The following is a 56,169-nucleotide window of genomic DNA, read 5'->3' as shown; positions in this document are numbered from 1 at the left end:
AAGAGCCATTATCGACGCCTTCATTTCGGCTTAGATCGTAATCCCTTATCAGGTCGTTGCCGTCCCCCCCGATCAAAGTATCAATGCCGCCATTGCCATATATTGAATCGTTGCCCGCGCCGCCGTCCAAAAAGTCATCGCCATCGGTGTCGCTAGAAGTGCCTACCTGCCTTGCATCGCCGAACAGCTGATCGTTCCCAACACCACCGTAAAGCGAATCTGCACCATTCCCCCCTGATGCCACATCATTTCCTAAGCCGCCGCGTGCCAGATCATCCCCTTCACCGCCACCTAAAGTGTCTTTGCCAGCCCCGCCCGACAGGGTGTCATCGCCTGCGTCACCGAGTATTAGATCAGACCCGTTGTCCCCATTGACCTGGTCGTCACCATCACGACCACGCAGTTGGTCCGATCCATCATCACCACTAATGATGTCATCTCCTTCATCACCCACCAGGGTATCTGCACCCTCAGTCCCCAAAAGGGTCAGTGGCGCGACAGTGACATCTTCAATTGGCTCTATAGGATCATCGGTTTCAGGATCATCTTCGCTATTGGATGATGCATCATCGTTTGGAACTATCACGGAAAGACCCGTTATTGCTGCAAGCAGTAGTAAAACTTCCATATGTAAATCTCGCTAAGAAAAGTTTTGTCATTTAGACGGTTTCTCGCCAGCAGCAATTGGAAGATAAATTCGTTTATCTTACAAGCCTGTTGACGCGGAGAAATCTGGAGAAAAAGTCTTCTTTAGGCCCCTTCGCTGCCAATTGTGCGCAGCGCGGCATCTGTCAGAAAGGGCTCAAAGCGACCATTTAAGCCCTTTTGACCGCCTCAATGGTCGAAACGTCCCGGTACAAAACCATGTCTATGTTTTCTGCTGAGGGGCCCCCTTCCTATCACTCCGTCGCGTGCTGTTTGAGGATGCGCAGGGGGACGATGTCTAGGGTGCGTTGGTGGGTGGCGGCGAGGTGGACCTTGGGGGCGCAGCCTTCGTCGTGGGCTTGCAGGAAGCGGGCGGCGCAGAGGCACCATTGGTCGCCGGGGTTCAGGCCGGCAAAGCCATAGTCGGGGCGCGGGGTGGAGAGATCGTTGCCGACGTATTTCGAGAAGGCGAGGAATTCGGCGGTCATGATGGCGCATACAGTGTGGGTGCCCTGATCCTCGTAGCAGGTGTTGCAGTGGCCATCGCGGAAGAACCCGGTTAGGGGATCGCGCGAGCAGGGCTCGAGCGGATCGCCGAGTACGTTGATCGAAGGCTCCATCTGCATCGGTTTGCTCCTGTCGGCAATGGCTGCCAACAGGTTATTGCAAAACGCTTTCAGGTCAACTTATTGCAGGCTGTCCGCGATCTCGCGGAACTGGGCGATGTTGCGGGTGGTCACGCCGCCGGACTTGAACTGGCGATCGGCCGAGTTCACCGCGATCACGATGCCTGCGGGGCGGTTGATATAGATGTACTGGCCGTAGACGCCGATGCCGAAGAATTCACCGTCGCGGGCGTCTTTGGGCATCCACCACTGGTAGCCGTATTGCAGTTCGCCGGGTTGCGTTCTGGCGCTTGGCACGGTGCTTTCCGCGACCCACTCGGCGGGGACGACCTGTTGGCCGTTGTAGGCTCCGTTTTGCAGGAACATCTGGCCAAAGCGGGCATAGTCGCGGGTGCGGATGTTGAGACCGCCCAGAACAAAGGCCACGTCAACGCCGTCGGTGATGTAGTAGGGCGAGACCTCGTAGCCGAGGGGCTGGATGATCTTTTCCGACAGCAGGCTGGCGACGTCGCGACCGGTTGCGCCGCGGATCACCATGCCGATGACATGGGTGTCGATCGAGACATACTGCCATTGGCTGCCGGGGGCGGTGAAGGTTTCGCTCAGGCCTTCGGCAAAGCCGTCCATCGTGCCACCAAGGGCGATCACGCGGCCCATGCGGTTGATGTCGGAATGGAAGTCGAGATAGTCCTCGTTGAAGGTGACTCCAGAGGACATTTGCAGCACGTCGCGGATGCTGGCGCCGTCATAGGCGCCGCCCTTGAGGGAGGGGGCATATTTGGTGACCGGATCGTCGAGGCTGTCGAAGTGGCCCTCGGCCATGATCACGCCGAAGAGGGCCGAGAGATAGGATTTGGCAACCGACCACGAGATGCGGCGATCTTCCGGCGTGGTGCCCTTGTAGTAGCTTTCGTGGACCAATTGGCCATCCTTCAGGACGACAAGCGCGGTGACAGAGCGGTCTTCGACCCAGTCAGCGGTGGAGGCCGGCAGGGGTGCGGTCTCGCCTTGGGGCAGGTCGGACACGGGGCCATCGCCACGGGGCACGTCACGGGTCAGGAAGGCCGCATTCATGTTCGAGAAATTGGTGACGATCTTGTCTTCCGAGAACAGGGTGTTCACCGCCATCAGGCGGGTGATTTCCTCGCGTTTCCAGACGTAGAGCGCTGCCGCGGTGATGATCAGGACCAGCAGGATGCGGCCCAGCCATTTGCCAAATGTACGCATGTTTGTCTCCCTTTCGGACATACGACAGGGGGGCGGGGGGCTTTGGCAAGTCTGACGTTAGGGCAGGCGGGGCGGGGCCTGCCAATCGACCCAGCGGCCGTGGAAGTCGATGCGGCCAAGGGCGATGGTATGATCGCCGGGCCAGAGGCGCAGGGAAAGTCCGGCACCGGGCGTGTCGCCGTCCGCCTCCATGCGTAGCCAAGCAAGTGGGGTGGTTTCAGTGGCCTTGGCACCGGCGGCTTCGATCAGCTGTGTGCCGCGCGCCTGTGCCTCGGGCGGGAAGTATTGCCATGCGATGGTGTGATAGATCAGGTGCATCTGGCCGGATTGGTGGGGCAGGCGGGTTTCGAGCCAGTCGATGGCGTCGGACTGGTCAACAGGCGCGTCCTGAAGGGCAATGGCGGCGCGGGTGCGGGCCATGCGTGCGGCCTGATCCGGCCAGAGGTAGGCCATGAGGCGCAGGGCGTCGCCGCTATCGTGTGCATCAAGCGGGTTCAGATCCACGCCACGCCGTTCGGCGATGGGGAGTGGGGTATCGGGTGGCGTCTGGCCTGTCCAGTCGGGGGCGAGCGTCACCCTGGCGCCCGCGGGGCCAAGGCGGGTGTCGTTGATGTCGAGGGCGAAGTGATCGAACATCAGGTTCAATCCGCCACTTGCGCCAAGCTCGGAGAGGCGGATTGGTAGGGCATAGCGATCTGTCAGAAGGGCCGTGCCTGCGATCAGGGCGGCAGCGCGGCGCACTTCGTTGGTTTGCGGGGCGTGATCCACCCAAGCGCACATGAAGGTGTCATGGCGATGCAGGGCCGCATCGACGGCGGACCAGAGCGTTTCGTCATCGGGGGTATGTGGCGGGTAGGTGGCGTCGAGGCCGTCATCCTGACCGGAGAGGCGCAGGGCATGCAGGCCGCCACAGACACGCAGGGGCAGAGATGCGGCCATGGGGCCGATGTCGCCCTGCCAGTCTGCGAGTTTGCGCGACAGGGCAGTGTCTTCCGGCCAGTGCTCGGCCAGCAGGCGCAGGAGGCGGCCCATGAAGGGGCTGTCGAGGCTTTCGCAATGGCCCGCCTGTTCGCGAAAGGCCTGGCGCAAGGCGTCGGTCATTTGAACTTGTCCATCAGCTTTTCCAGCGGGCTGCGTTTGTCCTCGGGTTCGGGGGCAGGGGCGGGTTTGGCAGAGGTGTTGGCCTTTGGCTTGCTGGTCGAGGACCGTGGCGGGTTCACCCGCAGGGCCACGGCGTTCATGAACTTGCCGCTGTCACCGGCGGCGAGGGATGGGGCCCCGTCAGACATGCCGCGCAGCAGATCATCCAGCCACTCCTGATCGGCCTTGGCAAAGTCGCGCAGCACGTAGCCGGCGACGGCATCCTTGTGGCCGGGGTGACCGATGCCGATGCGGATGCGGTCATAGTGCGGGCCGATGTGTTGGTGGATCGAGCGCAGGCCGTTGTGACCGGCGTGGCCGCCCCCTGCCTTGGCGCGGCATTTGCCTGGGGCCAGGTCGAGTTCGTCGTGGAAGACGGTAATGTCGGTGCTGTCGAGCTTGTAAAAGCGCATGGCCTCGCCCACGGACTGGCCGGAGAGGTTCATGAAGGTTTCCGGCTTGAGCAGCACGACCTTTTGCGAGCCGAACTTGCCTTCGGAGACCTGGCCCTGGAATTTCTTGCGCCAGGGGGCAAAGCCGTGGTCTTCGGCAATGCGATCCAGCGCCATGAAGCCGATGTTGTGGCGGTTGCCTGCGTATTTGGGGCCGGGGTTGCCCAATCCGACGAAGAGTTTCATGCCGCGTGTCCTGTCTCGTAATGCCCTGATCTATAGGCGGCGACATGCGCGGAATCAATCATTGCCCCTGAAACGAAAAACGCGGCCCCGAGGGAGCCGCGTTTCAATTTCCGAGAGGGAGAGAAGATTACTCTTCTGCTGCTGCCTCTTCGCCTTCTTCGCCTTCAGCTTCGTCTTCTGCCGAACGCAGACCCGACGGGGCCGAGATGTTGGCGATGACGAAGTCGCGGTCGATGGTCGGCTTGGCGCCCGACGGCAGGGTTACGTCCGAGATGTGGACGATGTCGCCGATGTTCAGGCCGGTCAGGTCGACAGTGATGCTTTCCGGGATTTCGCCGGCGGTCACGTTCAGTTCGACTTCGGGGCGAACGATGGTCAGAACGCCACCTTTCTTGATGCCCGGTGCCGCCTCTTCGTTGACGAAGTCAACGTGGATGAAGAGGTTGATTTTCGAGGTGCGGCGCAGGCGCAGCAGGTCGATGTGGGTCGGCAGGTCTTTGACGGTGTCACGCTGCACGTTACGGCAGATGACGCGCACATCTTCCTGGCCTTCGATCTTCAGGTTGAAGAGAGTCGACAGGAAGCGACCTTCTTTCAGCTTCTTGAGAAGCGCGTTGAAGGGCAGTTGAATTGCTTGCGGTTCTGCGTCGCCACCGTAGACAACACCAGGAACCATACCGTCACGACGTGCTGCGCGAGCGGCGCCCTTGCCTGTCCCCGCGCGGACCTCGGCGTGAAGATCAGGGATCTGTCCAGCCATGATATTTCTCCATATGATTAGGGCGGGGTTCCTCCAAGGCTGTAACCCCGCGTGAAGCCGCGTCCTTAGCGCAGTCCCGGGAATTTGAAAAGAGGATTCGCAGGTTTTTTCGGGCAGCTGGAGAAATTCCTTGTTTTGCTGGCCGAAAACGCAAAATCGGGCGTGAAAATCACGCCCGATTGATCGTTGCGGTTATAACCGGCTTTTAGCTCTGCCAGTTGCCTTCGAAGCCTTCCGGGATCATCAGGATATCGCGGTCGACGGTGTTGATGTCGGTCTTGCCGCAAAGGGCCATCGAGACGTCGAGTTCGTTGTGGATGAGTTCGAGGGCCTTGGTCACGCCGGCTTCGCCCATTGCGCCGAGGCCATAGGTGAAGGCGCGGCCGATGTAGGTGCCTTTGGCGCCCATGGCGACGGCCTTGAGGACGTCCTGACCGGAACGGATGCCGCTGTCGAGGTGGACTTCGATCTTGTCGCCCACGGCATCCATGATCGCGGGCAGGGCGCGGATCGAGGAGAGAGCACCGTCAAGCTGGCGGCCGCCGTGGTTGGAGACGATGATGGCGTCGGCACCGACGTTCAGCGCCTCGAGCGCATCGCGCGGATCAATGATGCCCTTGATGATGAGCGGGCCGTCCCACATCTTGCGGAACTGGCGGATGCGATCCCAGTCAAGCGCCTGATCGAAGGCCTTGGAAGTCCAGGTCGAGAGGCTGCCCGGGTCTTTGACGTCCTTGGCGTGGCCGACGATGTTGCCGAAGAAGCGGCGCTTGGTGCCGAGCATTTCGAGGCCCCAGCTCCACTTGGTGGCGAGGTTGGCCATGGATTTGACGGTCAGCTTGGGCGGGGCAGAGAGGCCGTTTTTCAGATCCTTGTGGCGCTGGCCAAGGAGTTGCAGGTCGACGGTGATGACGGCGGCGGAGCATTTGGCATCCTTGGCGCGGTCGAACAGGCGCTGCATGAAGTCGTCGTCATTCAGCGTGTAGACCTGCATCCAGAAGGGCTGGGTGGTGTTTTCGGCCACGTCCTCGATCGAACAGATGGACATGGTCGAGAGGGTAAAGGGGACGCCGAATTTTTCGGCGGCGCGGGCGGCCTTGATCTCGCCATCGGCGTTCTGCATGCCAGTGAGGCCAACCGGGGCGAGGGCAACCGGCATCGAGACGTCCTGACCGATCATCTGGGTCTTGGTGCTGCGGCCGGTCATGTCGATGGCAACGCGCTGGCGCAGGTAGAGCTGTTCGAAGTCCGAGGTGTTCTCGCGGAAGGTTTGTTCGGTCCAGCTGCCGCTCTCGGCATAGTCAAAGAACATGCGCGGCACACGACGCTCATAGATGCGCTTCAGGTCGTCAATGCAGGTTATAACGGGCATTTTGGCTCACTTTCCCTCGTATTGGTAAAACTTCTTTACCAATGCGAGGTGTTTTGCGCAAGTGCGGCATGCGGTTGCACGTCAAGAACGGTGGAAACCGTTTGAAGCAAAACAGAAGTTTCGGGGGTGTTCAGCGCGATTCAGCGTCGAGGTAGGCGATGCTGAGCGCGGTTGCGACAAGCATGGCGGGCAGGATCGTGAGAATCGTTGCGGCTGTGCGGTAGGCCAGTTTGGGCAGAAAGCCGCTTTCCGCGCTGATGCCGGAGGCGAAGGCCATTTGAAGCACGAAACCGAGCGCGGCAATGGCGATTGGTCCGATCAGAAGGTTGATTGCTGTCTTGCCAAGTGTGGCGCGGCCCCGTTTGAGGGCGGCCAGAAGCGAGGTGTTGGCACGTTCCGCGCTTGCGGGGAGGACGGTGCCGATCAGGGACAAGAGACCGACGAAGAGCGGGATGCCAAAGAGCGGGGCCAGAAGATTGGAGGCACCGCCGGTTTCGGAGCTATCCGCGGAGATGATGCCCAGTTGCCCCAAGAGCACGAAGCAGAGGGAGAGCACCAGTGTCAGGATCACGAACAGGGCCAGAAAGCGCAGGCAATAGCCGAAGATCGGGACCTTGTCACCGTTCTTGCCTGTTGTGCTGAGCGGATCGGCCCAGCCGTAGTGTTCCTGAAGCTGGATCATGCGGTGGGTGTAGAGCATCGTCAGGCCAGCAAAGACCAGGGTGACGATACCGACGGCCTGCATCATGGATTCCAGCATGACCACCACCACCGTCACCACAACATAGAACGCGATGTTGTGCTTGAGGGTGGTGAGGGCGCGTGCGTACATCCGGATCAGGCGCGGTGTGCGCCGTCTGCCAGCGATTTCACGAAGGACAGAACCTCGGCAACCGGTTTGCCCGCGCCGATCTGGCTGACAATGGCGGAGCCGACAACGGCACCATCGGCCACCGAGGCGATGGCTTCGGATTTCTCGGGCGTGTTGATGCCAAAGCCGACGATGACGGGCAGGTCGGTCGATGCCTTGATGCGGGCGACTTCGGGGCCAACGTTGGTGGCTTCGGCCTCGGCGGCACCGGTGATGCCGGTGATCGAGACGTAATAGACAAAGCCGGAGGTGTTCTGAAGCACCTTGGGCAGGCGTTTGTCATCCGTGGTGGGCGTGGCGAGGCGAATGAAGTTCATGCCAGCGGCCTGTGCCGGAATGCAGAGTTCCTCGTCTTCTTCGGGCGGCAGATCGACGACAATAAGGCCGTCAATGCCTGCGGCCTTGGCGTCTTCGAGGAACTTGTCCACGCCGCGGCTGTAGATCGGGTTGTAGTAGCCCATCAGCACGATCGGGGTGGTGTCATCCTCTTTGCGGAACTCGGCCGCAAGATCGAGCGTGCGCTGGAGGGTCATGCCGCCGTCAAGCGCGCGTTGACCCGCGAGTTGGATTGTCGGGCCATCGGCCATCGGATCGGTGAAGGGCAGGCCCAGTTCGATGACGTCAACACCTGCGTCGGGCAGGCCTTTGACGATCTCCAGAGAGGTGTCGTAGTCCGGATCGCCCGCCATGACATAGGCGACAAAGGCCTTTTTTCCGGCTGCGTTGAGTTCAGCGAATTTGGCGTCAATGCGAGTCATCGGGGCGTCCTTGTACTATCCGTGCACCGATGTGCCGCAAAAGCAGTGGGGAAATCAATGCCCGAGCAGAGGAAACCTTTGAGAAGGTGTCTGATCGGGCAGGGATAAGGGCCTTAGAACTGTTTATGCCAGCGCAGTGTCCAGGTGTTCATGCCCGGGTTCGTGTTGCCCAAACTGGCGTTTGATGTGTGCGCGAAAGCCAGCGACAGCTTGGTTCCGTTGTCAAAACGGTAGCCTACGCCAACCTGGGTGCGGAACTCGAGGGTCTGGCCGAGGTCGTTTGCCGGGGAGTCTTCGAAATAGGCGCCGGGCATGAAACTTGCCTGGGCGAACCAATTGTTCTGGAAGTTGTACTCGGCAAAGGCACCGCCACCTACAAAGACGTCGCCGGCCTGATGGACGGAAAGCACCGCACCAAGGCCCATATCCAGGTCGCCCCGGGTCCACATGGGCGCGGTATGGTATTCGACCTCAAACACGGCTCCACTCTCAGCGCCCGCTGCGGAGAAGTCGGAGACACCTGCTCCGATAATGAGTTCCTGTGCCGAAACGGTGCTTGCGGCAGAAATCGTGAGGGCTGCTAGCCAGGGTGCCTTCATGGGACGACTCCGTTGAAAAAACATCCGAAGAGGATAGTGGGTGGCCCCGGGAATTTAAACAGTTGGGTACACGTATGGGTTTCACCTTTGCTTGATCGTCGGAAAAAGTGTCCTGCCGGCAACATTATGGTTTCAAGCGTGTTCTTGCGCAGTTGGCATTTGTTGCCTAGAAGCGGCAACCGAATGGCATCAGGAGGCCGCTATGGGCTTTAAAATGGGTATTGTGGGTCTTCCGAATGTCGGCAAGTCCACCTTGTTCAACGCATTGACGAAAACCGCTGCGGCGCAGGCGGCTAACTTTCCGTTCTGTACCATCGAGCCGAACGTGGGCGACGTGGGGGTTCCCGACGCGCGTCTGGATACGCTGGCCGAGATTGCACAATCCAAGCAGATCATTCCGACGCGCATGACGTTTGTCGATATTGCGGGTCTGGTGAAGGGCGCGTCCAAGGGTGAAGGTCTGGGCAACCAGTTTCTTGCCAACATTCGCGAAACCGACGCCATTGCGCACGTGCTGCGCTGTTTCGAAGACGGCGACGTGACCCACGTTGATGGCCGTGTCGATCCGGTGGCCGATGCCGAGACCATCGAAACCGAGCTGATGCTGGCCGATCTGGAAAGCATCGAAAAGCGCCGCGCCAACCTGGTGCGCAAGCTCAAGGGCAACGACAAGGAAGCGCAACAGCAGGATCGTCTGCTGGCGGCGGCACAGGCGATGCTGGAAGACGGCAAGCCCGCGCGTCTTGTCGAGGTTGATGCGGAAGATGCGAAGGCCTGGAAGATGCTGCAGCTTCTGAGCACCAAGCCGGTGCTCTACGTTTGCAACGTCGGCGAATCCGAGGCGGCGGAAGGCAACGACCATTCCGCGAAAGTTGCCGAAATGGCGGCCGCGCAGGGCAACAGCCACGTGATCATCTCGGCGCAGATCGAGGAAGAGATCAGCCAGCTGGACGACGAAGAAGCCGAAATGTTCCTCTCGGAGATGGGGCTGGAAGAGGCCGGTCTGGATCGTCTGATCAAGGCAGGTTACGAGTTGCTGCACCTTGAAACCTATTTCACCGTCGGCCCGAAAGAAGCCCGCGCCTGGACCATCAAGCAGGGCACGCTTGCCCCGCAGGCGGCAGGTGTCATTCACGGTGACTTCGAGAAAGGCTTTATCCGGGCCGAGACCATCGCCTATGACGACTACGTTGCCTGCAATGGTGAACAGGGCGCCAAGGAAGCCGGGAAAATGCGCGCGGAAGGCAAGTCGTATCTCGTGAAAGACGGCGACGTCATGCACTTCCTGTTCAACACCTAAGTCGACTTGCGCTGTTCGAGATAAGCTTCGACAGCGAACTCGCATTTTTTGTAGAACGTGTAGACCTGCCCCGCCATCGTGCGGGGCAAAACGATTTCGTGGATCGGTAAACGGTCTGCGCCGAAACTGTCCTTGTAGGGTTCGTCCCCGACCGTGAAATCATAGACCGGCAGACCGCGGTCACGGGTCCAGCGCATCATGTCGAGCATCAACAAACGTGCAGGCGCATTGACCTTGTGGGGGCCGTCCTCGAAAGCGGTGACGATCTGGCAGTAGCGGTCGTGATCGAGAAGCCCGAATTGCAGGGCAATCGGTGCGCCATCAAGGGACAGGCCCGAGACAACCGCCGTGTCGGGGTGCCGTGTCGCGAGATCCAGGTAGAGATCGCGGTGCGCCGGTTGCAGAAGCGGGTCATCCTTGCCCATCGCCGTGAAGCGGGCGATGCGCCAGTCGACTAGCTGCTGATAGAAGGCGGGCACGTCCGGAGGTGTGGCAACAAAGAAGGCGAGATCACCCTGCGCTTCGAGCTTGCGGCGACGGCGGCGCAGGTCGCTGCGCAGTTTCGAGGTTGGCAGGAGATCAATGGGATCGGCGGTTGTGAGCCGGACCGGATGCGCGTGGGTGTGCGCCCGTTGCAGCGCGCCAAGATCCGTGGGGGGCACCGGCCCCTGAGGCATCTGGCGCATATGAAGCACGTCATGGCGGGGCAGCGCGGCGCGCAGGGCCGGCCAGTGTTCGACAAAGCGCCGGGCGTCAGATGGCGCGCGCAGGAGCGGCCCGGCATAGTCGCATTCCCCGATGCCAGGATGGCGCAGAACCCGAAGGCCATTTTCGCGCGTGGACAGCACGTGAAACCCCGCGAAGTCCTGACCGTCTGAAGACATGAAGGCAAACAGCATGTTCTGCCTGTCGGTGCCGTGTTTGCGGGCCTGCTCAAGCACCGTTTCGACAAACACGGGCGACTGGAACACCTTTGCCGTTCCCGCCGACCAGAGGGCGCGCCAGCGGGCTGCGGCTTCGTCCCCTGACGGGAGCACGGAAATGGTGGTGGCGGATGCCATGATGCGGTGCCCCTGTCCGGGTTGACTGTGGGTCGATAATGGTTGGAAATGACGGCGATGACCAGACGGCAATCCTGCCGCTGGAGCACGCGGGGAACGCCATGTCGGTCAGCATGAATTCGGTAAACCTCAGGGCGTTTGACAGCGTCGAGAACGGACGTGCCAACCGGGCGAAAGCAGGCCTTTTTCCGGCCGAGGAGGCGGCCTTGCAGGCGGTGCCGGAAGCCGTGAGGCGGGGGCGGGTTCTTGAGCTTGGCGTGGGGACGGGGCGGCTTGTGCCCACGCTGGCAGACCAGGCGGCGACGTATCTTGGCGTGGACTATGCCGCGCAGGCCATTCAGGAAGCGCAGCGCGCCTTTCCCGATGTCACCTTCCGTAGGATGGATGCACGAGACATGCCTGACTTGGCAGTGGATGCCTTTGATTTCGCGGTGTTTTCCTACAACGGTCTGGACTATGTTGATCACGAGGGGCGGTGCCGCGCACTAACGGAAATCGCCCGCGTGCTGCGCCCCGGAGGGTATTTCCTGTTCAGCTTCCACAATCGGGATTTTCGCGATCTGGATCGCACGTTGGAGCCGCGGCAGATACCGCTATGGGAACGCGTGTTATTCTTCTGGCTGGCCGGGGCGCGGCGACGTCGGGATGCCCTGCGTGACGAGTTGGCCAAGGGCTGTCGGGCCACCAGCGACTACGCGATCCTGAACGACAGCGGCATGAACTATGCGCTTTTGACCTACTACTCCGACCTTGCCGCCCAGACCGCCCTTTTGGCCCGCACCGGATTTGAGGTGGAGGCGGCCTATGCCATTGACGGGTGCAGGATCGATCCAGGAGAGGTTTTCGAGGACGACTACATGGTGCATGTCCTGTGTCGAAAATCATGAGATGTCAGTGTGATCCACGCTTCTTGCAGAATTCGGCGAATTTCCTCTTGTCACCGATTGGCCCTCAAGATAGACGGGTCGACGGAGACGTGGCCGAGTGGTCGAAGGCGCTCCCCTGCTAAGGGAGTATACCGGAAACGGTATCGAGGGTTCGAATCCCTTCGTCTCCGCCATCATTCATTTCTGGAAATTTAATGGCCACCTCTGGCCGCCTGCCTCATTGTTTGGTTCCTGCGTGAACGCGCTGCGTTTTGGGTGAAGGGCGGAATTGGGATTCACGCTTTAGATTTGGGCGCTTCCGCTCTCACAATCTCCGCAGTTTCGACGCGCCGAGTTATGTCTTTGTTGCCAGTACAAATTTCGGTCTTGAACGTTTCCAAAGACCGGAGCCTTGGTGCTGCGACTTGTACCATGCTTCCGGTGCCCATGCCCTAGTTGGAACATGTTGCGGTCTTGTCGATCTCCAAGAGCTTTTGGCGCGCTTGTGTCACACGACTGTATGTTGAAACATATCGTGGAAAGCATTTCTCAAGGAATTCGACCAAGCCTCGGACAAGGCCAGATAATTGGGGTCATGGTCCTCGATCCTGCGCACTTGAGAAAACCGAAGTGTGTCGCGTTCAACCACCGACAAATCGAGCGGCATTCCAACGGACAGGTTGGAACGCAAGGTTGAATCCATGGACAGAAGAGCGGCGGTTACGCAAACATTGACCGGGGTGTCGACATTGATGACCCGATCAAGAATCGGCTTGCCGTACTTGTGTTCTCCGATCTGGAAATAGGGGGTATCCTCGCCCGCTTCGATAAAGTTTCCGGCGGAATATATGTGGAACAGGCGCATACCACCGCCGGCACGCTGCCCGCCAACAATGATCGACGAGATGGTGCTTTCTCCCATTTGCGAGATATTTGACCCATAGCGGTTCTGGATCACGCGCATGGCGTCACCGACGATTTCAGCAACCCGGAACATCGAATCCGCGCTCAAGATTGTATCGATCCCATCCTGCGGGTTGTCGATATTCTCTTGCAGCAGGCTGATGACGGCCTGCGTGATGGAGAGGTTGCCAGAGGTCATCATGGTGATGACACGGTCACCTGGGACTTCCCAAGTGAACATCTTGCGGTACTTCGAAACATTGTCCACGCCTGCATTAGTGCGCGTATCGGACAGAAAAACCATTCCGGCATTGGTTTTGAGAGCAACGCAATAGGTCATCAGGATCGAGTATCTCCAGAAGGATTCGGCTTGGATGCGGGGCTTCTAACACCCCGTTACCAAAGTTCCGAGACGCTATTGTGTGGTTTCACCCGCATTTTGCGCCAAGTCCACGCCGAAGCCGAACGCTGATGAGGCCGCCTGAGCCATCTTGTTGGTGTCGACAATAAAGTTTGTTAGCCAGTCGTGCAGACCGGTTTCGAATATGTCATCGACCTTTGTGGCGCGCAGCTTTTCAGTTGTGTTCATTGCGGACTGGGCCAACTGCTGTTGGACCGGCAGATCAGAAGCCAGCTTGCTCAGGATTGTCGATATTTCCGACATGGCAGTCGTGAGAGAACGCGGGCTTGCTTCGTTCAGAATGAGCAGGTCGACGACCCCTTGGGCATCAACAATACGACTGTAGAGGTGGCGGAAGGCCACGGCGGAATTGGCAGCGCGCAAAACCTGAACCCATTGAAGATAATCAAGACCGCCCCCTACATCGGTCGCGTTCGGTAGGAGCACGTGGTATTTTACGTCAAGCAGACGGGCAGTGGCGTCAGCGCGTTCGAACCATTTGCCCAACTCGATGAACAAAAGGCTATCGTCACGCAACATGGAGTTTCCAATCTTGCCAAACGCCAGACCCCCGCGCGCGCGAACCCAATCGAGGAAATCTGAAAGGTTTTCCTGATCGGTTTCTTTTTTCAGGTGGATGTGCAGTTCCGCCCGTGTGTCATTCACCGCCTCCCAGACTTCGGCCGAGATAGCATTGCGAACAGCCTTGGCGTTCATGCGCGCGGCTTCGATGCAAGAAATGATCGAGGACGGATTGTTGGCATCTCGGATGAGGTGATCCGAGACGCTTTCGACATCAGCGTCTTCGAGAGCAGCAGGAAAGGTGTTGGTTGCACCAGACGCAATGATAATGGAGGTCCATTCGCTGTGTCGCGAACTCTCCTCACGTGGCAGGCTGTCAAGGCGGCGCCCTGCGTCGAGTAGGCGCGCGGCGGTTTCCATGCGTTCGATATAGCGACCCAACCAGAACAGGCCTTCTGCGGTACGGCTCAACATCAGACTGCTCCCTCGCTCAGAACCCAGGTATCCTTGACGCCTCCGCCTTGACTTGAATTCACCACAAGTGATCCTTCACGAAGGGCCACGCGGCTCAGTCCGCTGGGCACCATTCGGGTGGTTTCGCCAGAAACCACGAAGGGGCGAAGGTCTACATGTCGCGGAGCAAGGCCCGCGTCGGTGAGAACAGGAGCTGCCGAGAGTGACAGGGTTGGTTGCGCGATATAGTTTTCGGGGTTCGCTTTGAGTTTGTTTGCGAACTCTTCGATCTCGGCTTTGGTCGAGGTCGGCCCGATCAACATGCCATAGCCGCCCGATCCCTGAACTTCTTTGACGACAAGCTCGGCCAGGTTTTCCAGAACATAGGCAAGATCATCGGGCTGATCACAGCGGAAGGTTTGCACATTGGGAATGATCGGCTCTTCTCCAAGATAGAAACGGATCATTTCAGGTACGTGGATATAAGTGGCCTTGTCGTCCGCGATACCCGTACCCGGCATATTGATTACCGTCACGTTGCCGGCACTCATCGCGTCCATCAGTCCGCGTACGCCGATCATGCTGTCTTCGCGGAACATGGCTGGATCGAGGAAGGAATCGTCAATGCGGCGATAGATGACGTGGACCTGCTCGAAGCCATGGGTTGTGCGCATATAGACCTTTTGATTGTCGACAATCAGGTCCGGACCCTCGACCAGTTCGATCCCCATCATGTCGGCAAGGAAAGAGTGCTCGAAATAGGCCGAGTTAAACTGCCCCGGAGTTAATAGCGCCATCGTGGGCGCGCCTTCGCAGTTTGGTGGTGCAACGGACTTCATGGCCTCCGCAAGAATATCGGTGTAGCCGTCCACAGGTCGGATTTTTCCGTCACAGAATAGCTCGGGGAACATACGCGACATCACTTCTCGGTTCTGCAGCACATAGGACACCCCCGATGGGGTGCGGCAGTTGTCTTCGAGAACAAAAAACTGGTCGGTTCCGGTTCGAACCAAATCCACTCCGACGATATGCGCCCAGACATCCCGCGGCGGACGATAGCCGTTCATCTGCTCCAGGTAGGCAGGGTTCTTGGTTATCATGGCTTCCGGGATGATCCCGGCCTTAACGATCTCCCGAGCTCCGAAGGCATCTGCGATAAAGGCATTCAATGCGCGCGCGCGTTGGATCGAGCCGCTCTCGATGAGATTCCATTCTTTGGCATTGAAGATGCGTGGAACCATGTCGAAGGGTATGAGCCGATCCGGGTCTCCGCCTTCACCGTAGACGGCAAAGGTGATGCCGATCCGTCTAAAAAGGGCTTCGGCTTCGGCGCGACGTGATTGTAATGCCTCTACGCCGTTGCGTTCGATCCAATCTACCACCGCGCGGTATTCGGGACGGTCAATTGCCCCATTTTTCATCTCATTAAAGATGTTGGCCTGCATAGGCACCCCCAAAATTCGCATTTGGGTTGACCGTATTCGCAATGCCTCTGCACACAAGGAATGACCGCCAATTAGGCAAAACTGAAAAGAATGGCCTGACCTTTTTCCGGGCTGTGCAAAAAAAAGTGGCAAACTGTTATGTCAATAAGCGTCGCGCTGAGCCATCGCACCACCTATGAATACGATCGTCCGGTTAACCTCGCCCCGCATGTGGTGCGGCTGCGGCCAGCACCGCACAGCAGGACACCAATCAAGAGTTATTCGTTAAGGATTGAACCGGAGGAGCATTTTCTCAACTGGCAGCAAGATGCCTATGCCAACTGGCATGCGCGGTTGGTTTTTCCCAAGCCAGCCACGAAATTTTCGGTCACGGTCGATCTTGTGGCCGACATGGTGGCTATCAACCCGTTTGATTTCTTCCTCGAAGAAAGCTGTGAAAGCGTGCCCTTCGACTATGCCCCGGATCAGAAGAAGGACTTGCGCCCCTACTTGAAAAAGGTCTCGCGGGGAAAAGCCTTCAAGAATTTCGTAGACGAAGCCCCGAAGCAGGACGGGCGGACTATTGACTGGCTTGTGGCGGTCAACGCCTTCCTGGCCGAGAAGATCGAATACACAATCCGCATGGAACCGGGGGTGCAAAGCCCTTCGACAACCATCCGCAAGGCGCTCGGTTCTTGCCGTGACAGCGCGTGGCTCATGGTTGCCCTCCTGCGCGAGTTTGGCTATGCGGCACGCTTCGTGTCGGGTTACCTGATCCAGCTGACCGCTGATCAGAAACCGATCGAAGGCCCTGCGGGTCCTGAAGATGATTTCACCGATCTGCACGCATGGTGCGAAGTTTACCTGCCCGGTGCGGGATGGGTCGGAATAGACCCGACATCAGGCCTCTTTGCGGGTGAGGGCCACATTCCACTGGCCGCCACGCCTGAACCGGTGTCTGCTGCTGCCATCACCGGCGCTCATGACTTTGCCGAAGTCAGTTTCAGTTTTGACATGGACGTTAAGCGCGTGGACGAGCCGCCCCGTGTCACCCGCCCACTTTCGCCGGAACAGTGGGCCGAAATTGACCGCGCTGGCGAAGCGGTGGAGGCAAAAATTCAGGCGCAGGATATGCGTCTCACAATGGGTGGCGAGCCAACCTTTGTGTCCGCGATTGACCGCGATGGTGAAGAATGGACAACCGAGGCGGTTGGCCCGACGAAACAGACTTATGCAGACAATCTGGTGCGCCGCCTGCGCGACCGGTTTGCACCCCATGGGGTCCTGCATCATGGTCAAGGCAAATGGTATCCCGGTGAACCCCTGCCGCGCTGGGCCTATTCCCTGATCTGGCGAGGGGATGGGCTGCCGCTCTGGTCGGATGCCGATCTCTTGGCCAAGGAAAACACTGGTCATGCAACCCATGAGACTGCCGAGGAATTCTCCGAGCGGCTGGTCGAGGCGCTGGAGCTTGGTGATGGCGCTTTCGCCCATCCGCTGTATGAAGACCCTCTGCATTTCGTTGGCAAGGAAGCGATGCTTCCCGACAACGTCACGATCGAGGACAACCAACTGGAAGACCCTCAGGAACGTGCGCGCCTAGTTCGGATGATGAACAACGGGCTAACCAATCCCGTCAGTTATGTGATCCCGATCCAGCTTGCCCAGGCCAAGGCCAGCGCGCGGCGGCGGTTCAGATGGGCCAGCGACATCTGGGGCACGCGGCGCGACAAGCTCTTCCTGCTGCCGGGAGACAGCCCAGCTGGCTATCGTCTTCCGCTTAATTCGTTGTCGAAATCGGAAGAGTTCAAACAGTATTTCCGCGACACCATGCTGCGCCGCAAACGCGGGCTCCCACCTCGACGGGTGGTGAAACGCGGCCTGGAACCCGGCAGCGAATACGAGACTGAAGAGTTTTGGGCGACACCGTTCTATGGTCCGGGCTATGGCCCCGGAGGGATGGTTGGATATGGCCAGCCCGTCATGCCAAAGCCGCAACCCGTCAAGCAAGTTCGCCAGAAGCGAAAGAACGCGGCTCCCGGTCCCGCTCAGGAACATGGCGAAGACGTCTGGTTGCGGGATGTCGAAACATCGGATGACTGGCTGATGGGGGAATACAGCTTCTGGGTTGAAGGTATGCCGATCCGGACCGCGCTGGCGGTCGAACCGCGTGATGGCATTCTGCACGTCTTCATGCCGCCCACCGGTTCTTCTGACGAATATCTCGACCTTGTCGAAGCGGTCGAGGAAACTGCTTCTGCTATGAATTTGCCTGTCCGCATTGAAGGTTACGAGCCGCCACGCGATGGCAATTTCAACGTGATCCGTGTCACTCCCGATCCGGGTGTGATCGAAGTCAACATCCACCCCGCCAACAACTGGCAGGGGCTCAAGAAGATCAACGAGGCGCTCTATGAAGAGGCGCGCCAATGCGGTCTCGACAGCTTCACTTTCATGGTTGATGGTCGCCTGACCGGCTCTGGTGGGGGCAACCATATTGTCGTTGGTGGCGCGACCCCGTCCGATAGTCCTTTCTTGCGCCGCCCCGACCTTGTGGCTTCGCTCATTCGCTATTGGCAGCGGCACCCGTCGCTCTCGTATCTTTTTTCCGGCACATTCATCGGTCCGACCAGCCAGGCACCTCGTTTTGACGAAGGTCTGCCAGACAAGGTTTATGAGATGGAGATCGCTCTGAACGAGCTGACGCGGATGCAAAATGAGGGGCAGGCTTTCCCCTGGCTTGCTGACCGCATCCTGCGCCACCTCCTGACCGATCTCACCGGCAATACCCACCGTGCCGAGATCTGCATCGACAAGATGTATTCCCCTGATGGCCCTACAGGCCGTCTCGGTCTGGTCGAGTTTCGAGGTTTCGAAATGCCGCCACATTGGCAGATGAGCATGGCACAATCACTGGTGATGCGCGGACTGCTGGCATGGTTCTGGGACAAACCCTATACCGAGCCGTTGATACACTGGGGCAGGGGCCTGCATGACAAGTTTCTGCTGCCGCACTACTGCCGCGCCGATTTCAACGAGGTCCTGGAGGATCTTAGTCAGGCGCATGGCTTTGCCTTCCGCCCCGATTGGTACGATGCGCAATATGAAATGCGTTTTGGCGAGGTTGGACATACCTATGTGGAAGGGTTGAAGTTGACCCTGCGCAACGGCATTGAGCCTTGGCTGGTATTGGGCGAAGAGGCCGCGGGTGGCGGTACCTCGCGATATGTCGATAGCTCGCTAGAACGTGTCGAACTGAAGATCGAGGGCGATCTTGGCAGCCGCTATGTGATCACCTGCAATCAGGTTGAAGTGCCACTGCAAAAGGTCGGTCCCGAAACCTTTGTTGCGGGTATCCGCTTCCGCAGCTGGCAACCCTGGTCCTCGCTGCACCCGACAATCCCAGCTCATGCGCCGCTCGTGTTCGACGTCTATGACCGGGTGTCCGGGCGTTCCGTTGGCGGGTTGAAATATCTCGTGTCGCATGAAGGCGGGCGCGCCCATGAAGACCGTCCGATCAACGATCTGGAGGCCGAAGGCCGCCGTCGCGTGCGCTTTCAAGAAGGCCAGCACACACCATTCCACTATGACCCGGTCAAACCCCGAGAGAACCTCTGGAACCACGCGACGCTTGATCTGCGCTTTGTTTGAGGGAAGGTCGATTTGACCTAACAGAGGCCTTTCTCAATTTCCCTTTGCAAGTCTGGTCCGGGGGGCGTTTGCAGGTGCAATGTCAGGTCTTGAGCTACCATTCTCGGCACCCCAATTTACGGTAGGCGAATTGCGGCGTCTGGGAGAAAACCACTACTCGAAAGCGGAAGTGCCGTCGGGAAACCCCGACGGCACTTGGTCGCGGCTGGGAGGACCGCGAAGGTATTGGCGTGCGGTTGCCATCGGTGGGAGTTTAGCTGGCAGGTCTCCAGATCGGCTTCTTGGCGCGCACGGGATCAAGGATTGACCAGTCGTGTTCATCCACTTCAAAACCCTTTTGGAATTGGGGCGCGGGCTTCTATGCCCAAGGATCCCATGACTGTGTCGTTACGATAGTACACCCGGTTGACCACTGCCTGGAGCACGGCCGCGTCACCGGCGCTGTCTCTTAGGAAGGCTGAAACCCGTGCGCCCTTGTCCGCGTTGGACAGGATGGACCATGCAGACAGTGCCCGGTGAACGTCGCGGGCGGCGTACTTGTTCGCGTCGTCAACGATCTCGGCCATGATTGAAGGATCGTCTGCACCGGGAACCCCGCGGGCTTTGCTGGCCGGGATCATCATGCCGGCGATCTCGGTCAGCGTTTCGATTTCTGATTGGCTAAGCTTGTCAGTCAGGTTGCACCTTAATCAAAAAGGTTGGCCAGGCGCTGTTTGATCTGGTCAGAGATATACAGGGACAATGCTTGGATTGTGTTGGTCGGGTTTGGTTCGGGTGTAACTGCCCTTGGCAATGCCATCGATCATGCTGGGTCTGAACCAGACGATCATGTTTGGCATTTCCATGCTCGTTATCACGGCATTGGTGGGCACGTCGGATCTTGGGCAGCAGATCTATATAGGCCTATCCAAAGGCGATTTCGGTGTCGGTATGACAGCAGGTATTGCGATGGCGTTGATTGCGATCCTTGCTGATCGGATTACCCAGTCTCTGAGCCGCCGCCTGGGCCGGAAACTTGGGTTGCCCGAGCCAACAGACCTTGCTTGAGGCAATATGAAGTTGTTGGAAACGATCGACCCTGCACAACGGCAGGGTCGATGTCCGACCCGTGACGGATTGGCCCTAGTGCATTTGCGCGACCCTATCGCGATTTTGCAGGTTGTAGGTGCTGTTGGGACGCTTGGACAGGCGTTGATGGATCAGGTTGTCTGCAAGCGTTTTGGCGTTCGCGCGAATGGCGGCCTCAAGAATCGTGCGTTCGATCACGTCACGTTGCGCGTGGCTGCCCCCAAACCGGATGATCTGGTCGCGGATCGGAACGAGCCCGTCCAGAACCTCGGTGTACTTGCCAGCGCCAAAAGCCTGCAGAGCGCAGCAGATTGGCAGGCCCACTTCGGCCGTAACAGCATAGTTGGTTTCGGAACGGTTCGCGTCGTTGGCCAGATAGGTTTCCAGTGCCTTGAGCATCCGGTGGGTTGCGTCCGAGTTGCCGCTGGCGACAAACGCCATCATCGCATGCACGTCGTTGAACGCATAAAATGCCTGTTCCGCGGTTGGTTCCCATTGGGACGCAAGAGTGGCCCAACGATCTCCGGTGTCGATCCCGTCGAGAAAAAGCCGCCACAGCGCCGAGGATCCGTCGACAAGGCCGAGCAGTGCCGGTTTGCCGTTTTCAGGAAGAACGAAGCTGTCGAAATGGAATATGCAGCGTTCGAGATCTCCCTGTTCGAGCCTGTAGAGAATGGTATGAATTGCGTTATGCGACGTCAGGAAGTTGTCGCTCGTCCAATCCTGAATACGGTTTTCCATGAAATCCGCACCGTAGTTGAAATCGCCCAGCATCTCTACGGCATGGGCAACGGCGTGAATGCTCCACACGTCACGGCAATCTTTTTCGAGCGCCTGAAGGCCTATATCCTTTGCCTTTTCACTTTCTCCTGCTTCTTCAAGGCCAAAGGCATACATGCCTTCGACCAAACTGTAGAGCGGGTGGTTCTTGTCCCACATCGGCAGGGCGCGGGCGATGCGATCACGAATGTTGTTGGATTCGCCGAGATAGAAATCGAGTTGGTGCCCCATCCACAAGGCAAGCATATCGGTGGGGAAGTCATTCTGAAGTTGGTCCAAGGCACGACTGGCAGCGAACCAGTCGCCCGAGTGCCACAGTTTCAAAGCCTCGAAATGCGCCTTTTCACGTGGCTGGCAGTTCTTGGACGCGATGAGACGGGAAATAGTTTTCAGGCGCCCGGTGGCAATGTCACTATAGCGCCGGTCGGTCGAAACCATGTCCATATGGGCCTTGAAGATGTGTCCCATGACGAATTCCGGATCATTTTCCGTCGCCTCATCGAGAATGTGGATGGGGTTGCGCCAAAGCGCGAGTTCGGCAATTGCGACATCGTATTGTGCGCCGGAGGACTGGGAAGAGGCGCTCATTGCGAGCCCTGTGCTGTCCTTTGTAATCGTGTGTAACTCCTGTTCAAAGCGGGTCGAAAAGTACCGTGCTCATCGATATTCAGGAGGTAACAATTTGAAGGTGATCTGTGATGATCCCCAGAGGGACCATGCCATGCAAGATGTGCACATTAAAAACATGCTGAGTGTGATGGTGCGCCCTTGTCGAGAGATCGGCAAGAGCACGTTTCTCTCGTCTTTGGACGAGGCGCTGGGAACGCTGGTGGCGCATGATATGCGATGGACAATTGTCTACTCGGCTGTTTCCGCTCCTCAAGTGATGGCGCATAGCCTTCCTGTCGACAATTCTGTCGGCGTTGATGATGGGTTGATCCGGCGCACTTATGACGCGGGCTATTTCCGGTTTGATCCATTCTATCGCTATTGGCGCGAGCAACGCCAAGGGGGTGTCCTTCGTCTGAGCGATATTGCGCGTCCAAACAAGGAGGACGCGACCTACATGTTCGGGTTCGTTCCTTTGACCGGCTTTGAGGATGATGTCGCCTTGATGTGCCCTGTCGACGAAGATCATGCGCTTGCCCTCACGGTTGAAAGCGTGGCCGGGTTCTCCGATTATGACATGGAACGCTTGGAGGCATTCTATGCGTTGATGGCGGCGATGATTGAAAGCCATTGGCGTCTTTCAGGGCAGGATGCAGAACTGTCCGCGCGGGAAGTGGCGGCGCAGCCTCCATTGAATTTTTCTGAAGCGGTTAAATCATTCTTGCCGGGACTGCTGACGCCGAGGGAGCGCGAAATCACGTTCCTGTCGCTGGCTGGGTTCAACAACGAGGCGATTGCCAAGAAGATGGATGTTTCGACCGGCACGATAAAAAACCACAAGAAGCGCCTCTACGCGAAAGTTGATGTAACCAGCGAACGGGAGTTATTCAGCTTGTTCCTTGGTTTTCTTGCGGAGGTCGATCCCTCCGAATTGCACTTGGGGTATTCTCAAGCGAAACGAATTTGAGGCGGATCAAAAAATCACAAAGCCTCTCGAGATGACAAGGGCCCCACTTTTTCGCGGCTCCAAAAAACAAGCCCAGAGATCATCTGTTTGGCTGTGATGTTTTACCCCGTTTCCTTTTGGCTCTTTGAATGTCGGGGATCTCTTGCACGAAATCGGTGCCAATCTTGGTCGCGAAAAGGTTCCTGACTGGTGGCAATAATCTGGTCTGTTGTTCGCATCCGGAATCCGAAAGCGGCGCATTTTCGAGACGATGCTACCAACAGAGAGCCATGGGAAAATGGGCGGATTGCAGTTGTCAAAACTCATTCAAAACCCCGCCAGTTTGGCAGGGTATTGAGATTTAGTGCCCTTGCATCCGATGCAAGCTTGATGCCGGAGGGGATTAGCCGTCGGTTTTCAGGGCGCCGTTTTCCCAGGTGCCGGTCTTTTCCTCGCCGGTGGCATATTTCAGGGTGCCTGCGCCCTGGCGTTTGCCGGACTTGAACATGCCTTCGTAGATGTCGCCGTTGGCATAGGTGGCCACGCCCTGGCCGCTGATTTCGCCTGCCTGCCATTCTCCGGAATAGGTAAAGCCGTCGGGCATGCGGATTTCGCCGACCCCGTCGCGCTGGCCGTCTGCGAACTGGCCTTCGTAGACGGTGCCGTCGGTGTAGGTGGCGATGCCGAGGCCGTGGCGCTGGCCTTCGAACCAGTCCCCTTCGTAGCGGTAGCCGTCGGCATAGGTCATGACGCCCTTGCCGTGGTTCTTGGCGTTGAGGAACTCACCCTCGTAGACCAGACCGTTGGTATAGGTGGCCTTGCCGCGGCCGTTGATCACGCCGGCTTTCCACTCGCCTTCATAGGTCGATCCGTCAGGATAGGTGATGAGGCCGGTGCCATCGGCAAGATCCTGGCGGAACTGGCCGGTGTAGACCGAGCCGTCGGGGTAGGTGACGGTGCCGTCGCCTTCGATGTGGCCGTTGATCCAGCTGCCGACGTAGGTATAGCCATCGGCTCCGGTGAAGGTGCCCTGGCCGTGGCGTTTGTCGCCTTCGAAAGTGCCAGTGTATGTGTCGCCATTGGCATAGACCACCGTACCCTCGCCGACACGCTGGCCCGCGACAAGGGTGCCTTCGTAGATGTCACCGTTGGAGTGGATGAGCTTACCGGTGCCTTCGATCTGGCCCGAAACCCAGTTGCCTTCGTAGATCAGGCCATCGGGCATAGTCAGCGTGCCTTGCCCCGAACGTGCACCGCCCGCGACCTGGCCGGCATAGGTGGCACCGTCGGAATAGGTGATCTTGGCCATGCCTTCCTTGACGCCGTTGATCCAGTCGCCGTCATAGACATATCCGCCCGGCGACAGCATCACGCCCTTGCCGTGATGCGAGGCGTTCTGGAACTGGCCCTCGTAGCGGGTGCCGTTGGCGTAAAGCGCGACGCCGGTGCCGTTGATCTTGCCGTCGGCCCATTCCCCTTCGTAGGTGCCGCCGTCGGTGAAGGTGATCTTGCCGAAACCTTCGGGTTTGCCCTTGGCGAATTCGCCCTCGTAGACCGAGCCGTTGGGAAAGCGCGCCTGGCCCTTGCCCTTGATCTCGCCGTCGACCCATTCGCCGGTGTATTCATAGCCGTTGGGGAGGCGGTAGCTGCCGGTGCCGTGTTGCAGGCCACCCTTGAAGGTGCCTTCGTAGACGCCGCCGTCATCGTATTGCTTGGTAAGGATTTCGCCTTCCTGAGCGGTGGCAGAGGTGGCTGCGCCCAGCATGAGTGCGAGTGTTGCAATCTTGATTGCCTTGGTGTTCTTCATTTTTCTGCCCTTTTGGGGTCCATCCCGTGCCGACCTGTGGTCTTGCATGAAACCTAGAACAGTGGCCGCGTCTGAGCAACGTCTTTTGGCCGTTTGGCCTTTCCCTCGCGCGGGGTTCTGGTAAATCTTGGGCCAAGACAGCGACAGGAGGCTTTGATGGCCGAAACATTTCGTCTGACCATGGCGCAGGCCAACCCCGTGATGGGGGATCTTGCCGGCAATGCCGCCAAGGCCTGCGAGGCCTGGGAGGCGGGCAAATCCGTGGGCAGCAAGCTTGTGGTCATGCCGGAAATGTTCATCGTGGGCTACAACCCGCAGGACCTTATCCTGAAACCGGCGTTGCAGGCGGCGGCGCTGCGCGAGATCGAGGCGCTGGCGGTGGCCTGTGCCGATGGGCCTGCGCTGGCGATTGGCGGGCCGCTGGCCGAGGATGGCAAGCTCTACAATGCCTATTTCGTGCTCAAGGGCGGCAAGATCGCCCATATTCAGCGTAAGCACCATTTGCCCAATTACACCGTGTTCGACGAAGAGCGCCTGTTTGACCACGGGCCGCTGGGCGGGCCGTATGACGTGGATGGCGTGCGGGTCGGCTCGCCGATCTGCGAGGATGCCTGGTTCGAGGATGTCTGCGAAACGCTGGAAGAGACCGGGGCGGAGATTCTCGTGGTGCCCAACGGATCGCCCTATTACCGCGACAAGTTCGACCGCCGCATGAACCACATGGTGGCGCGCGTGGTCGAGACCGGTCTGCCGCTGGTCTATGTGAACATGGTGGGCGGGCAGGACGACCAGGTGTTCGACGGCGGCTCCTTTGTGCTGAACCCCGGTGGCGAGTTGGCGGTGCAATTGCCGGTCTTCGACGAGATGATCGCGCATGTGGACTTTAGTCGTACGGCGGATGGCTGGAAGGCCGAACAGGGGGCGCGTGCGGTTCTGCCAGCGGGGGAAGAACAGGATTACCGCGTCTGTGTAGAGGCGCTGCGCGACTACATGGGCAAGACCGGTTTCAAGAAGGTGCTCTTGGGGCTGTCGGGCGGTATTGACTCGGCGTTGGTGGCCACGATTGCGGTGGATGCGCTGGGGGCCGAGAATGTGCGCTGCGTGATGCTGCCGTCGGAATACACCTCGCAGGGCTCGCTGGATGACGCCAAGGACATCGCCGAGCGTCTGGGCGTGCGCTATGACTATGTGCCGATTTCCGAGGGGCGGCAGGCGATCACCAACACGCTTGCGCCGCTGTTTGAAGGCACCGAGCCAGGGCTGACCGAGGAAAACATCCAGTCGCGTCTGCGCGGGCTGTTGCTGATGGCGCTGTCCAACAAGTTTGGCGAGATGCTTTTGACCACCGGCAACAAGTCCGAGGTCGCGGTGGGCTATGCCACGATCTATGGCGACATGGCCGGCGGCTATAACCCGATCAAGGACATGTACAAGACCCGCGTTTTCGAGACCTGCCGCTGGCGCAACGCGGTGCATCGCGACTGGATGGCCGGCCCCGAGGGCGAGGTGATCCCGGTGACGATCATCGACAAGCCGCCCTCTGCCGAGCTGCGCCCCGACCAGAAGGACGAGGACAGCCTGCCGCCGTATGACGAGCTGGACGCGATCCTGACGATGCTGGTGGATGAAGAGCGGTCGGTTGCGGACTGTGTTGCGGCGGGGTTCGATCGCGAGACGGTCAAGCGGGTCGAGCACCTGCTTTACATCAGCGAATACAAACGGTTCCAGTCGGCCCCCGGTGCGCGCCTATCGCGCAAGGCCTTCTGGCTGGATCGGCGCTATCCGATTGTCAGCAGATGGCGGGACAACGCCTGAGCGCCTGTGAAGGATTTCAAAGGCCCCGGAGGTGTTCCGGGGCTTTTCCTTTTCACGGTCCGGCGTCGCATTCGGCCTGTTTGCGGTCTGCTTCGTCTCTGCCCTTGTGTCTGTCCTATGGATAGGTGAGGGAAACGGAGGGGACGAGATGACGACACGCGGATATTGCCTGTGCAAGGCAACGGGTTGGGAATACGAGGGCGATCCGACCTGGAGCTGTTATTGCCACTGTGATGATTGTCGCCGCAATTGCGCGGCGCCGGTGGTGGCGTGGCTGGGCGTGCCGTTGCGCAATTTCAGGTGGGTCGGTCAGGCGGTGAAGACGCTGGAGAGTTCGAAGGGGGTGTTTCGGCATTTCTGTGCGGACTGCGGCTCGCCGCTTGGGTTCGAGGCGGATCACTATGCCGGGGGCATGCATCTTTACGCAGCCTCAATGGAACGGCCGGAGGATTTCGTGCCGGAATTCCATGTCAACTTTGCCAGCAAGCTGCCGTGGCTGGCGATGCAGGATGACCTGCCGAAGTATGACACCACGCTTTTGCATGCGCCGAAGGACCTGAGCGACTACGCATGAGGGGCGCTGCCCCTCGGGCGGCGGGGCCGCCCTCACCCCGGGGTATTGGGGCCAAGAAGAAGCGGCCTCATCCCTTGCGGCGAGCAATCAGCACAAGCGCCGCGCCGGAGAGGTAGAACACCGCGCCGAGGCCGATGACATAGGCGAGCACGCCGATGCCGCCGGTCTTGACCGGATTGAGGAAGAAATAGGGGTAGGTGCCGTCCGAGGCACCGCGTGCCATGGCATAGCCGACATAGCCCAGCGGGCAGGCCAGCCAGAGGGCGGGGTGGGTGTAGGTCAGACCGTGTTTCGGGGCGAAGAGCCACCAGAACAGCAGGACACCTGCCGGGATCAGCGTGTGCTGGAACAGGTTGACGGTGATGTCGAGACCCTCGGGATGGTGGGTTGCGGCCAGCAGCGCGTGGTAGACCGCGCCGACCAGTACGATCCAGACCGTGAGGGCGGTGATCCAGCCGGGGGTGGTGCTGCGGCGCAGGGTGGTGACCGCGAAGACCAGTCCGACAGTGAGGACCATCAGGTTGGTGAAGTAGCGGGCCTGGGACCAGAGGGCGTCGGGCAGGCTGCGCCCCTCGCCGAGATCGACGCTGGTTTGCAGGGTGAGCGTGCCAAAGGCGCAGAGCGCAATCAGCAGGGCGCAGAGGGTTTCGAAGGTCGAGAAACGGTGTGGCTGGGTCATGTCAGGGTCGCGTCGAGGCTGGTGAGGGGGCAGTCGGCGAGAAGCCGTTCGGCATCGCTGGCGCGGCAGAGTTCGGTGGCAGGGGTCATGACGGCGGCGCTGGCGGCGGCGGTGCCGCGTTGCAGGGCGACGCCGAGATCCTCGCCCCGGGCCAGCGAAAGGGTGTAGGCGCCGACGAAACTGTCACCGGCGCCGACCTTGCTGGCGACCGGTACTTGAGCGGCTTTTGCGTGCAGGATTTCGTGTCGGCTGGCGAGGACCGAGCCTTCGCCGCCGCGGGCGATGATGACCACCTGCGCCGTTCCGCGCGCGATCAGGGCGGCGGCGAAATCGGCGGTGTCCTGCAGGGTTGGCAGGGGGGTGGTGTTCAGGGTTTCGGCCTCGTGCCAGTCCATGCGCAGGGTGTGCAGGTTGGCGGGCGGGGCGGTGACGGTGGTTTCAAGCGCCGCGCCGGAGAGATCGGCGATGATCCGGGGGCGGCGTGGGGCGAGGACCTTGGCGAGCGTGGTGGGGAAGGTGGCCGGGATGCCGGGCGGCAGGGAGCCGCTGAGGACCACGAAGCCCTCGTCGGGGACCACGCCGGGCAGCATATCGAGGAGCGCGCTTTGGCGTTCCTCGTCCCAGTCGGGACCGGGCAGGACGAAGCGGTACTGCGCGCCGGTGGTTTCATCCGTCACCGCAAGGCTTTGACGGGTTTCGCCGGGCGCGCGGAAGGGCAGGTAGGCGATGCCTTCGGCCAGCAGCAGGTGACGCAGTTTCTTGCCGGTGGGACCGCCGACGGCGACGAGGGCACGGGACTGACCGCCGAGGATGCGGATCGCGCGCGAGACGTTGATCCCGCCGCCGCCGGGATCGGTTTTGGGGGGCGCACACCGCAGTTTCGGGCCTGCCGAAACGGTTTCGGCCGTGGTCGAAAGATCCACGGCCGGGTTCAGGGTGATGGTCAGGATGTCGTGCATGGGCCTCCGGCTCAGAGCATCAGTTGGTAGCTCGCCGGAACATAGTGATAGCCCTGGCCGCGTTTTTCAACATAGCCAACGCCGGGCCAGGGCATGTGGTAGCCGACAAAGGGGATCTGGTCGGCGGCCATCATGTCGAGCATGGCGCGTCGGGTTTTGGCGGCGGCTTCCTTGTCGCGGTCGAATTTCACCTCCCAGTCGGGGTAGGCCAGTGACCAGACGTAGTGATTGGCAAAGTCGGCCCCGAGCACAAGTTGCTTGCCCTCGCTTTCGATACGGTAGGCCATGTGACCAGGGGTGTGGCCGAAGGCGGCCATGGCGGTGACGCCGGAGGCCACCGCGGCGCCATCGTCGATCATCGACATCTGTTCGGCCAGCGGGCGGACCTTGGCCTCGAAGGTGTCATTGCCGGACATGTCCCAAGCGTTGAACTCGGCCGCGCCGGTGACATAGCGGGCGTTGGGGAAGGTGGCCCCGCCCTCGCCGTAAAGGCCGCCGACATGGTCGCCGTGCATGTGGGTGACGACAACCACGTCGATCTGCTCGGCGCTGTAGCCTGCGGCGGCGAGGGCGCCAGTGATGCTGGCCGGGCTGAGGCCGGTGTCGAAGAGGATCAGTTCCGCGCCGGTGTTGACGACCGTGGGGGTGAAGAAGAACTGAGCCACGTCGGTGGGGATGTTGGCCTGCATCGAGGCCTTGGCGAATTCGTCGGCCGAGACGTTCATGCCGAAGATCGACTGCGGATTCGGAACCGGGCGGGTGCCGGCGAGGAGTGTTGTCACTTCGAACCCGCCAACCTTCATGCGGTTGAAGCGGGTGCTGGCGACGCCCATCATCTCGGCGGCAGCCAGAAGTGGCGAGGCGGCCAGCGGGGTCATGGCGGCCCCCAGAAGGACAGAGCGGCGGTTGATGTGTGGGGTCTTGAGGGTCATGAGGGGTCTCCCAGTTCGCGTTTTCAATCCAGAGGATAGCGCTGGTTTGGGGAACGGCCACTGCAAGACTTCGTGAGGTCGTCGGCAGGGCTGGCGGACCTGCCCTGCCTAAAGGTGTCAGGTTGTGGCCAACTGTTGCGCGCGAAGTGCGGCTTCCGCTTCGAGAATGCCCGGCCTGTTTGCAATGCTTTGCGGTCGCCGTGCGAGGTATTGAAGTGCCTTTTCCGGCCCTTCAAGTTGTTCAACCACTTGTGAGAGCGCCAGCCATGTCTGCACGCGGTCCTGCGCGATGCGAAGGCTGGTCTCGAACTGGGCTTTTGCGCCGGCGAGATCCCCCTGTATCTGCTGCACGCTCCCCAGAAGGGCATTGGCGGCGGCGTTTCCGGGGTGATGACCCTGGGTTTGCGTCGCGAGGTCGAGCGCCTGGTCGAGCTGGCCCTGAGCCATCAGAAGTTTGCACAGGTGCATGCAGGCGTGCATCCGCGTCGGGTCTTGCTGCAGGATGGCGCGTAACAGTGGTTCGGCCTGTTCCGGTTTTTCCTGATCCAGAAATATGCTGGCCAGTAATTCCTGAAGACTCAGGTGGTCCGGGTGGTCCTTGACGGCTTGGCTGACAAGGGCTTCGGCCTCGTCGAGCATGTTGCGTTCCTTGAGGATACGCACGCTGCGCAGGTAGCAGGCCAGGCGGGTCGGCTCGAGATGCAGGGCTTCCTTGAAGGCCGCAAGTGCCTTGAGCGGTCGGTTACGTTGGGCAAGGAAGATGCCATACATCTGATGATCGTCCGCTGTGGTCTTCGGGTAGCCATCGACGCGCTCGAACAGTTTTCTCAGACCACCTTTCTTCCCGTTTGCGCGAAGCAGCTTGGCAAGTTCGACATGGCAGTTTGACAGACCTGTCGAGAGATGGATCGCGCGGCGCAGTGCAGAAATGGCGTCGTCCGTTCGGCCGGCGTCAGCCAGCGCCTGTGCCAGGTTGATGAAGAGCCACTCCGGCGGGGCGGTCATCATCTTGATTGCCCTTTCATAACCGCGAATTTCTTCCTCCAGATCGCCCTGTTTGCCCTTGGCAAAGCCGCGCCGGAATGCGGGTGGAAGATCGCTATGGCGCGGCGCGACAACCCGGTGGTTCGGCGCTTCGATATTGCCTTCAAGGATATTGGCCATCAGGTCGACCCATTCATCGCAGAAGGGGGCGACGACCATATCGTTGTGTCGAAACGGAAAATCGTAGACATCGAATGGGCGCCTCATGCGAAACTCCCAGTCGGAGGTTTCGCCGCTTTTTCGTTCCAGCCCCCAGTGGGTCGCCCTGAAGAGGGTCATCGGCCCTCCGAAGCTCGAGAGTTCGTTACGGTCCAGCACATAGTAACCGGCAAGTGAGAGAAATGACATGTCGGGCGGCGTGTTGGCGATGTTCAAGGCGCGGCGGTGGGTGTCGGCGTCGTCGTCGACCAAGAACAGGTGAACGTTTTTGTAGCCCTGGGCTTTCATGCGGGAGGCGAGCGTGAACCCGATCTGGCCGCCGAGGGAAAAGCCGACGATGTTGTAGGGGCCCTCAAAGCCCGCTGACTGGATGTCGGTAAGGTAGGTCTCGACGATCTTGTCGATGTCTCCGAGGTAGAGGCCATCTTCTTGCGGAAGGGCGAATTCGTAGATCGGGTTTTGAAGGCGCTTGGACCGCAGGATCGCGGCGGTGACCTTGTTCTCGGGGGCGAGGCCGGGCATCACGAGAAAGGGGGTTCCGCTCCCGTCGGGGCGGATCACTTCGAAGTTAGGCATATTCCTGAAAATCCATCCATTTTTCAGTTTCTACGCGCAGTGTGTTTGTGCGGTGTGAAGGTAGGGTGACATGATCGCCAGCGACTGTCCACGCGGTTTTGGCAGAAGAGTCAGACCATATTCATGACCTGCGCGTGGAATGCGCGGTTCAAAGAGCGGGCGGTTGTCAGCATCTCGGGGCGGGTCTCGGCGGTTTTGATTCTTGCGCGCCAGTCTTCCGGGGCGGTTATTGGCGGGTTGTCGGGAAAGTTCAGGAACTTGTTGCTGAACGGAAGGCACAGCACGCGGCGGCCAAGGCACATGGCCCAGTAGGTGCCATGGTAGGAGTTCGTGACCACGGTTGCGCCGCTGGCGAGGAAGGCAATCGCCTCGGCCATCGTGCCCTGATCGTTGCCACGTGAGGGGATGGCCGGATCGCGAGGAAGGTCATCGGATTTCCGGGCGTGGTAGAACAGCACAACCTCGTGTTCGGGGGCGGGCGGGGTGTCGAACAGGGGCGACATGGCCGAGGCGCAGGGCACGTAGGGGCATCCATCGATGCCCCAATTGCGGGTCGAGATCAGATCGCAGCTGCCGCTCAGAATGTCGAAGTCGATGCTGCGACGGTCTTTCTGCGAGATGCCAACGCCCCAGACCACGCGTTTGCGGGCCTTGGCGGTGTCGTAGACTGCTGCGGTGACGCAGTCCTGAAACACCTGCCCACCGCCCAGAACCGCGACTTTGCAGGCAGGCATGTCTTCGGAAAAATCGAGAAAGGTGCTTGGACCAAAATCGAAGTAATGGCCCGGGGAGCAGGCCAGATCGCCGACGTTTTGGTGCCGCCTGCGGTGCATGAAGGCGAAATCGAGCATGGGGTGTCCTGTGTGCGGGGCTGTTTGGCTCTTGTGTCTTGGTCACAAGTCACCACAATGCGAGACACAGAACAAGTATTGGCGCGCGGCGCAGGGGAGCAGATGCGGAACGCCCGGATTGTCAGGTTCTATCTTCACAAGACGCTGAAAGAGCGGGCGGAGACTGGAAACCACAATTTCATCAACAAGTTTTGCGCCGTGTTGGAGCGCGAGGGCTTTAAGGTGAAATTCCACAATGACGGCCTTGAGGAGCAGATGAAATCACGGGTGCGGCCCGGGTATTCGGTGTTCCTGATGTCCGAGCCGACCGACAGCCGTGGGGTGAGCATTCGGCTCAACTATTTCTATCCGTTCTGGAATATCGAACAGAGCGGCAAGCGCTGGGAGTGGCCGGTCGCCAAGGCGCGGTTTGATGCGAGTGAGGTGCCGGTGGAAGAGGCACAGCGATTTGCCCGGTTCTGGCGCAAGCGGCTGTTCGAAGGGGCGGCAGAGGAGACGACGCGGGAGGGGCTGGTCTATGTGCCGTTGCAGGGGCGGCTGTTGACCCATCGGTCGTTTCAGGCCTGCAGTCCGATCCACATGATCGAGCATGTCCTCGAACAGGATCGCGAGCGGGAGGTCGTGGCGACCTTGCATCCCAAGGAGCATTACGGCGACGAGGAGATCGCGGCGCTGGAGGCGCTGGAGGCGCGGCATGACCGGCTGACGGTGTCGCGTGAGGGCATGGTGCCGCTGTTGCAGCGTTGCGATTATGTGGTGACGCAAAACTCGGCGGTGGCGCTGTCGGGGTATTTCTTTCACAAGCCGGCGGTGTTGTTCGGGCGGATCAACTTTCACCACATTGCGGCCAATGTGCACGAGTTGGGTGTTGCGAGGGCGATGGCCGAGGTGGTCGGGCTGACGCCGGAGTATGACGCCTATCTCTGGTGGTTCCTGCAACACATGTCGATCAACGCGGGACATGAGGACGCGGAGGGCAAGATCCGGGATGCGCTGGAGCGAGCGGGCTGGCTGGAGGGGTAATTTCGCCCGAAGCATCGCCTCGCAGTGTGAGGGCAATGTTGGCCCGGCGGCATCGCCGGGCTGCGCCCGCCCAGGCAGGCACGGCCCTCAAGGATGGCTTTTGGGCGGCGATTGCGCGAATGAAATCTCCTTTTCTGGACAAAGCCTGCGCCATGTGACAGGTAGCGCGCGACGTTTGGAGACTCTCTCATGACCACGACCCGTTTTGCGCCCTCTCCCACGGGCTACATCCATGTTGGCAACCTGCGCACCGCGCTGATGAACTTCCTGATCGCCAAGAAGGCGGGGGGCACGTTCATCCTGCGGATCGATGACACCGATCAGGAGCGTTCGAAGCAGGAATACGTGGACGGCATCCAGGAGGACCTGGAATGGCTGGGCATCACCTGGGACAAGATCGAGTTCCAGTCGAAGCGCCTTGACCGCTATGAAGCCGCGGCTGACCGTCTGCGCGAGATGGGCCGTTTCTACGAGTGTTTCGAGACCCCGACCGAGCTGGACCTGAAGCGCAAGAAGCAGCTGAACATGGGCAAGCCGCCGGTTTATGACCGCGCGATGTTCTCGAAGACGGCGGAAGAGAAAGACGCCCTGCGTGCTGAACGCGGACAGGGCCATTGGCGCTTCCTGCTGGACCAGCAGCGGATCGAGTGGACCGATGGCATTCTTGGCGATCTGTCGATCGATGCGGCGTCGGTGTCGGATCCGGTTCTGATCCGGGGGGACGGCCAGATGCTTTATACGCTGGCCTCGGTCGTGGATGACACCGAAATGGGTGTGACCCACGTGGTGCGTGGCTCGGATCACGTGACCAACACCGCGACCCAGATCCAGATCATCGAGGCGCTGGGCGGCACGGTGCCGACGTTTGCGCACCACTCGCTGCTGACCGGCCCGCAGGGTGAGGCGCTTTCGAAGCGTCTTGGCACCCTGTCGCTGCGTGACCTGCGTGAAGCGGGTGTCGAGCCGATGGCGCTGTTGTCGCTGATGGCGCGCCTCGGGTCGTCCGATCCGGTCGAGCTGCGCAGCAACATCGACGAGCTGGCGGATGGGTTCGATCTCGGGCATTTCGGGACCGCGCCGACCAAGTTCGATGCGGATGACCTCTATCCGCTGACCGGCCGTGTGCTGCATGACCTGCCGTTGGACGCCGTTGCCGAAGACATCGCGGCGGCCGGAGTGCCGGCTGACCAGAGCGCGCAGTTCTGGGAGGTTGTGCGCGAGAACATCACCACCCGCAAAGACCTGGCCACATGGTGGGACCTGTTTGCCAATGGCGCCGATCCGGTGATCGACGACGAGGACAAGGAGTTCGTCGCCGAGGCGATGGCGCTGTTGCCCGAAGGACCGTTTGACGGTGAGACCTGGGGTGTCTGGACCAAGGCCGTGAAAGAGGCAACCGGCCGTAAGGGCCGTGGTCTGTTCATGCCGCTGCGCAAGGCGCTGACCGGCCAGAGCCACGGTCCGGACATGAGCGCGGTGCTGCCTCTGCTGCAGGTGATCAAGGCCAAGGGCTGAGGGGGGTTGCGAGGCGCTGCCTCGCGCTCCGGGGTATTTTAGCCAAGAAGAAACGCCGTGGCGCAAGCTGCGGCGTTTTTGTTTTGGAGCGATGCCCTTGCATGATGGGCTTTGGCGGGGTCCGATAGGGGGACCTTGGAGAGGAGGAGGGGATGATTGCTTATGTCACGGTGGGCGCGGATGACATCGCGGCGGCGAAACGGTTCTATTGCGCCTTTCTGCCCGCCCTGGGCTATGGCCTGAAGGAAGGCCCGGAGGGGTTGAGTTTCGCGCTGCCGGTGGCGTCCGGCGCGGTGCCGGTGTGCGCCGACTTTTATGTGAAACCGCCGTTTGACGGGCGGCGGGCCTCGGTGGGCAATGGCACGATGGTGGCTTTCGAGGCCGAGGGCCAGGCGCAGGTGCGTGCGCTGCATGCCGCGGCCTTGGCGGCGGGCGGGGCTGATGAAGGCGCGCCGGGGTTTCGGGCGGACTATGGGCCGCGGTTCTATGTTGGCTATCTGCGCGACCCGCAGGGCAACAAGATCGCGCTGTTTTCCAGCAATCCCGATGAGCCGGGGCGGGACGGGTAGACGTGGCCGGAAACGGAAAGCCCCGCCGGGTGGCGGGGCTCCGTGAGTGGTCGGGACAGGCCCTAGGTTTCGCCGAAGCCTTTCGGGATTGGCAGGGGATCGAGTGTTTTTGCGCGTTTTTGCAGGCTGCGGCCAATCACGACGCGGCTGATTTCGGTGGTGCCGTCGACGATGCGCAGCATCTGGGAGAGACGCGAGAGGCGGTCGAGGCCGTAGGGTTGCAACAGGCCCATGCCGCCGAGAACCTGGGTGCAGGTGTTGGCCGCCTTGACCGCGCAGTCGGGCACGAAACGCTTGGCGTGGGCGGCCATCAGCGGGCCTTCGTCGGTGCCAAGGGCATGGGCGGCCTTGCGATAGAGCAGGCGCGAGGCTTCGAGTTCGGTGGCGATGTCACCGAGCATCCACTGGATGCCGTCGAGATCAAGGTTCTTGCCGCCGAACATCTTGCGGTTGGAGGAATAGGCCAGCGCGGTATCAAGCGCCGCCTGCATCAGGCCACAGCATCCCGAGGCGATGGAGACGCGGGCGATGTCGATGGCCATCAGCGAGCCTTGCAGGCCCTGGCCGACCGGCAGGATGATGTTGTCTTCGGACACCACCACGTTGTCCATGTACATCTCGGAGAGGGGCAGGAAATTGTAGGAGGGGGTCTCGTAGCGCGGACCGAAACTCAGGCCGGGGGTGTCTTTCGGGATGGCGATCATCGCCATGTCCTTGTGGCCCGGCACATCGGTTGTCTTGACCACGGTGAAGTAGATGTCGGCTTCGTCAGCGAGGCTGACCCAGGCCTTGGCGCCGCTGATTGTCCAGGTGCCATCGTCGTTGATCGTGGCGCGGGAGTACATGTTACCCGCGTCCGAGCCGGATTGGGGTTCGGTGAGGGCGAAGTTGGCGAGCTTGCGGCCGGAGGTCAGGTCGCGGGCCCATTTTTCCTTGAAGGCATCGGTGCCGAAACCGCAGCCGGCATAGGTGCAGATATTGTGCATCGAGAGCGCGAAGGCGTAGGCACCGTCACCGTAGCCGAGTTCTTCGTAGACGCGGATGCCGTCGCCCAGCGACAGGCCCTGGCCGCCGAATTCCTCGGGGGCGTAGAGACCGGTGAGGCCAAGGGCGGCGGCCTTGTCGGATGCTGCGCGGGGCCAGACGCCGGCCGCGTTCCAGGCGTCGACGTTGGGGCGGATGTCTTCGGCGCAGTGGGCGCGTGCGTTTTCCAGAATCGTATCGAGCTTGTCGGTCATATGAGGGCCTCCCGTACCCGGCTTAAATGTCTGACATTCAAATGTCTGACATTTCGAGTCGGCTCAAGAGTGACCCCACGTCACAAATTCCGAAAATCATATATCAGGGTCGCGGAGGGAAACCTTGAGAGCCCTCAGGTGGTCATCGACCAGCCCCGTCTCATCGGCGCTCAGGCTCTGGTATCGCGGGTAGATCGGATTGGCGCGGTCGTTGAGGATGGGGGCGCTCCAGCCGGCGGTGGTGTCGAAGAAATGGGCCACGCCGGCCTCGCCGAATTCTTGCAGGTAGCCCTGGGCGACCACGTCGATATAGCTCAGGAGGACCGGGTGTTCCTCGGTCGGGGTGCCGTGTTTGCCATGTGGCACGGTATAGACGGCGATGTTGATCTGGTCGGTCTTGGGGTGGGAGACCGCTTGGCAGACCGGTTCCCGGTCATAGGCGCGTTCGCGGTAATCCAGCGCGTCCCAGTCGTCGTTGGGGACATGTGCGATGAGGCCGTCGATCTCGGCGGAGGTGTCGGGGACGGCGGTCAGATAAGCCACGGGGCGCAGATTCGTGTGCCGCCAAACACGCCGCCACCCGCGCAGACGGGCCGGGTGGGCGTCTTCGTAGGTGTGGGTTTTGCGGTTCACGAGGCTGCCGTAGCCAAAGAAATAGGGTGCGCTCATGGGGCCAAGCTGAGCATCTGTTGACATATGTCAATACGAACTGGCAGAGAATCCGTGATAATCGTGTGATCTGAATGCAGGTTTTGGAGACGCTCTTGCGCATTACCAAACGAACCAACATCGCCATCCGAGTGCTCATGTTCTGTGCGGCGCATACCGGGCGACTTGTAACCAAGGCGGAGATTGCCGATGTCTGCAAGGCGTCGGAAAACCATCTTGCGCAGGTGATCAACCAGCTTGGGCAGATGGGCGTGATCCATACCCAGCGCGGGCGTAACGGTGGCCTGGAGCTGGCACGCGATCCCAAGGAGATCGAGATTGGACCGATTTTCCGGGAAATGGAATCGCCGGTTCCGCTGGCCGAGTGCTTTGCTGATGCCGACAGCACCTGCCCGCTGGTTGAGGCCTGCCGCCTGCGGTTGGCGCTTCAGGATGCGGCGGAAGCTTTTTATGATCGCCTTGATGGCGTCACGCTGGACGGGTTGGTCTGCAACAACACGGCGCTGCTCAATATTCTTGCACCTGAGCCGTGTCACCACTGATTTCACCTCAATGTGTCGCTTGTCAGCGATAACATGTCGTAATACGATGGAAAAACGACGAGTCGGGAGAACCGGGTAGACCGGTGCCGAAGGAGCAACCGCCCCGGAAACTCTCAGGCAAACGGACCGCTTGTCATCTGAAAAACTCTGGAGAGAGGCGCAACAGGCGTCCGCCGAAGGGATAACGATCTCAGGCAGAAGGACAGAGGGGGCATCGCCTGCACGGGGGCAATCCGTGCGCTGGGTAGATGCCGGTTGTTTCCAACACACATGGAACGCGCCGGAAAGTTAGGAGCGGCGTTCATGTCGGAACTGCAACGCACACCGTTGTTCGACCTTCACCAAGAGCTGGGGGCCAAGATGGTGCCTTTCGCGGGCTACGAGATGCCCGTGCAATACGCGCTTGGCGTGATGAAGGAGCATCTTCACACACGGGCGGCGGCGGGGCTGTTCGACGTGAGCCACATGGGGCAGGTCATCCTGCGCGGCGAGAGCTATGAGGCGGTGGCCGAGGCCTTTGAGGCGCTGGTGCCGATGGACGTTCTCGGGCTTGGCGAAGGGCGTCAGCGTTACGGGCTGTTCACCAATGCCGATGGTGGCATCGATGATGATCTCATGTTTGCCAATCGTGGGGACCACCTGTTCGTGGTGGTGAACGCGGCCTGCAAAGAGGATGACATCGCGCGCATGAAGGCGACTCTTGAGCCGTCGGTCGCGGTGGAGGTGATCATGGATCGCGCGCTGGTGGCCTTGCAGGGGCCAGAGGCCGAGGCCGCGCTGGCCCGGCTGGCGCCCTCTGTGGCCGGGATGCGGTTCATGGATGTGGCGACGATCGAGATTGCCGGTGCCGACTGCTGGGTTTCGCGGTCCGGCTATACCGGCGAGGATGGGTATGAAATCTCGGTGCCGGAGGCGCAGGCCGAGGGTCTGTGCCGGGCTTTGCTGGCGATGGACGAGGTCGAGGCCATTGGTCTTGGCGCGCGCGACAGCCTGCGGCTCGAGGCGGGGCTGTGCCTTTATGGCAACGATATTGATGCCAGCACTTCGCCCATCGAGGGCGGGCTGGTCTGGGCCATTCAGAAAGTGCGCCGCGCAGGCGGAGAGCGCGAAGGCGGGTTCCCCGGTGCCGAACGTGTGCTGCGCGAGATGGCCGAGGGAGCTTCGCGCAAGCGCGTCGGGCTGGTGCCGGAGGGCCGCGCACCGATGCGGGCGGGTACGCAGATTTTTGCAGGCGCCGAGGGCGGTGAGGCGGTCGGGGTGGTCACCTCTGGCGGCTTTGGTCCGACCTTCGAAGGGCCTGTCGCAATGGGATACGTCACCGCAGGGTTCGCGGCGGACGGAACAAACCTTTTTGGCGAGGTACGGGGCAAACGGATGCCCGTGACTGTGGCGAAGATGCCGCTGGTACCCGCCAATTTCAAACGTTGATCAACACGGGAGATGGATCAGATGAAATTCACCGAAGAGCACGAATGGCTGCGCGTCGAGGATGACGTGGTGGTTGTGGGGATCACCACGCATGCCAGCGAACAGCTGGGCGATGTGGTGTTCGTGGAACTGCCTGAGCCGGGCACCGAAGTGACCAAGGACGAAGAGGTCTGCGTGATCGAGTCGGTCAAGGCGGCATCGGACATCCTTGCGCCGATCGACGGCGAGATCGTCGAGGTCAACGAGGCCCTGGCGGATGATCCGGGCAAGGTGAACGAAGACCCGATGGGCGATGCCTGGTTCTTCAAGATCAAGGCGGCGGATGCGTCCCAGATGGACGACTACATGGACGAAGCCGCCTACAACGACTTTATCGGCTAAGCGCCTTTCCCTTGTCCGCCCGCCCCAGAGATCGGCGCGGTGCGGATGATTGCGGGACAACTTGAAGAGGGGTGGGGCGCGGCCGGGGACGGGCGCGTCAACAGAGGATTATTGGAGGACGACATGCCGTTCAAACCGACCGACTACTTGCCTTACGACTTTGCCAACCGGCGTCACATCGGGCCGTCGCCCGAAGAGATGGCGGATATGCTCGAGGTTGTGGGGGCAGAAGATCTTGATGCGTTGATCGCCGACACGGTGCCAGAGAGCATCCGGCAGGAAAAGCCGCTGGATTTTGGACGCCCGTTGTCTGAACGCGAGTTGCTCCACCACATGCGGGTGACGGCCGCGAAGAACAAGGTGATGACCTCGCTGATCGGTCAGGGTTATCACGGCACGGTCACGCCGCCGGCCATCCAGCGCAATATCCTCGAGAACCCGGCGTGGTACACCGCCTACACGCCCTATCAGCCCGAGATCTCGCAGGGGCGTCTTGAGGCGCTGTTGAACTTCCAGACGATGATTTCGGACCTGACCGGCCTCGAGATCGCCAATGCCTCGCTTTTGGACGAGGCCACGGCCTGTGCCGAGGCGATGACGATGGCCGAGCGTGTGTCGAAATCGAAATCCAAGGTGTTCTTTGTCGACCGCGACTGCCATCCGCAGAACATCGCGGTGATCAAGACGCGCGCCAAGCCGCTGGGCATCGAGGTCGTGGTGGGCAATCCCGACAAGATGGAAGCCGACAAGGTCTTTGGTGCGATCTTCCAGTACCCCGGCACCTATGGCCATGTGCGCGACTTTACCGATCACATCACCGCCCTGCACGAGAACAAGGCCATCGGCATCATCTCGGCCGATCCGCTGTCGTTGACCCTGTTGAAGGAGCCGGGCGCGATGGGGGCGGATATTGCCGTGGGCACGACCCAGCGTTTTGGCGTTCCGATGGGCTATGGCGGCCCGCACGCGGCCTATATGGCCACCAAAGACGCCTACAAGCGCAACATGCCGGGGCGGATCATCGGCGTGTCGATCGACAGCCACGGCAACCGCGCCTACCGCCTGTCGCTGCAAACCCGCGAACAGCATATCCGTCGCGAGAAGGCGACATCGAACGTCTGTACGGCGCAGGCGCTGTTGGCGGTGATGGCCTCGATGTATGCTGTGTTCCACGGTCCCAAGGGCCTCAAGGCGATTGCGCAGCGCATCCATCGCAAAACCGTACGCCTTGCGAATGTGCTTGAAGACAACGGGTTCAAGGTTGATCCGCAATCCTTCTTTGACACCATCACGGTTGACGTCGGGCCGTTGCAGGCTGCTGTCATCAAGTCGGCGCTGGACGAGAACATCAACCTTCGTAAAGTTGGCGAACGCCGGGTCGGCATCACGCTGGACGAAGCCACGCGGCCTGCGACCCTCGAAGCGGTGTGGCGCGCCTTCGGGATCGAACACAAGGACGATGATTTCACCCCGGAATACCGGGTGCCCGAAAACATGCACCGGCGCAGCGACTACCTGACCCACCCGATTTTCCACATGAACCGGGCGGAAACCGAGATGATGCGCTATATGCGCCGCCTTGCCGACCGTGATCTTGCTCTTGATCGTGCGATGATCCCGCTTGGCTCCTGCACCATGAAGCTCAATTCGGCGGCCGAGATGATGCCGGTCAGCTGGCGGGAGTTCTCGCTGATCCACCCGTTTGCCCCCAAGGATCAGGCGGCGGGTTATCACGAGATGTTCCGCGATCTGTCGGACAAGCTTTGTCAGGTGACGGGCTACGATGACTTCTCGTTGCAGCCGAACTCGGGCGCGCAGGGTGAATATGCCGGGCTCCTGACCATCAAGGATTACCATGCCGCGCGTGGCGAGGGGCACCGCAATGTCTGTCTCATCCCGATGAGCGCACATGGCACCAACCCGGCCTCGGCGCAGATGGTCGGATGGAAGGTGGTGCCGGTGAAGTCGGCGGACAATGGCGATATCGACCTCGAGGATTTCCGCGCCAAGGCCGAGAAGCACAGCGCCGATCTCGCGGGCTGCATGATCACTTATCCCTCGACCCACGGGGTCTTCGAAGAGACCGTGCGCGAGGTCTGCCAAGTGACCCACGATCACGGCGGGCAGGTCTATATCGACGGGGCCAACATGAACGCGATGGTGGGCCTTAGCCGGCCCGGCGATCTGGGCGGCGATGTGAGCCACCTGAACCTGCACAAGACCTTTGCCATTCCGCATGGCGGGGGTGGTCCCGGCATGGGGCCGATCGGTGTGAAGGCGCACCTCGTGCCGCACCTGCCCGAGAAGGCAGGCGCGGTAAGTGCCGCGCCCTTCAGTTCGGCCTCGGTGCTGCCGATTTCCTGGGCCTATATCCTGATGATGGGCGGCGAGGGGCTGACGCAGGCAACGCGAGTGGCCATCCTGAACGCCAACTACATCGCCAAGCGCCTCGAAGGGGCCTTTGACGTGCTTTACAAGGGGCCGACGGGGCGGGTGGCACATGAGTGCATCATCGACACACGCCCCTATGCCGAAAGTGCCGATGTGAGCGTGGACGATATCGCCAAACGCCTGATCGACACCGGCTTCCACGCGCCGACCATGAGCTGGCCCGTGGCGGGGACGCTGATGATTGAGCCGACAGAGTCGGAGACCAAGGCCGAGCTGGACCGGTTCTGCGATGCGATGCTGGCGATCCGCGAGGAAATCCGCGAGATCGAGGAAGGCCGCATGGATGCCGAGAACAACCCGCTGAAAAACGCGCCGCACACGATGGAAGACCTCGTGAAGGACTGGGATCGCCCCTATTCGCGCGAACAGGGCTGTTTCCCGCCGGGATCGTTCCGCGTGGACAAGTACTGGCCGCCGGTGAACCGGGTCGACAATGCCTGGGGGGACCGCAACCTTGTCTGTATCTGCCCACCGATGGACGACTACGTCGAAGACTAAGAAAAAGGCCCCGCCAGAGCGGGGCCTTTGCCTTCGGCGAGAGTATTTTTTGTGCATTGAAACAGAGGGGGCTTCAATGCACCGGAAATACTCCGGGGTCCGGGGCAGCGCCCCGGCCTTGCCTATTCGCGGGCGCGCAGGATGCGGGCCGGACGCGCCGCAAGGGGGGCGGCGGCAAAGAACAGGCTGGCCAGCAGGGTTGCCAGAACACCGCCGGTCACGATGGTCAGCGCATTTGGCCAGATCACCGCGAAATCGGTCTCCAACACGAAGAAAGTCACCGCCCAGGCACCGGTGATGCCTGCGGCGAGGGCGACGACACCGGCGGCCGCGCCGGTGAGACCTGCGCGGATCGCGAAGGAGGCGAGGACCCGGGCGCGCGGTGCGCCGAGGGTTTTCAGGATCGCGGACTCATAGATGCGGCTGGTCTGGCTGGCGGCGGCGGCCCCGATCAGCACGAGGAAGCCGGTGACCAGCATGACCGATGCGCCGTAGGAGGTGGCGTCGGCCAGTCCAGACAGTAGGTCGGACACGCGCGAGATCGCGTCGCGCACGCGGATCGCCGTGATGTTGGGATAGGCGTTGGAGAGGTCGCGCAGGATAGCGGCCTCGGCCTGTTCCTCGGCATAGACGGTGGCGATGAAACTGTGCGGGGCACCGGCGAGGGCGGAGGGGTTCATGACCATGACAAAACCCATGCCAGCGGTCGAGAAATCGACGTTGCGGAAGGAGGTGATGGTGCCGGTGATGTCGCGGCCAAGGATGTTGATGGTCAGGCTGTCGCCCAGTTTCAGGCCCATCTCGGCGGCCTCTTCCGCTGCAAAGCTGATTTGCGGTGCGCCGCTGTAGTCGGCGGGCCACCAGGCACCTTCGGTGACCGAGGTGGTTTCGGGAATCTCTGCCGAATAGGTGACACCACGGTCGCCGCGAATGACCCAGTGGTCGCCGGCGACCTCCTTGGCGGGGCGGTCGTTGATGCGGGTGATCAGGCCGCGCAGCATCGGCGCGGTTTCGGTTTTCGAGACGGCCGGATCGGTGTCGAGGCGGTCGAGGAAGGCGTCGATCTGGGTTTTCTGGATGTCGACGAAGAAATAGGAGGGGGCCACGGTAGGCAGGTCGCGGGCGATGGCGTTGCGCAGGTTGCCATCGATCTGGCCCACGGCAGACAGGACCGAGAGGCCGAGACCAAGGGAGAGGACCACGGGCAGGGCGGGTTCATGCGCCGAGGAGATCGCGTTCAGTGCCCAGCGCAGGGCCGGACGACGTCGGGCGCGCGGGGCCGCGGACTTGGCAAGGCGGCTGATGCCCGCGGCAGCAATGGCCAGAAGGATCAGGGCCCCGAGGATACCCACAGCGGACCAGAGCGTCAGCGCCCATGAGCCGGAGAGCCAGCCTGCCAGCGCGAGAAGCAGGGCCAGCAGTGCCGCCGTTGCAAGGATGTAGCGCGCGGCGGGCAGGGTTCGGGCCGCACCGGCGGCATCGCGGAACAGCGCAGCGGCGCGCACGTCCTCGGTGCGGGCCAGCGGCCAGAGGGTGAAGATCAGCGCGGTCAATGCGCCGTAGGTGGCGGCTTCGATCAGCGGCATCGGGTAAAGGGTGAAGATGGCCGGGACCGGCAGGCGCGATTGCAGGATCGGGGCCAGCAGGAGGGGCAGGCCGGCACCGAGGATCAGGCCGAGCAGGATGCCGACGATCGACAGAACGCCGATCTGCAGGAAATAGGTGAGGAAGATGGTTTTGCGCTCGGCACCGAGGCTGCGCAGGATCGCGATGACGGTTGTCTTGCGCGAGAGGTAGGCGCGGATCGCGGCGGAGACGCCGATGCCGCCGACGGCAAGGCCTGACAGGCCGACAAGGATCAGGAAGGCGCCGAGGCGTTCAACGAAAGTGGCAATGCCGGGCGCGCCGTTGCGGCTGTCGCGCCAGCGCAGGCCGGTGGATTCAAAGCGGTTCAGCGCGTCGGATTTGGTGGCCTGAAGGTCTGCGGTTTCGGGCAGGGTAAGGCGGTACTTGGTGGTGAACAGCGTACCTGGCGCGAGGAGGCCCGCGTTTTCAAGCGCGGGGGTGGCGACGATGGTGCGCGGTGCAAGGCCGAAACCGCCCGCGTTGTCGGGTTCGTTTTCAAGTGCGGCGGTCAGGCGGAACTCCTGTGTGCCGAGTTTGAAGGTGTCGCCGATCTTTAGCCCCAGCCGGTCAATCAAGAGTTGCTGCATGACGCCACCGGGCAGGCCGTCGTGCTGGCCAAGGGCGTTCTGAAGCGGGATATCGGGAGAGAGGGTGGCCCTGCCGATCAGCGGATAGGCGCTGTCGGAGGCCTTGACCTGGGTGAGGCCGCGTTCGGTCTGGTCGTCGCGGGTGACGACGGCCATCGAGCGGAAATCAACCACCTCGGAGATTGCAGTGGCGTTGGCATCCATCCATGCGCGTTCCTCGTCGGAGGCGAAACGGTAGGTAAATTCCATCTCGGCATCTCCGCCGAGCAGGGCGGCACCTTCGGCGGCGAGGCCGGCCTCGATACTGGCACGCACCGACCCGATGGCGGCGATGGTTGCGACGCCAAGGGCGAGACAGGCAAGGAAGATGCGGAAGCCGGCAAGGCCACCGCGCAGTTCACGTCGGGCGAAACGCCAGGCCAGGGCGAGGCTCATGCGGCGGCCTCTTGCTGGTCGATGCGGCCATCGCGCAGGCGGATCACGCGGTCGCAGCGGTTGGCGAGGCGATGCGAGTGGGTGACCATGACGAGGGTCGCGCCGTGCCGGTCACGCAGCGAGAACAGCAGGTCGATGATGGCTTCGCCGTTGGTCTGGTCAAGGTTGCCTGTGGGTTCGTCGGCCAAAAGGATGTCGGGGCGCGGTGCGACGGCGCGGGCAAGGGCCACGCGTTGTTGTTCACCGCCCGACATCTGGCGCGGGAAGTGATCGGCGCGGTGAGCAAGGCCGACGGCATCGAGTTCTTCCATCGCGCGGTCAAAGGCATCGCGGTCACCCGCCAGTTCCAGCGGTGTGGCAACGTTTTCCAGCGCGGTCATCGTGGGCACAAGGTGGAAGCTCTGGAACACGACGCCCATGTGATCGCGGCGAAACCGGGCCAGCGCGTCTTCGTTCATGGCGCTGAGATCCTGCCCCAAGGCGGAAATCTGGCCGCCCGTGGCAAGCTCGAGACCGCCCATAAGCATCAGGAGCGAGGATTTGCCCGAACCTGAGGGGCCGACAAGACCGAGGGTTTCCCCTTTCGCAACGTCAAGCGAGATGCCATGCAGGATTTCGATCCGTCCGGCATTGCCATCCAGGGCAAGACGCGCATCTTTAAGGGAGAGTACCGTAGTCATGGGGGAACCTGTCTAATGAACCGTTCTAGGCAATATGGGGGACTGTCGCGTCTGAGCAAGGCGGCGGCACTGGTTTTTGCCCTTGCAGCACCGGTTTCGGCGGAACAGGTGAGTATTCTGGCACTTGGTGACAGTTTGACCCAAGGTTATGGCCTGATCGAGCAGAACGGGCTGGTGCCGCAGATGCGGGTCTGGCTTGCGGAACAGGGCGCGGATGTGCGGCTTGTGAATGGCGGGGTCAGTGGTGACACGACGGCGGGCGGTTTCGCGCGGGCCGAGTGGAGCCTGACCGAGGACATCGATGCAATGATGGTGATCCTTGGCGGCAACGACATGCTGCGCGGCATTGCACCCGAGGCTGCACGGGCCAACCTTGCCGGTATTCTCGAGGTGGCAAAGGCCAAGGGGGTCGAGGTGCTTTTGGTGGGTATGAAGGCATCGAACAATTTCGGGCCCGACTACAAACAGGCGTTTGATGCGATCTATCCCGAACTCTCTGCGGAATATGGCACGCTTCTGACCGAGAACTTCTTTGCGGGGCTTGGGGTGCAGGATCCGAGTGCGCTGCGCGATCTGATGCAACCCGATGGCATCCATCCCAACGCGGAAGGCGTGGCGCTGATCGTCGAGGGGCTGGGGCCGGATGTTTTGGCGCTGGTCGCAGAGATCGAATAACCCGCGCGCAACAAAAAAGCGCCCCGGATAAGGGCGCTTTCGGTTTTCAAAGCGATAGCCTGAAGATCAGGCCAGAGCGATGTTGGTCGCTGCTTCACGGCCGTTGCGGCCGGTTTCGAGGTCGTAGGTGACCTTCTGGTTGTCGGCCAGACCGGTCAGGCCTGCGCGCTCAACTGCGGAAATGTGTACGAATACGTCTTTGCCGCCATCTTCGGGCGCAATAAAGCCGTAGCCTTTGGTGGTGTTGAACCATTTGACGGTGCCAGTTGCCATCGTCGTTTCTCCTGTTTTTGCTGCCCACGGAATTGCGGCAGATCGGCTTAGTCAGAGCAAGATCGAGTGACTGAGCCGCAAGGAACAGGGTGTCGATAGAGGTAACGTTGCGGTGTTTATATGCGGGTCGTGGCTGCGAATCTCAAGCAAATTCGGATCATTTTCGGATCAATCCGTGGGATTGGGGCATGAATTTTTGATGAAGAATTGGGCGTTTGCGGGTTTTTGAATAGCATTCAAATTTTACCAGTTGATAAAAAAATAAACCCATGAGACGCTGTTCTCAAATAGCCAAACGATGACACGGGGAGAGAGAATGACCAAATCACCGTTGAGCGAAGGGGTTGTGGCCGGGCGATTGGCGCCCGGGCAACTTGCCGAGAACTTTGCGGATCTGCATCCGCAACTGGAAGATCACGAAGCGCTGGTGGCGGCGGATCGCTGCTATTTCTGCCATGACGCGCCCTGCATGACGGCCTGTCCGACAGACATTGATATTCCGCTGTTCATCCGCCAGATCGCGACCGGCACGCCGGAAGCGGCGGCGAGGACGATCCTGAGCCAGAATATCCTGGGCGGCATGTGCGCGCGGGTGTGTCCGACCGAGACCCTGTGCGAGGAAGTCTGTGTGCGCGAGGTTGCCGAGGGCAAGCCGGTCGAGATTGGCCGGTTGCAGCGTTATGCCACCGATACGCTGATGGCGGCGGATGTGCATCCGTTTGAACGTGACACGGCAACCGGCAAGAAGGTGGCCGTTGTGGGCGCGGGGCCTGCGGGCTTGTCGGCGGCGCACCGTCTGGCGATGTATGGCCACGACGTGACCGTGTTTGACGCGCGTGCCAAGGCGGGCGGTCTGAACGAATTTGGTATTGCCTCTTACAAATCGGTCGAGAACTTTGCGGCGCGCGAAGTGGACTGGCTTTTGAAGATCGGCGGCATCACGGTGGAGACCGGCAAGATGCTTGGCGATGGCCTGACACTGGATGGCCTGAAGGCCGAGTATGACGCCGTGTTCCTTGGCATCGGGCTTGGCGGCGTCAATGCGCTGGGCGTGGATGGCGAGGACAAGTCCGGCGTGCTGGATGCGGTGGATTTCATCTCCGACCTGAGACAGGCGTCGGACCTTGCCGACGTAGAGATCGGCCGCGATGTCGTGGTGATCGGTGGTGGTATGACGGCGGTGGATGCCGCGGTTCAGGCCAAGCTGTTGGGCGCGCTGAACGTGAGCCTTGTCTACCGTCGGGGCCGCGACCGGATGAACGCCAGCGTGTTCGAACAGGATCTGGCGGCCTCCAAGGGTGTGCGGATCATCACCAATGCCTCGCCCAAGGCGGTGATCGGCAACGGTGCGGTGCGCGAAATCGAATTCGAGTATACTGGCGACGATCTCGCGCCGACCGGCCAGACCGTGCGCCTTGCCGCGGACCAGGTGTTCAAGGCGATTGGCCAGACGCTGGAAGGCGAGGGGCTGCCGGCGCTGGAAGGGCGCAAGATCGCGGTGGATGGCACCGGGCGCACCAGTGTTGATGGGGTCTGGGCCGGGGGCGACTGTGCCTCGGGAGGCGACGACCTGACCGTGACTGCCGTGGCCGAGGGCCGTGATGCGGCAGAAGACATTCACGCCACGTTGATGGCGTAAGACAAGGGAGATAGCGAAATGGCCAATCTCGAAAGTGATTTCATCGGGATCAAATCCCCAAACCCGTTCTGGCTGGCCTCGGCGCCGCCGACGGACAAGGAATACAACGTTCGCCGTGCCTTTGAGGCCGGTTGGGGCGGCGTGGTCTGGAAGACCCTCGGATCGGAAGGTCCTCCGGTCGTGAACGTGAACGGGCCGCGCTATGGCGCGATCCACGGGGCGGACCGGCGTTTGCTGGGGCTGAACAACATCGAGCTGATCACCGACCGTCCGCTTGAGGTGAACCTTGAAGAGATGACGCGGGTGAAGCGGGATTATCCCGATCACGCCCTGATCGCCTCGGTCATGGTGCCCTGCGAGGAAGATGAGTGGAAGCGCATCCTGCCGATGATCGCGGAAACCGGCTGTGACGGGTTCGAGCTGAACTTTGGCTGTCCGCATGGCATGGCCGAGCGCGGTATGGGGTCGGCCGTCGGGCAAGTGCCGGATTACATCGAGATGGTGGCGCGCTGGTGCAAGGAAGCGACTGACCTGCCGGTGATCGTGAAGCTGACGCCGAACATCACCAACATCCTCTACCCGGCCGAAGCCGCGCTGCGCGGTGGCGCGGATGCGGTCAGCCTGATCAACACGATCAACTCGATCACCTCGGTGAACCTTGACGTGATGAGCCCGGAGCCGATGATCGACGGCAAGGGCACGCATGGCGGCTATTGCGGGCCGGCGGTGAAGCCGATTGCGATGAACATGGTCGCCGAGATTGCCCGCAACCCGGCCACGGCGAACCTGCCGATCTCGGGGATCGGCGGCGTGACCACATGGCGCGACGCGGCCGAGTTCATGGCGCTGGGGGCTGGCAACGTGCAGGTTTGTACGGCGGCGATGACCTATGGGTTCAAGATCGTTCAGGAAATGATCTCGGGGCTTTCGCAGTGGATGGACGAGAAAGGCTATGAAAGCACCGCTGATTTCGTCGGTCTTGCGACGCCGAACGTGACCGACTGGCAGTACCTGAACCTCAATCACGTGACCAAGGCCGTGATCAACCAGGACGACTGTATCAAGTGCGGCCGGTGCTATGCCGCCTGCGAAGATACCAGCCACCAGGCGATCGAGATGAGCGAGGATCGCGTGTTCACCGTGAAGGACGATGAATGCGTGGCCTGCAACCTCTGCGTCAATGTCTGCCCCGTCGAAAACTGCATCACCATGCGCACGCTTGAGGCGGGCGAGATGGACGAGCGCACGGGCAAGCCGGTAGAGGCCGATTACGGCAACTGGACCGCGCACCCCAACAACCCGATGGCGCAGGCCGCGGAGTAGGAAACGGGGCGAGGGGACACGTTTCGACGTGTCACAAACCGAGAACCGGACCGTCGCAGTTTGACTGCGGCGGTCATTTCGTTTCGTACGTTTGTTGCTTTTGGGAAAATGGTGTACCCTCTACGGATTACTTTATTCATTTGAGAGGTGTTTTATGGACGAAATCAATTCCCTTCTTGGTGCCGTGGAAAACCAGGTCGAACTTTTGATGTCGATGGCGACATTCGGTTTTGGCGGCGTCTTGTTTGTCTTTCTCAGATCAGGTGGCCTGATCGACGAAGCAGGGTCTATTTCCCGATTTAAGCTTTTGGGGTTTCTGGCTACTCCAATTGTTCTGTTTTTCCTGGCTTTGCTGGCGGGCCTATTTTCGATCGCGCAGATCCAGGGGTTCTTTCAGGAGGTCGCCCTTGATGGGCAGGTTTTCAGAGACTTGGGCTCGTCGCCCCAAGAGCTGTACGACAAGCAATACAAGATCACTTTGGGAGCTTCGATGGTCGCGCAGATGGTGTTTGCCGTTCTGGGCTACCTGCTTTTTGTCATTTGGTTTCTGGTCAACATGTATGATCAGAACAGTAAGGAATAGTTACTATGAAGAATTTGAAAATGTTTTTAGTCGCCCTTGGCGCCTTGTGGGCAGCAACTGGGCAGGCGCAGGATTCACACACTTTGGATGAGATCTACAGCCAACCCTTCTGGGTAGAAGCTGGCACGATGGCGTGGTTCGCTGAACATGCAAGCGAACGGTCGCAAGTGGATGATGAACCCATAATGAACACGATTTCGGGTGTAGGTGGGTTTGACACGCAGCGTGTGCTGATTGTTCCCCGTGCAATGCTGGATGGACAGAGTTATCTCGACGTTTGGAAAGACAATGATGTTGGGGAAAACGATCTTGTGATGTTCCTGACACATGATGAACGCGAAGATAGTCGCGCTTTTGTTTTTGGTGACGCTGGTACCTATGACTTTGAGGCGCTTGGGGAAACGTTGATGAGCGATGGATACGACGCCCCCCAATACGCGAACCCGGCAGAGGCGCAGGCCGCATTGGGCTATTCGGGGTTCGTGGCCGAGGGGCTGTTGTCGCGTCATCCTGATGGGTTTCGAACCCGGGCTCAGATCAATGGATTGGCAGCAGGAATGCCTGACGGGATCGACAAGTGGTGCATGCCCCCTTGGATTAAATGCAAGTGACGAGGGCTTAGCCGGTCAGGGCGTCAGCATCTTGCGGAACATGGTTTCAAGATGCTGGCCGCCGCCGTCGATCACGCCTTTTTCTCCTGCCATCAGTACCCGCACCTGCGCGTCGAAATCGGCGTAGTGCTGGGTGGTGGCCCAGATCGAGAAGATCAGGTGGCGGGGATCACAGGGCGCGAGGCGTCCGGCGTCGATCCAGGACTGGATCAGGGCGCATTTCTGATCGAACAGGGGTTTCAGCCCGCTTTCGAGGTGCGGCCCCATGCGCGGCGCACCTTGCAGGATTTCATTGGCAAACAGCCGGCTCTCACGCGGGAATTCGCGGGTCATGGCCACTTTGCGGCGGACATAGCCGAGGAGTTCCTCAAGCGGGTCGCCCTCGGGGTCCATATGGTCCAGCGGGTCGAGCCAGCTTTCCATCAACTGGTTGAGAAGGGTGACGTGGATGTCTTCCTTGCCGTCGAAATAGTAGAGGATGTTGGGCTTTGAGAGCCCGGCTTCCTCGGCAATCTGGTCGAGGGTGGCCCCGCGGTAACCGTGGCGGGAGAAGACCTCGAGGGCGGCATCGAGGATGCGCTTGCGGTTGCGTAGCTGGATGCGGCTGGGTTTCTTGGCCGTTGCCTCTTGGGATGCCATTGCGATCGTCCGTTGTCAGCGTTGACGGGCAGGATACGGCAGGAGCGCGGAGGCGTCCAGCGCCGAAACGGTGCTATTGGGCGTCAGTTTTCCGCCGCGATGTCGACCCCGATGCCGCGCAGGATGATCTCTTTCACGCTGGCCTTGGCCTCTTCCCACTGGGCGTCCGAGAGCTGTTGGCCGTCGTTCAGGGTTTCGATCTGGTGGCCGAAATCGGCGTAGTGCTGGGTTGTCGCCCAGAGCATGTAAAGCAGGTGGCGCGGGTTGATCGGGGCCATCCGGCCCTCGGCGATCCAGCGTTCGATGATCCGCGCGCGTCCTTCGGTCCAGTCGCGCAGGGTGGTTTCGAGATAGTCCTGAATGACCGGCGCGCGGTGCATGACCTCGGAGGCCCAGACCTTGGAGCCGTTGGGATGGCGGCGTGAGATTTCCATCTTGGCGTCGATGTAGGCGCCGATTCCTTCGGCAGGTCCCTCGGCTTGATCGAAGATGTCGGCGGCCTGCAACCAGACCTGGAAGATGTTCTGAACCACCTGCCGGTAGAGTTTTTCCTTGGTCGGAAAGTAGTAGTGCAGGTTGGCTTTCGGCAGCCCGGCCACATCGGCGATCAGCTGCATGGTGGCGCCGCCAAACCCTGCCTCTGCAAAGACTTTTTCCGCTGCTGATAAAATGAGCGCTTCGCTTTCCTGGCGACGTTCTTTTTTGCTGTTGGAGCGTTGCGCTTGCGACATGACAAATTCCCGTTGCAGAAAAATCTTGACCGGTTGGTCAGACTGTGGTGCCCTGAACTTGACCATACGGTCAGGATTGATCGATTGGCAAGAGGCCCGTGAAACAAGGGCCCGTGAGCAAAGACATAGGGAGTGTTGAGATGGCCGCACCCGGCGAGAACATCAAGATCAATGGCGATCGGCTGTGGGACAGCCTGATGGAGATGGCCAAGATCGGCCCCGGTGTGGCCGGTGGCAACAACCGCCAGACCGTCACGGACGAGGACGGCGAGGGCCGTGCCCTGTTCCAGAAATGGTGTGAAGAGGTCGGCTGTACCATGGGGCTGGACACCATGGGCAACATGTTCGCCGAGTATCCCGGCACCGACCCCGATGCGCTGCCGGTCTATATGGGATCGCATCTTGATACCCAGCCGACAGGTGGCAAGTACGATGGCGTGCTTGGTGTTCTGGGCGGGCTTGAGGTGCTGCGCACGATCAAGGACCTGGGGATCAAGACCAAGCATCCCATCGTGGTGACCAACTGGACCAACGAGGAAGGCACGCGGTTTGCCCCGGCGATGCTGTCGTCGGGCGTTTTCGCAGGCATCCACACCGAGGACTGGGCCTATGATCGCGAAGACGCCGAGGGGCTGAAGTTCGGAGACGAGCTGAAGCGGATCGGCTGGCGCGGCGATGAACCCGTGGGCCAGCGCAAGATGCACGCGATGTTCGAGTTGCATATCGAACAGGGACCAATCCTTGAAGCCGAGGGCAAGGATATCGGGGTTGTCACCCACGGGCAGGGTCTGAGCTGGACCCAGGTGACCATCGAAGGAAAAGACGCGCATACGGGATCGTCTCCAATGCCGATGCGCAAGAACGCCGGGTTGGGGATGGCCCGCGTTCTTGAAAAAGTGGATGAGATCGCATGGAGCCACGCCCCGCACGCGGTGGGCGCGGCAGGTCATATCGATGTCTATCCGAACTCGCGCAACGTGATCCCGGGCAAGGTGGTGTTCACCGTCGACTTCCGCTCGCCCGAGCTGTCGGTGATCACCGACATGGAAGAGCGTCTGCGTGTCGAGGGCCAGAAGATTGCCGACGAGATGGGGCTGAGCATCGCGTTTGAAAAGGTTGGCGGATTTGATCCGGTGGCCTTTGACGAGGGCTGTGTCACCGCGGTGCGCAATGCGGCTGAGCGGCTGGGCTATTCGCATCTCGATATCATCTCGGGTGCGGGGCATGATGCCTGCTGGATCAACCAGGTGGCGCCGACGGCGATGATCATGTGCCCCTGTGTCGACGGGCTTTCGCACAATGAGGCGGAAGAGATTTCCAAGGACTGGGCGGCGGCTGGCACGGATGTGATGTTGCATGCGGTACTGGAGACGGCAGAGATCGTGGAGTGAGACATGGGCTGAACCGGGGGCGCTGCCCCCGGACCCCCGGGGTATTTTGACCAAGAAGAAGCCGGCCCAGGAGCCAGGCGCGCAGGGAGAAGAACAATGACAACCAAGGTTATCAAGGGCGGGACCGTTGTTACCGCAGACCTGACGTACAAGGCGGATGTGCTGGTCGAGGGTGGCCAGATCATCGAGATCGGGACGGACCTGAAGGGCGACGAGGTGCTGGACGCGACCGGCTGTTACGTCATGCCCGGTGGCATTGATCCGCACGTTCACCTCGAGATGCCCTTCATGGGCACCTATTCCAGCGATGATTTCGAAAGCGGCACGCGGGCGGGTCTGGCGGGGGGCACCACGATGGTGGTGGATTTCTGCCTGCCAAATCCGGGTGAAAGCCTGCTGGACGCGATCAAACGCTGGGACAACAAGTCGACCCGCGCGAACTGTGACTACTCGTTCCACATGGCCGTGACCTGGTGGGGTGAGCAGGTTTTCAACGACATGAAAACCATTATCGAAGATCGCGGTATCAACACCTTCAAGCACTTTCTGGCCTATAAAGGCGCGCTGATGGTGAATGACGACGAGCTTTATGCGAGCTTCAACCGCCTGGCCGAACTGGGCGGGATCGCGATGGTACATGCCGAGAACGGTGACGTGGTGGCCGAGATGACCGCCAAGCTTTTGGCCGAGGGCAACACCGGCCCCGAGGCGCATGCCTATTCTCGCCCCACGCAGGTGGAAGGTGAAGCCACCAACCGTGCCATCATGATTGCCGATATGGCGGGCGTGCCGCTTTACGTGGTGCACACCTCCTGCGAGGAGGCGCATGAAGCCATCCGCCGTGCCCGCATGCAGGGCAAGCGTGTCTGGGGCGAGCCGCTGATCCAGCACCTGACGCTGGATGAGAGCGAATATTTCAACACCGATTGGGACCATGCCGCGCGTCGCGTGATGTCGCCGCCGTTCCGCAACCAGAAGCACCAGGATTCGCTCTGGGCCGGCTTGCAGTCGGGGTCGCTGAGCGTGGTGGCAACGGACCACTGTGCCTTTACCACCGAGCAGAAACGCTATGGCGTGGGTGATTTCTCGAAGATCCCGAACGGGACCGGCGGTCTGGAAGATCGTCTGCCGATGTTGTGGACCCACGGTGTGAACACCGGCCGTCTGACAATGAACGAGTTCGTGGCCGTGACTTCGACCAATATCGCCAAGATCCTGAACTGCTATCCCAAGAAGGGCGCGGTTCTGGTGGGGGCCGATGCGGACCTCGTGGTGTGGGATCCGGAGAAGGAGAAGACCATCTCGGCCGGGAGCCAGCAGTCCTCGATTGACTACAACGTGTTCGAGGGTCATCACGTGAAGGGCCTGCCGCGCTTTACCCTGACCCGTGGCCAGGTGGCCGTGAACGACGGGGTGATCCAGACGCAGGAAGGGCACGGCAAGTTCGTGGCACGCGACGCCAACACCACCGTGAACAAGGCGTTGAGCACCTGGAAGGAACTGACGGCCCCACGTCCCGTGGAGCGCAGCGGCATTCCGGCGACCGGCGTTTAAGACATATGCGCCCTGACCAGTTCGGACGGGGCGCAACACCAACAAGCAAGCCACATTCGGCCAGCGGAGCAAGACCTTGACCACAGACCCTGTCATCAGCGCGAAGAACCTGTCGCTGACTTTCGAGACCAACGACGGTCCGGTGCATGCGTTGAAAGACGTGAACCTTGAGATCAACAAGGGGGATTTCGTCAGCTTCATCGGCCCGTCGGGGTGTGGCAAGACCACATTCCTGCGGGTGATGGCGGACCTGGAAAAACCCACGGCGGGCGAGATCACGGTGAATGGCGTGAGCCCGGAAGAGGCGCGCAAGGCGCGGGCCTATGGGTATGTGTTCCAGCATGCGGGCCTGTATCCCTGGCGCACCATTGGCGGCAACATCCGCCTGCCTCTCGAGATCATGGGCGTGAGCAAGGCCGAACAGGATGCGGCCGTGAAGGAAGTTCTTGAGCTGGTGCATCTTGATAACTTCGAGAAGAAGTTTCCCTGGCAGTTGTCGGGGGGCATGCAGCAGCGGGCCTCGATCGCGCGGGCGCTGGCGTTCCATGCCGATATCCTGTTGATGGATGAGCCGTTCGGGGCGCTGGACGAGATCGTGCGCGACCACCTGAACGAACAGCTTCTGGAATTGTGGGCGCGCACCAACAAGACCATCGGTTTCGTGACGCACTCGATCCCCGAGGCGGTGTACCTGTCGACCAAGATCGTGGTGATGTCGCCCCGTCCGGGCCGGATCACCGACGTCATCGAAAGCACCCTGCCGAAGGAGCGTCCGCTGGATATACGCGACAGCCAGGAGTTCATCGACATCGCGCACCGGGTGCGGGATGGTCTACGGGCGGGGCATGCAGATGACGAATAGGTTTCAAGGCCCCGGATCAATCATGGGGCGGGAGGTGCGCCGATGAAGGCCGTCTGGTATCGCATAGGCCCCATTCTCACGGTGGTGATTGCCATCTTCGTGCTGTGGTACGCGGGCTCGGTCGCGCTGAATGCGCCCTGGGCTTATGACAAGGCGAAACGGGCAGGGGTTGAGTTGAGCACCTCGGAACTGATCGCCGATACGATGAATCAGAAAAAGCCCAAGCTGCCG

General features: G+C 60.7%; 52 protein-coding genes, 1 tRNA gene and 1 riboswitch (2 of these 54 running past the window's edge). Of the genes, 24 read left to right on the top strand and 29 right to left on the bottom strand.

The window, feature by feature from the left end; translation table 11 throughout:
• The 10 genes from ABWV42_RS05410 to ABWV42_RS05365 form a co-directional block, all read right to left on the bottom strand.
• A protein-coding gene (locus ABWV42_RS05410) for a calcium-binding protein (RefSeq protein ID WP_353339204.1) crosses the window boundary here: on the bottom strand, positions 1–628 show its beginning. Its footprint begins 977 nt before the window's first position; the window shows 628 of its 1,605 coding nt (coding positions 1–628); its start codon is at positions 626–628; its stop codon lies off the left edge, out of view.
• A 271-nt stretch (positions 629–899) separates the two neighbouring features.
• Entirely contained in the window at positions 900–1,271 is a 372-nt protein-coding gene (locus ABWV42_RS05405; RefSeq protein WP_353339517.1) for a DUF2237 family protein, read from the bottom strand.
• A gap of 60 nt (positions 1,272–1,331) precedes the next feature.
• Positions 1,332–2,498: a serine hydrolase domain-containing protein gene (locus ABWV42_RS05400; protein ID WP_353339203.1), complete on the bottom strand. Its 1,167-nt coding sequence runs from the start codon at positions 2,496–2,498 to the stop codon at positions 1,332–1,334.
• 57 nt (positions 2,499–2,555) lie between these two features.
• Entirely contained in the window at positions 2,556–3,599 is a 1,044-nt protein-coding gene (locus ABWV42_RS05395) for a DUF2332 domain-containing protein (protein ID WP_353339202.1), read from the bottom strand.
• A complete protein-coding gene (gene pth / locus ABWV42_RS05390; protein ID WP_353339201.1) occupies positions 3,596–4,276 on the bottom strand; it encodes an aminoacyl-tRNA hydrolase in 681 nt (226 codons plus the stop codon). Before pth ends, ABWV42_RS05395 begins: the two co-directional genes overlap by 4 nt.
• Before the next feature lie 127 nt (positions 4,277–4,403).
• Positions 4,404–5,036 carry a 50S ribosomal protein L25/general stress protein Ctc gene (locus ABWV42_RS05385; RefSeq protein WP_353339200.1) on the bottom strand — a complete coding sequence of 211 codons (633 nt, stop codon included), beginning with the start codon at positions 5,034–5,036 and terminating at the stop codon, positions 4,404–4,406.
• 205 nt (positions 5,037–5,241) lie between these two features.
• Positions 5,242–6,408, bottom strand: coding sequence for an alpha-hydroxy acid oxidase (locus ABWV42_RS05380; RefSeq protein ID WP_353339198.1), 1,167 nt, complete (start codon positions 6,406–6,408; stop codon positions 5,242–5,244).
• A 130-nt stretch (positions 6,409–6,538) separates the two neighbouring features.
• Positions 6,539–7,240 carry a hypothetical protein gene (locus tag ABWV42_RS05375; RefSeq protein WP_353339197.1) on the bottom strand — a complete coding sequence of 234 codons (702 nt, stop codon included), beginning with the start codon at positions 7,238–7,240 and terminating at the stop codon, positions 6,539–6,541.
• Positions 7,241–7,245: 5 nt separating this feature from the next.
• Positions 7,246–8,037 (bottom strand): tryptophan synthase subunit alpha, encoded by a 792-nt coding sequence (trpA, locus tag ABWV42_RS05370; protein WP_255107281.1) that lies wholly within the window; start codon positions 8,035–8,037, stop codon positions 7,246–7,248.
• A gap of 113 nt (positions 8,038–8,150) precedes the next feature.
• Positions 8,151–8,636 carry an acyloxyacyl hydrolase gene (locus ABWV42_RS05365; protein WP_353339196.1) on the bottom strand — a complete coding sequence of 162 codons (486 nt, stop codon included), beginning with the start codon at positions 8,634–8,636 and terminating at the stop codon, positions 8,151–8,153.
• Between the two features lie 202 nt (positions 8,637–8,838).
• Here ABWV42_RS05365 and ychF point away from each other — a divergent pair, with 202 nt between their 5' ends.
• Positions 8,839–9,936 carry a redox-regulated ATPase YchF gene (ychF, locus tag ABWV42_RS05360; RefSeq protein ID WP_353339195.1) on the top strand — a complete coding sequence of 366 codons (1,098 nt, stop codon included), beginning with the start codon at positions 8,839–8,841 and terminating at the stop codon, positions 9,934–9,936.
• Here ychF and ABWV42_RS05355 read toward each other — a convergent pair.
• Positions 9,933–10,997 (bottom strand): GNAT family N-acetyltransferase, encoded by a 1,065-nt coding sequence (locus tag ABWV42_RS05355; protein ID WP_353339194.1) that lies wholly within the window; start codon positions 10,995–10,997, stop codon positions 9,933–9,935. The two genes, ychF and ABWV42_RS05355, sit on opposite strands and share 4 nt — an antisense overlap.
• Before the next feature lie 38 nt (positions 10,998–11,035).
• Between ABWV42_RS05355 and ABWV42_RS05350 the strand changes: the two genes are divergently transcribed.
• Positions 11,036–11,884, top strand: coding sequence for a class I SAM-dependent methyltransferase (locus tag ABWV42_RS05350; RefSeq protein WP_353339193.1), 849 nt, complete (start codon positions 11,036–11,038; stop codon positions 11,882–11,884).
• Positions 11,885–11,967: 83 nt separating this feature from the next.
• Positions 11,968–12,057 (top strand) — tRNA-Ser (locus ABWV42_RS05345).
• A 314-nt stretch (positions 12,058–12,371) separates the two neighbouring features.
• Here the strand turns inward: ABWV42_RS05345 and ABWV42_RS05340 are convergent.
• The 3 genes from ABWV42_RS05340 to ABWV42_RS05330 all read right to left on the bottom strand — a co-directional run bounded on the left by ABWV42_RS05340 (position 12,372) and on the right by ABWV42_RS05330 (position 15,586).
• The gene (locus ABWV42_RS05340) at positions 12,372–13,106 is read right to left on the bottom strand and encodes a proteasome-type protease (protein ID WP_353339192.1); all 735 of its coding nucleotides are present in this window, start codon (positions 13,104–13,106) and stop codon (positions 12,372–12,374) included.
• Between the two features lie 75 nt (positions 13,107–13,181).
• The gene (locus tag ABWV42_RS05335; RefSeq protein ID WP_353339191.1) at positions 13,182–14,162 is read right to left on the bottom strand and encodes an alpha-E domain-containing protein; all 981 of its coding nucleotides are present in this window, start codon (positions 14,160–14,162) and stop codon (positions 13,182–13,184) included.
• Entirely contained in the window at positions 14,162–15,586 is a 1,425-nt protein-coding gene (locus tag ABWV42_RS05330; protein WP_353339190.1) for a circularly permuted type 2 ATP-grasp protein, read from the bottom strand. Before ABWV42_RS05330 ends, ABWV42_RS05335 begins: the two co-directional genes overlap by 1 nt.
• Before the next feature lie 138 nt (positions 15,587–15,724).
• Between ABWV42_RS05330 and ABWV42_RS05325 the strand changes: the two genes are divergently transcribed.
• A complete protein-coding gene (locus tag ABWV42_RS05325) occupies positions 15,725–19,216 on the top strand; it encodes a transglutaminase family protein (protein ID WP_353339189.1) in 3,492 nt (1,163 codons plus the stop codon).
• A gap of 326 nt (positions 19,217–19,542) precedes the next feature.
• Here ABWV42_RS05325 and ABWV42_RS05320 read toward each other — a convergent pair whose 3' ends face one another.
• Positions 19,543–19,839: a hypothetical protein gene (locus ABWV42_RS05320; RefSeq protein ID WP_353339188.1), complete on the bottom strand. Its 297-nt coding sequence runs from the start codon at positions 19,837–19,839 to the stop codon at positions 19,543–19,545.
• Between the two features lie 169 nt (positions 19,840–20,008).
• Between ABWV42_RS05320 and ABWV42_RS05315 the strand changes: the two genes are divergently transcribed.
• Positions 20,009–20,263, top strand: coding sequence for a hypothetical protein (locus tag ABWV42_RS05315; RefSeq protein WP_353339187.1), 255 nt, complete (start codon positions 20,009–20,011; stop codon positions 20,261–20,263).
• A 75-nt stretch (positions 20,264–20,338) separates the two neighbouring features.
• Here the strand turns inward: ABWV42_RS05315 and ABWV42_RS05310 are convergent, their stop codons facing one another.
• On the bottom strand, positions 20,339–21,652 hold the full coding sequence (locus tag ABWV42_RS05310) for a tetratricopeptide repeat protein (protein WP_353339186.1): 1,314 nt from the start codon (positions 21,650–21,652) through the stop codon (positions 20,339–20,341).
• Positions 21,653–21,752: 100 nt separating this feature from the next.
• Between ABWV42_RS05310 and ABWV42_RS05305 the strand changes: the two genes are divergently transcribed.
• Positions 21,753–22,640 (top strand): helix-turn-helix transcriptional regulator, encoded by an 888-nt coding sequence (locus ABWV42_RS05305; RefSeq protein WP_353339516.1) that lies wholly within the window; start codon positions 21,753–21,755, stop codon positions 22,638–22,640.
• Positions 22,641–23,022: 382 nt separating this feature from the next.
• Here the strand turns inward: ABWV42_RS05305 and ABWV42_RS05300 are convergent, their stop codons facing one another.
• Complete coding sequence (locus tag ABWV42_RS05300) at positions 23,023–24,426, bottom strand: MORN repeat-containing protein (protein ID WP_502930938.1); 1,404 nt, start codon at positions 24,424–24,426, stop codon at positions 23,023–23,025.
• A 156-nt stretch (positions 24,427–24,582) separates the two neighbouring features.
• On the opposite strand from ABWV42_RS05300, the gene ABWV42_RS05295 reads away from it, so the two are divergent.
• Both ABWV42_RS05295 and ABWV42_RS05290 read left to right on the top strand, forming a co-directional pair.
• Positions 24,583–26,241, top strand: coding sequence for an NAD+ synthase (locus ABWV42_RS05295; protein WP_353339185.1), 1,659 nt, complete (start codon positions 24,583–24,585; stop codon positions 26,239–26,241).
• A 148-nt stretch (positions 26,242–26,389) separates the two neighbouring features.
• Positions 26,390–26,815, top strand: a complete 426-nt coding sequence (locus tag ABWV42_RS05290; RefSeq protein ID WP_353339184.1) for a GFA family protein — start codon at positions 26,390–26,392, stop codon at positions 26,813–26,815.
• 67 nt (positions 26,816–26,882) lie between these two features.
• Here the strand turns inward: ABWV42_RS05290 and ABWV42_RS05285 are convergent, their stop codons facing one another.
• From ABWV42_RS05285 to ABWV42_RS05265, 5 genes are all read right to left on the bottom strand, one after another.
• A complete protein-coding gene (locus tag ABWV42_RS05285; RefSeq protein WP_353339183.1) occupies positions 26,883–27,494 on the bottom strand; it encodes a Pr6Pr family membrane protein in 612 nt (203 codons plus the stop codon).
• Positions 27,491–28,453, bottom strand: coding sequence for a 1-phosphofructokinase family hexose kinase (locus tag ABWV42_RS05280; RefSeq protein ID WP_353339182.1), 963 nt, complete (start codon positions 28,451–28,453; stop codon positions 27,491–27,493). Before ABWV42_RS05280 ends, ABWV42_RS05285 begins: the two co-directional genes overlap by 4 nt.
• An 11-nt stretch (positions 28,454–28,464) precedes the next feature.
• Entirely contained in the window at positions 28,465–29,385 is a 921-nt protein-coding gene (locus tag ABWV42_RS05275; protein WP_353339181.1) for an MBL fold metallo-hydrolase, read from the bottom strand.
• A 117-nt stretch (positions 29,386–29,502) separates the two neighbouring features.
• A complete protein-coding gene (locus ABWV42_RS05270; protein ID WP_353339180.1) occupies positions 29,503–31,164 on the bottom strand; it encodes a tetratricopeptide repeat protein in 1,662 nt (553 codons plus the stop codon).
• A gap of 110 nt (positions 31,165–31,274) precedes the next feature.
• Positions 31,275–32,015, bottom strand: coding sequence for a glycosyltransferase family protein (locus tag ABWV42_RS05265; protein WP_353339179.1), 741 nt, complete (start codon positions 32,013–32,015; stop codon positions 31,275–31,277).
• 102 nt (positions 32,016–32,117) lie between these two features.
• Between ABWV42_RS05265 and ABWV42_RS05260 the strand changes: the two genes are divergently transcribed.
• The 3 genes from ABWV42_RS05260 to ABWV42_RS05250 all read left to right on the top strand — a co-directional run bounded on the left by ABWV42_RS05260 (position 32,118) and on the right by ABWV42_RS05250 (position 35,122).
• The gene (locus ABWV42_RS05260) at positions 32,118–33,038 is read left to right on the top strand and encodes a hypothetical protein (RefSeq protein ID WP_353339178.1); all 921 of its coding nucleotides are present in this window, start codon (positions 32,118–32,120) and stop codon (positions 33,036–33,038) included.
• 189 nt (positions 33,039–33,227) lie between these two features.
• Positions 33,228–34,553, top strand: coding sequence for a glutamate--tRNA ligase (gene gltX, locus ABWV42_RS05255; protein WP_353339177.1), 1,326 nt, complete (start codon positions 33,228–33,230; stop codon positions 34,551–34,553).
• Between the two features lie 152 nt (positions 34,554–34,705).
• Positions 34,706–35,122 (top strand): VOC family protein, encoded by a 417-nt coding sequence (locus ABWV42_RS05250; protein ID WP_353339176.1) that lies wholly within the window; start codon positions 34,706–34,708, stop codon positions 35,120–35,122.
• Between the two features lie 62 nt (positions 35,123–35,184).
• Here ABWV42_RS05250 and ABWV42_RS05245 read toward each other — a convergent pair whose 3' ends face one another.
• Entirely contained in the window at positions 35,185–36,360 is a 1,176-nt protein-coding gene (locus ABWV42_RS05245) for an acyl-CoA dehydrogenase family protein (RefSeq protein ID WP_353339175.1), read from the bottom strand.
• Between the two features lie 96 nt (positions 36,361–36,456).
• Positions 36,457–37,029, bottom strand: a complete 573-nt coding sequence (locus ABWV42_RS05240; protein WP_353339174.1) for a gamma-glutamylcyclotransferase family protein — start codon at positions 37,027–37,029, stop codon at positions 36,457–36,459.
• 95 nt (positions 37,030–37,124) lie between these two features.
• On the opposite strand from ABWV42_RS05240, the gene ABWV42_RS05235 reads away from it, so the two are divergent.
• From ABWV42_RS05235 to gcvP, 4 genes are all read left to right on the top strand, one after another.
• Positions 37,125–37,571 carry an RrF2 family transcriptional regulator gene (locus ABWV42_RS05235; protein WP_255103231.1) on the top strand — a complete coding sequence of 149 codons (447 nt, stop codon included), beginning with the start codon at positions 37,125–37,127 and terminating at the stop codon, positions 37,569–37,571.
• Positions 37,572–37,623: 52 nt separating this feature from the next.
• Positions 37,624–37,710: riboswitch (glycine riboswitch) on the top strand.
• 164 nt (positions 37,711–37,874) lie between these two features.
• Positions 37,875–38,999 carry a glycine cleavage system aminomethyltransferase GcvT gene (gene gcvT / locus ABWV42_RS05230; RefSeq protein WP_353339173.1) on the top strand — a complete coding sequence of 375 codons (1,125 nt, stop codon included), beginning with the start codon at positions 37,875–37,877 and terminating at the stop codon, positions 38,997–38,999.
• A 21-nt stretch (positions 39,000–39,020) separates the two neighbouring features.
• On the top strand, positions 39,021–39,380 hold the full coding sequence (gcvH, locus tag ABWV42_RS05225) for a glycine cleavage system protein GcvH (RefSeq protein WP_255103227.1): 360 nt from the start codon (positions 39,021–39,023) through the stop codon (positions 39,378–39,380).
• Positions 39,381–39,503: 123 nt separating this feature from the next.
• Positions 39,504–42,329 carry an aminomethyl-transferring glycine dehydrogenase gene (gene gcvP / locus ABWV42_RS05220; RefSeq protein ID WP_353339172.1) on the top strand — a complete coding sequence of 942 codons (2,826 nt, stop codon included), beginning with the start codon at positions 39,504–39,506 and terminating at the stop codon, positions 42,327–42,329.
• Between the two features lie 122 nt (positions 42,330–42,451).
• On the opposite strand, the gene ABWV42_RS05215 is transcribed toward gcvP, so the two are convergent.
• Together ABWV42_RS05215 and ABWV42_RS05210 are read right to left on the bottom strand one after the other, a co-directional pair.
• On the bottom strand, positions 42,452–44,977 hold the full coding sequence (locus ABWV42_RS05215) for an ABC transporter permease (RefSeq protein WP_353339171.1): 2,526 nt from the start codon (positions 44,975–44,977) through the stop codon (positions 42,452–42,454).
• Positions 44,974–45,657: an ABC transporter ATP-binding protein gene (locus ABWV42_RS05210; RefSeq protein ID WP_353339170.1), complete on the bottom strand. Its 684-nt coding sequence runs from the start codon at positions 45,655–45,657 to the stop codon at positions 44,974–44,976. Before ABWV42_RS05210 ends, ABWV42_RS05215 begins: the two co-directional genes overlap by 4 nt.
• Before the next feature lie 15 nt (positions 45,658–45,672).
• Between ABWV42_RS05210 and ABWV42_RS05205 the strand changes: the two genes are divergently transcribed.
• Positions 45,673–46,332, top strand: a complete 660-nt coding sequence (locus ABWV42_RS05205; RefSeq protein WP_353339169.1) for an arylesterase — start codon at positions 45,673–45,675, stop codon at positions 46,330–46,332.
• Between the two features lie 66 nt (positions 46,333–46,398).
• Here the strand turns inward: ABWV42_RS05205 and ABWV42_RS05200 are convergent, their stop codons facing one another.
• On the bottom strand, positions 46,399–46,605 hold the full coding sequence (locus ABWV42_RS05200) for a cold-shock protein (protein WP_255103216.1): 207 nt from the start codon (positions 46,603–46,605) through the stop codon (positions 46,399–46,401).
• Positions 46,606–46,921: 316 nt separating this feature from the next.
• Here ABWV42_RS05200 and ABWV42_RS05195 point away from each other — a divergent pair, with 316 nt between their 5' ends.
• From ABWV42_RS05195 to ABWV42_RS05180, 4 genes are all read left to right on the top strand, one after another.
• Positions 46,922–48,244, top strand: a complete 1,323-nt coding sequence (locus ABWV42_RS05195) for an NAD(P)-dependent oxidoreductase (RefSeq protein WP_353339168.1) — start codon at positions 46,922–46,924, stop codon at positions 48,242–48,244.
• Between the two features lie 18 nt (positions 48,245–48,262).
• On the top strand, positions 48,263–49,567 hold the full coding sequence (gene preA / locus ABWV42_RS05190) for an NAD-dependent dihydropyrimidine dehydrogenase subunit PreA (protein WP_255103213.1): 1,305 nt from the start codon (positions 48,263–48,265) through the stop codon (positions 49,565–49,567).
• Between the two features lie 154 nt (positions 49,568–49,721).
• A complete protein-coding gene (locus tag ABWV42_RS05185; protein ID WP_353339167.1) occupies positions 49,722–50,150 on the top strand; it encodes a hypothetical protein in 429 nt (142 codons plus the stop codon).
• Between the two features lie 5 nt (positions 50,151–50,155).
• A complete protein-coding gene (locus tag ABWV42_RS05180; protein WP_353339165.1) occupies positions 50,156–50,761 on the top strand; it encodes a hypothetical protein in 606 nt (201 codons plus the stop codon).
• 15 nt (positions 50,762–50,776) lie between these two features.
• Here ABWV42_RS05180 and ABWV42_RS05175 read toward each other — a convergent pair whose 3' ends face one another.
• Together ABWV42_RS05175 and ABWV42_RS05170 are read right to left on the bottom strand one after the other, a co-directional pair.
• The gene (locus ABWV42_RS05175) at positions 50,777–51,400 is read right to left on the bottom strand and encodes a TetR family transcriptional regulator C-terminal domain-containing protein (protein WP_255103209.1); all 624 of its coding nucleotides are present in this window, start codon (positions 51,398–51,400) and stop codon (positions 50,777–50,779) included.
• Between the two features lie 83 nt (positions 51,401–51,483).
• Entirely contained in the window at positions 51,484–52,131 is a 648-nt protein-coding gene (locus tag ABWV42_RS05170) for a TetR/AcrR family transcriptional regulator (RefSeq protein ID WP_255103207.1), read from the bottom strand.
• 140 nt (positions 52,132–52,271) lie between these two features.
• On the opposite strand from ABWV42_RS05170, the gene ABWV42_RS05165 reads away from it, so the two are divergent.
• The 4 genes from ABWV42_RS05165 to ABWV42_RS05150 form a co-directional block, all read left to right on the top strand.
• The gene (locus ABWV42_RS05165) at positions 52,272–53,522 is read left to right on the top strand and encodes a Zn-dependent hydrolase (protein WP_353339164.1); all 1,251 of its coding nucleotides are present in this window, start codon (positions 52,272–52,274) and stop codon (positions 53,520–53,522) included.
• 96 nt (positions 53,523–53,618) lie between these two features.
• A complete protein-coding gene (gene hydA / locus ABWV42_RS05160) occupies positions 53,619–55,076 on the top strand; it encodes a dihydropyrimidinase (protein ID WP_353339163.1) in 1,458 nt (485 codons plus the stop codon).
• A gap of 76 nt (positions 55,077–55,152) precedes the next feature.
• Positions 55,153–55,938 carry an ABC transporter ATP-binding protein gene (locus tag ABWV42_RS05155; protein WP_353339162.1) on the top strand — a complete coding sequence of 262 codons (786 nt, stop codon included), beginning with the start codon at positions 55,153–55,155 and terminating at the stop codon, positions 55,936–55,938.
• Between the two features lie 42 nt (positions 55,939–55,980).
• On the top strand, positions 55,981–56,169 hold the 5' end (the start) of the coding sequence (locus ABWV42_RS05150; protein ID WP_255103199.1) for an ABC transporter permease. Its footprint extends 699 nt past the window's final position; only the first 189 of its 888 coding nucleotides appear in the window; the start codon lies at positions 55,981–55,983; its stop codon lies off the right edge, out of view.

Origin of the sequence: Pelagimonas sp. KU-00592-HH, assembly GCF_040369695.1 — a bacterium.
Taxonomy (GTDB): Bacteria; Pseudomonadota; Alphaproteobacteria; order Rhodobacterales; family Rhodobacteraceae; genus Shimia.
This window is presented reverse-complemented; position numbering and strand designations above follow the sequence as displayed.

What these genes read in the sequence shown, in the direction of transcription:
- ABWV42_RS05405 (WP_353339517.1), bottom strand. Translation starts at nt 1,271, where the DNA reads ATGCAGATGGAGCCTTCGATCAACGTACTCGGCGATCCGCTCGAGCCC.
- ABWV42_RS05240 (WP_353339174.1), bottom strand. Translation starts at nt 37,029, where the DNA reads ATGAGCGCACCCTATTTCTTTGGCTACGGCAGCCTCGTGAACCGCAAA.
- ABWV42_RS05300 (WP_502930938.1), bottom strand. Translation starts at nt 24,426, where the DNA reads ATGAAGAACACCAAGGCAATCAAGATTGCAACACTCGCACTCATGCTG.
- ABWV42_RS05380 (WP_353339198.1), bottom strand. Translation starts at nt 6,408, where the DNA reads ATGCCCGTTATAACCTGCATTGACGACCTGAAGCGCATCTATGAGCGT.
- gcvP (WP_353339172.1), top strand. Translation starts at nt 39,504, where the DNA reads ATGCCGTTCAAACCGACCGACTACTTGCCTTACGACTTTGCCAACCGG.
- ABWV42_RS05200 (WP_255103216.1), bottom strand. Translation starts at nt 46,605, where the DNA reads ATGGCAACTGGCACCGTCAAATGGTTCAACACCACCAAAGGCTACGGC.
- ABWV42_RS05245 (WP_353339175.1), bottom strand. Translation starts at nt 36,360, where the DNA reads ATGACCGACAAGCTCGATACGATTCTGGAAAACGCACGCGCCCACTGC.
- ychF (WP_353339195.1), top strand. Translation starts at nt 8,839, where the DNA reads ATGGGCTTTAAAATGGGTATTGTGGGTCTTCCGAATGTCGGCAAGTCC.
- ABWV42_RS05355 (WP_353339194.1), bottom strand. Translation starts at nt 10,997, where the DNA reads ATGGCATCCGCCACCACCATTTCCGTGCTCCCGTCAGGGGACGAAGCC.
- ABWV42_RS05295 (WP_353339185.1), top strand. Translation starts at nt 24,583, where the DNA reads ATGGCCGAAACATTTCGTCTGACCATGGCGCAGGCCAACCCCGTGATG.
- ABWV42_RS05310 (WP_353339186.1), bottom strand. Translation starts at nt 21,652, where the DNA reads ATGAGCGCCTCTTCCCAGTCCTCCGGCGCACAATACGATGTCGCAATT.
- ABWV42_RS05250 (WP_353339176.1), top strand. Translation starts at nt 34,706, where the DNA reads ATGATTGCTTATGTCACGGTGGGCGCGGATGACATCGCGGCGGCGAAA.
- ABWV42_RS05325 (WP_353339189.1), top strand. Translation starts at nt 15,725, where the DNA reads ATGTCAATAAGCGTCGCGCTGAGCCATCGCACCACCTATGAATACGAT.
- gltX (WP_353339177.1), top strand. Translation starts at nt 33,228, where the DNA reads ATGACCACGACCCGTTTTGCGCCCTCTCCCACGGGCTACATCCATGTT.
- ABWV42_RS05165 (WP_353339164.1), top strand. Translation starts at nt 52,272, where the DNA reads ATGGCCGCACCCGGCGAGAACATCAAGATCAATGGCGATCGGCTGTGG.
- pth (WP_353339201.1), bottom strand. Translation starts at nt 4,276, where the DNA reads ATGAAACTCTTCGTCGGATTGGGCAACCCCGGCCCCAAATACGCAGGC.
- gcvH (WP_255103227.1), top strand. Translation starts at nt 39,021, where the DNA reads ATGAAATTCACCGAAGAGCACGAATGGCTGCGCGTCGAGGATGACGTG.
- gcvT (WP_353339173.1), top strand. Translation starts at nt 37,875, where the DNA reads ATGTCGGAACTGCAACGCACACCGTTGTTCGACCTTCACCAAGAGCTG.
- ABWV42_RS05375 (WP_353339197.1), bottom strand. Translation starts at nt 7,240, where the DNA reads ATGTACGCACGCGCCCTCACCACCCTCAAGCACAACATCGCGTTCTAT.
- ABWV42_RS05185 (WP_353339167.1), top strand. Translation starts at nt 49,722, where the DNA reads ATGGACGAAATCAATTCCCTTCTTGGTGCCGTGGAAAACCAGGTCGAA.
- ABWV42_RS05265 (WP_353339179.1), bottom strand. Translation starts at nt 32,015, where the DNA reads ATGCTCGATTTCGCCTTCATGCACCGCAGGCGGCACCAAAACGTCGGC.
- ABWV42_RS05365 (WP_353339196.1), bottom strand. Translation starts at nt 8,636, where the DNA reads ATGAAGGCACCCTGGCTAGCAGCCCTCACGATTTCTGCCGCAAGCACC.
- ABWV42_RS05400 (WP_353339203.1), bottom strand. Translation starts at nt 2,498, where the DNA reads ATGCGTACATTTGGCAAATGGCTGGGCCGCATCCTGCTGGTCCTGATC.
- ABWV42_RS05280 (WP_353339182.1), bottom strand. Translation starts at nt 28,453, where the DNA reads ATGCACGACATCCTGACCATCACCCTGAACCCGGCCGTGGATCTTTCG.
- ABWV42_RS05270 (WP_353339180.1), bottom strand. Translation starts at nt 31,164, where the DNA reads ATGCCTAACTTCGAAGTGATCCGCCCCGACGGGAGCGGAACCCCCTTT.
- ABWV42_RS05290 (WP_353339184.1), top strand. Translation starts at nt 26,390, where the DNA reads ATGACGACACGCGGATATTGCCTGTGCAAGGCAACGGGTTGGGAATAC.
- ABWV42_RS05350 (WP_353339193.1), top strand. Translation starts at nt 11,036, where the DNA reads ATGGTTGGAAATGACGGCGATGACCAGACGGCAATCCTGCCGCTGGAG.
- ABWV42_RS05175 (WP_255103209.1), bottom strand. Translation starts at nt 51,400, where the DNA reads ATGGCATCCCAAGAGGCAACGGCCAAGAAACCCAGCCGCATCCAGCTA.
- ABWV42_RS05215 (WP_353339171.1), bottom strand. Translation starts at nt 44,977, where the DNA reads ATGAGCCTCGCCCTGGCCTGGCGTTTCGCCCGACGTGAACTGCGCGGT.
- ABWV42_RS05170 (WP_255103207.1), bottom strand. Translation starts at nt 52,131, where the DNA reads ATGTCGCAAGCGCAACGCTCCAACAGCAAAAAAGAACGTCGCCAGGAA.
- ABWV42_RS05340 (WP_353339192.1), bottom strand. Translation starts at nt 13,106, where the DNA reads ATGACCTATTGCGTTGCTCTCAAAACCAATGCCGGAATGGTTTTTCTG.
- ABWV42_RS05205 (WP_353339169.1), top strand. Translation starts at nt 45,673, where the DNA reads ATGAACCGTTCTAGGCAATATGGGGGACTGTCGCGTCTGAGCAAGGCG.
- preA (WP_255103213.1), top strand. Translation starts at nt 48,263, where the DNA reads ATGGCCAATCTCGAAAGTGATTTCATCGGGATCAAATCCCCAAACCCG.
- ABWV42_RS05275 (WP_353339181.1), bottom strand. Translation starts at nt 29,385, where the DNA reads ATGACCCTCAAGACCCCACACATCAACCGCCGCTCTGTCCTTCTGGGG.
- trpA (WP_255107281.1), bottom strand. Translation starts at nt 8,037, where the DNA reads ATGACTCGCATTGACGCCAAATTCGCTGAACTCAACGCAGCCGGAAAA.
- ABWV42_RS05285 (WP_353339183.1), bottom strand. Translation starts at nt 27,494, where the DNA reads ATGACCCAGCCACACCGTTTCTCGACCTTCGAAACCCTCTGCGCCCTG.
- ABWV42_RS05385 (WP_353339200.1), bottom strand. Translation starts at nt 5,036, where the DNA reads ATGGCTGGACAGATCCCTGATCTTCACGCCGAGGTCCGCGCGGGGACA.
- ABWV42_RS05335 (WP_353339191.1), bottom strand. Translation starts at nt 14,162, where the DNA reads ATGTTGAGCCGTACCGCAGAAGGCCTGTTCTGGTTGGGTCGCTATATC.
- ABWV42_RS05195 (WP_353339168.1), top strand. Translation starts at nt 46,922, where the DNA reads ATGACCAAATCACCGTTGAGCGAAGGGGTTGTGGCCGGGCGATTGGCG.
- ABWV42_RS05260 (WP_353339178.1), top strand. Translation starts at nt 32,118, where the DNA reads ATGCGGAACGCCCGGATTGTCAGGTTCTATCTTCACAAGACGCTGAAA.
- ABWV42_RS05330 (WP_353339190.1), bottom strand. Translation starts at nt 15,586, where the DNA reads ATGCAGGCCAACATCTTTAATGAGATGAAAAATGGGGCAATTGACCGT.
- ABWV42_RS05395 (WP_353339202.1), bottom strand. Translation starts at nt 3,599, where the DNA reads ATGACCGACGCCTTGCGCCAGGCCTTTCGCGAACAGGCGGGCCATTGC.
- ABWV42_RS05315 (WP_353339187.1), top strand. Translation starts at nt 20,009, where the DNA reads ATGCCATCGATCATGCTGGGTCTGAACCAGACGATCATGTTTGGCATT.
- hydA (WP_353339163.1), top strand. Translation starts at nt 53,619, where the DNA reads ATGACAACCAAGGTTATCAAGGGCGGGACCGTTGTTACCGCAGACCTG.
- ABWV42_RS05320 (WP_353339188.1), bottom strand. Translation starts at nt 19,839, where the DNA reads ATGATGATCCCGGCCAGCAAAGCCCGCGGGGTTCCCGGTGCAGACGAT.
- ABWV42_RS05180 (WP_353339165.1), top strand. Translation starts at nt 50,156, where the DNA reads ATGAAGAATTTGAAAATGTTTTTAGTCGCCCTTGGCGCCTTGTGGGCA.
- ABWV42_RS05210 (WP_353339170.1), bottom strand. Translation starts at nt 45,657, where the DNA reads ATGACTACGGTACTCTCCCTTAAAGATGCGCGTCTTGCCCTGGATGGC.